Source organism: Mesorhizobium sp. Arg314 (genome assembly GCF_053714275.1).
Map to the genome: position 1 here is coordinate 1 of NZ_JBSKBP010000032.1, position 56295 is coordinate 56295.

General features: G+C 64.1%; 52 protein-coding genes (1 of these 52 only partly in view). 26 read left to right on the top strand and 26 right to left on the bottom strand.

All coding sequences use genetic code 11. From position 1 onward, the window contains the following. Positions 1-294: 294 nt before the first annotated feature. Complete coding sequence (locus tag ACWGS9_RS25840; RefSeq protein ID WP_454507919.1) at positions 295-1332, bottom strand: LacI family DNA-binding transcriptional regulator; 1038 nt, start codon at positions 1330-1332, stop codon at positions 295-297. Positions 1333-1616: 284 nt separating this feature from the next. On the opposite strand from ACWGS9_RS25840, the gene ACWGS9_RS25845 reads away from it, so the two are divergent. The 7 genes from ACWGS9_RS25845 to ACWGS9_RS25875 all read left to right on the top strand — a co-directional run bounded on the left by ACWGS9_RS25845 (position 1617) and on the right by ACWGS9_RS25875 (position 7734). Continuing rightward, entirely contained in the window at positions 1617-2636 is a 1020-nt protein-coding gene (locus ACWGS9_RS25845; protein ID WP_454507920.1) for a sterol desaturase family protein, read from the top strand. Positions 2637-2731: 95 nt separating this feature from the next. Then, on the top strand, positions 2732-3712 hold the full coding sequence (locus tag ACWGS9_RS25850; RefSeq protein ID WP_454507921.1) for a sugar ABC transporter substrate-binding protein: 981 nt from the start codon (positions 2732-2734) through the stop codon (positions 3710-3712). Between the two features lie 170 nt (positions 3713-3882). After that, positions 3883-4884, top strand: a complete 1002-nt coding sequence (locus ACWGS9_RS25855) for an ABC transporter permease (protein WP_454507972.1) — start codon at positions 3883-3885, stop codon at positions 4882-4884. Then, the gene (locus ACWGS9_RS25860; protein WP_454507922.1) at positions 4884-5717 is read left to right on the top strand and encodes an ATP-binding cassette domain-containing protein; all 834 of its coding nucleotides are present in this window, start codon (positions 4884-4886) and stop codon (positions 5715-5717) included. The genes ACWGS9_RS25855 and ACWGS9_RS25860 overlap by 1 nt, the downstream gene beginning before the upstream one ends. A gap of 98 nt (positions 5718-5815) precedes the next feature. Next, the gene (locus ACWGS9_RS25865) at positions 5816-6127 is read left to right on the top strand and encodes a MocE family 2Fe-2S type ferredoxin (RefSeq protein WP_454507973.1); all 312 of its coding nucleotides are present in this window, start codon (positions 5816-5818) and stop codon (positions 6125-6127) included. 1 nt (position 6128) lies between these two features. Then, complete coding sequence (locus ACWGS9_RS25870; RefSeq protein WP_454507923.1) at positions 6129-6911, top strand: TIM barrel protein; 783 nt, start codon at positions 6129-6131, stop codon at positions 6909-6911. Positions 6912-6921: 10 nt separating this feature from the next. Then, positions 6922-7734, top strand: coding sequence for a 3-methyl-2-oxobutanoate hydroxymethyltransferase (locus ACWGS9_RS25875; protein ID WP_454507924.1), 813 nt, complete (start codon positions 6922-6924; stop codon positions 7732-7734). A 201-nt stretch (positions 7735-7935) separates the two neighbouring features. Here the strand turns inward: ACWGS9_RS25875 and ACWGS9_RS25880 are convergent, their stop codons facing one another. Then, complete coding sequence (locus ACWGS9_RS25880) at positions 7936-8601, bottom strand: ArsR/SmtB family transcription factor (RefSeq protein WP_454507925.1); 666 nt, start codon at positions 8599-8601, stop codon at positions 7936-7938. 110 nt (positions 8602-8711) lie between these two features. Here ACWGS9_RS25880 and ACWGS9_RS25885 point away from each other — a divergent pair, with 110 nt between their 5' ends. The 3 genes from ACWGS9_RS25885 to ACWGS9_RS25895 all read left to right on the top strand — a co-directional run bounded on the left by ACWGS9_RS25885 (position 8712) and on the right by ACWGS9_RS25895 (position 11898). Continuing rightward, a complete protein-coding gene (locus tag ACWGS9_RS25885) occupies positions 8712-9443 on the top strand; it encodes an MBL fold metallo-hydrolase (protein ID WP_454507926.1) in 732 nt (243 codons plus the stop codon). Next, on the top strand, positions 9440-10702 hold the full coding sequence (locus ACWGS9_RS25890) for an MFS transporter (RefSeq protein WP_454507927.1): 1263 nt from the start codon (positions 9440-9442) through the stop codon (positions 10700-10702). The genes ACWGS9_RS25885 and ACWGS9_RS25890 overlap by 4 nt, the downstream gene beginning before the upstream one ends. Before the next feature lie 107 nt (positions 10703-10809). Continuing rightward, entirely contained in the window at positions 10810-11898 is a 1089-nt protein-coding gene (locus ACWGS9_RS25895; protein WP_454507928.1) for an acyltransferase family protein, read from the top strand. 26 nt (positions 11899-11924) lie between these two features. On the opposite strand, the gene ACWGS9_RS25900 is transcribed toward ACWGS9_RS25895, so the two are convergent. Together ACWGS9_RS25900 and ACWGS9_RS25905 are read right to left on the bottom strand one after the other, a co-directional pair. Beyond that, positions 11925-12572 carry a Vgb family protein gene (locus ACWGS9_RS25900; protein WP_454507929.1) on the bottom strand — a complete coding sequence of 216 codons (648 nt, stop codon included), beginning with the start codon at positions 12570-12572 and terminating at the stop codon, positions 11925-11927. Positions 12573-12610: 38 nt separating this feature from the next. Next, positions 12611-13831 carry a helix-turn-helix domain-containing protein gene (locus ACWGS9_RS25905; protein WP_454507930.1) on the bottom strand — a complete coding sequence of 407 codons (1221 nt, stop codon included), beginning with the start codon at positions 13829-13831 and terminating at the stop codon, positions 12611-12613. Between the two features lie 124 nt (positions 13832-13955). Here ACWGS9_RS25905 and ACWGS9_RS25910 point away from each other — a divergent pair, with 124 nt between their 5' ends. From ACWGS9_RS25910 to ACWGS9_RS25920, 3 genes are all read left to right on the top strand, one after another. Beyond that, on the top strand, positions 13956-14705 hold the full coding sequence (locus ACWGS9_RS25910) for a DUF899 domain-containing protein (RefSeq protein WP_454507931.1): 750 nt from the start codon (positions 13956-13958) through the stop codon (positions 14703-14705). A gap of 104 nt (positions 14706-14809) precedes the next feature. Next, on the top strand, positions 14810-15046 hold the full coding sequence (locus ACWGS9_RS25915) for a hypothetical protein (protein WP_454507932.1): 237 nt from the start codon (positions 14810-14812) through the stop codon (positions 15044-15046). Positions 15047-15242: 196 nt separating this feature from the next. After that, positions 15243-16265, top strand: a complete 1023-nt coding sequence (locus tag ACWGS9_RS25920) for an aminopeptidase (protein ID WP_454507974.1) — start codon at positions 15243-15245, stop codon at positions 16263-16265. Positions 16266-16402: 137 nt separating this feature from the next. On the opposite strand, the gene ACWGS9_RS25925 is transcribed toward ACWGS9_RS25920, so the two are convergent. Then, on the bottom strand, positions 16403-17620 hold the full coding sequence (locus tag ACWGS9_RS25925; protein WP_454507933.1) for a cyanate transporter: 1218 nt from the start codon (positions 17618-17620) through the stop codon (positions 16403-16405). Between the two features lie 17 nt (positions 17621-17637). After that, on the bottom strand, positions 17638-18303 hold the full coding sequence (locus tag ACWGS9_RS25930) for an ankyrin repeat domain-containing protein (protein WP_454507934.1): 666 nt from the start codon (positions 18301-18303) through the stop codon (positions 17638-17640). Positions 18304-18447: 144 nt separating this feature from the next. Here ACWGS9_RS25930 and ACWGS9_RS25935 point away from each other — a divergent pair, with 144 nt between their 5' ends. The 3 genes from ACWGS9_RS25935 to ACWGS9_RS25945 all read left to right on the top strand — a co-directional run bounded on the left by ACWGS9_RS25935 (position 18448) and on the right by ACWGS9_RS25945 (position 21699). Next, on the top strand, positions 18448-19332 hold the full coding sequence (locus ACWGS9_RS25935) for a LysR family transcriptional regulator (RefSeq protein WP_454507935.1): 885 nt from the start codon (positions 18448-18450) through the stop codon (positions 19330-19332). Between the two features lie 72 nt (positions 19333-19404). Continuing rightward, complete coding sequence (locus ACWGS9_RS25940) at positions 19405-20865, top strand: phospholipase D-like domain-containing protein (RefSeq protein WP_454507936.1); 1461 nt, start codon at positions 19405-19407, stop codon at positions 20863-20865. Between the two features lie 24 nt (positions 20866-20889). After that, positions 20890-21699: an endonuclease/exonuclease/phosphatase family protein gene (locus tag ACWGS9_RS25945; RefSeq protein WP_454507937.1), complete on the top strand. Its 810-nt coding sequence runs from the start codon at positions 20890-20892 to the stop codon at positions 21697-21699. A gap of 11 nt (positions 21700-21710) precedes the next feature. Here the strand turns inward: ACWGS9_RS25945 and ACWGS9_RS25950 are convergent, their stop codons facing one another. The 6 genes from ACWGS9_RS25950 to ACWGS9_RS25975 all read right to left on the bottom strand — a co-directional run bounded on the left by ACWGS9_RS25950 (position 21711) and on the right by ACWGS9_RS25975 (position 28451). Continuing rightward, positions 21711-21935: a hypothetical protein gene (locus ACWGS9_RS25950; RefSeq protein WP_454507975.1), complete on the bottom strand. Its 225-nt coding sequence runs from the start codon at positions 21933-21935 to the stop codon at positions 21711-21713. 123 nt (positions 21936-22058) lie between these two features. Beyond that, entirely contained in the window at positions 22059-22919 is an 861-nt protein-coding gene (locus ACWGS9_RS25955; protein ID WP_454507938.1) for a patatin-like phospholipase family protein, read from the bottom strand. Then, a complete protein-coding gene (locus ACWGS9_RS25960) occupies positions 22916-24349 on the bottom strand; it encodes a M16 family metallopeptidase (protein ID WP_454507939.1) in 1434 nt (477 codons plus the stop codon). The genes ACWGS9_RS25955 and ACWGS9_RS25960 overlap by 4 nt, the downstream gene beginning before the upstream one ends. Positions 24350-24436: 87 nt before the next feature. Beyond that, the gene (locus ACWGS9_RS25965; protein WP_454507940.1) at positions 24437-25795 is read right to left on the bottom strand and encodes a M16 family metallopeptidase; all 1359 of its coding nucleotides are present in this window, start codon (positions 25793-25795) and stop codon (positions 24437-24439) included. A 93-nt stretch (positions 25796-25888) separates the two neighbouring features. Next, the gene (gene rsmD / locus ACWGS9_RS25970; protein WP_454507941.1) at positions 25889-26443 is read right to left on the bottom strand and encodes a 16S rRNA (guanine(966)-N(2))-methyltransferase RsmD; all 555 of its coding nucleotides are present in this window, start codon (positions 26441-26443) and stop codon (positions 25889-25891) included. Beyond that, positions 26424-28451, bottom strand: a complete 2028-nt coding sequence (locus tag ACWGS9_RS25975; protein WP_454507942.1) for a pseudouridine synthase — start codon at positions 28449-28451, stop codon at positions 26424-26426. Before ACWGS9_RS25975 ends, rsmD begins: the two co-directional genes overlap by 20 nt. A 180-nt stretch (positions 28452-28631) precedes the next feature. On the opposite strand from ACWGS9_RS25975, the gene ACWGS9_RS25980 reads away from it, so the two are divergent. Next, entirely contained in the window at positions 28632-29084 is a 453-nt protein-coding gene (locus ACWGS9_RS25980) for a nucleoside deaminase (RefSeq protein WP_454507943.1), read from the top strand. Between the two features lie 20 nt (positions 29085-29104). On the opposite strand, the gene ACWGS9_RS25985 is transcribed toward ACWGS9_RS25980, so the two are convergent. The 4 genes from ACWGS9_RS25985 to ACWGS9_RS26000 all read right to left on the bottom strand — a co-directional run bounded on the left by ACWGS9_RS25985 (position 29105) and on the right by ACWGS9_RS26000 (position 35384). Continuing rightward, complete coding sequence (locus ACWGS9_RS25985) at positions 29105-29779, bottom strand: hypothetical protein (protein WP_454507944.1); 675 nt, start codon at positions 29777-29779, stop codon at positions 29105-29107. Between the two features lie 304 nt (positions 29780-30083). After that, positions 30084-33053: an isoleucine--tRNA ligase gene (gene ileS, locus ACWGS9_RS25990; RefSeq protein ID WP_454507945.1), complete on the bottom strand. Its 2970-nt coding sequence runs from the start codon at positions 33051-33053 to the stop codon at positions 30084-30086. Positions 33054-33359: 306 nt separating this feature from the next. Continuing rightward, the gene (locus tag ACWGS9_RS25995; protein ID WP_454507946.1) at positions 33360-34157 is read right to left on the bottom strand and encodes a MipA/OmpV family protein; all 798 of its coding nucleotides are present in this window, start codon (positions 34155-34157) and stop codon (positions 33360-33362) included. 111 nt (positions 34158-34268) lie between these two features. After that, positions 34269-35384 (bottom strand): glycosyltransferase family 4 protein, encoded by a 1116-nt coding sequence (locus ACWGS9_RS26000; RefSeq protein ID WP_454507947.1) that lies wholly within the window; start codon positions 35382-35384, stop codon positions 34269-34271. A gap of 161 nt (positions 35385-35545) precedes the next feature. Here ACWGS9_RS26000 and ACWGS9_RS26005 point away from each other — a divergent pair, with 161 nt between their 5' ends. The 4 genes from ACWGS9_RS26005 (at position 35546) to ACWGS9_RS26020 (ending at position 39806) form a co-directional block, all read left to right on the top strand. After that, positions 35546-36544, top strand: coding sequence for a hypothetical protein (locus tag ACWGS9_RS26005; protein WP_454507948.1), 999 nt, complete (start codon positions 35546-35548; stop codon positions 36542-36544). A 139-nt stretch (positions 36545-36683) separates the two neighbouring features. Further along, a complete protein-coding gene (locus ACWGS9_RS26010; RefSeq protein WP_454507949.1) occupies positions 36684-37634 on the top strand; it encodes a glycosyltransferase in 951 nt (316 codons plus the stop codon). Then, a complete protein-coding gene (locus ACWGS9_RS26015) occupies positions 37634-39055 on the top strand; it encodes a glycosyltransferase family 4 protein (protein WP_454507950.1) in 1422 nt (473 codons plus the stop codon). The genes ACWGS9_RS26010 and ACWGS9_RS26015 overlap by 1 nt, the downstream gene beginning before the upstream one ends. A gap of 196 nt (positions 39056-39251) precedes the next feature. Continuing rightward, complete coding sequence (locus ACWGS9_RS26020; protein WP_454507951.1) at positions 39252-39806, top strand: HdeD family acid-resistance protein; 555 nt, start codon at positions 39252-39254, stop codon at positions 39804-39806. 253 nt (positions 39807-40059) lie between these two features. Here ACWGS9_RS26020 and ACWGS9_RS26025 read toward each other — a convergent pair whose 3' ends face one another. Together ACWGS9_RS26025 and ACWGS9_RS26030 are read right to left on the bottom strand one after the other, a co-directional pair. After that, on the bottom strand, positions 40060-41043 hold the full coding sequence (locus ACWGS9_RS26025; protein WP_454507952.1) for a bifunctional riboflavin kinase/FAD synthetase: 984 nt from the start codon (positions 41041-41043) through the stop codon (positions 40060-40062). Between the two features lie 32 nt (positions 41044-41075). Next, positions 41076-41924, bottom strand: a complete 849-nt coding sequence (locus ACWGS9_RS26030) for a TIGR01459 family HAD-type hydrolase (protein WP_454507953.1) — start codon at positions 41922-41924, stop codon at positions 41076-41078. Positions 41925-42205: 281 nt separating this feature from the next. On the opposite strand from ACWGS9_RS26030, the gene ACWGS9_RS26035 reads away from it, so the two are divergent. The 3 genes from ACWGS9_RS26035 (at position 42206) to ACWGS9_RS26045 (ending at position 45727) form a co-directional block, all read left to right on the top strand. Beyond that, positions 42206-44107: a pilus assembly protein TadG-related protein gene (locus tag ACWGS9_RS26035; protein WP_454507954.1), complete on the top strand. Its 1902-nt coding sequence runs from the start codon at positions 42206-42208 to the stop codon at positions 44105-44107. 324 nt (positions 44108-44431) lie between these two features. Next, positions 44432-44860 carry a YybH family protein gene (locus ACWGS9_RS26040; protein WP_454507955.1) on the top strand — a complete coding sequence of 143 codons (429 nt, stop codon included), beginning with the start codon at positions 44432-44434 and terminating at the stop codon, positions 44858-44860. A 234-nt stretch (positions 44861-45094) separates the two neighbouring features. Next, positions 45095-45727 (top strand): LysE family translocator, encoded by a 633-nt coding sequence (locus ACWGS9_RS26045; protein ID WP_454507956.1) that lies wholly within the window; start codon positions 45095-45097, stop codon positions 45725-45727. Positions 45728-45799: 72 nt separating this feature from the next. Here ACWGS9_RS26045 and ACWGS9_RS26050 read toward each other — a convergent pair whose 3' ends face one another. Continuing rightward, on the bottom strand, positions 45800-46624 hold the full coding sequence (locus ACWGS9_RS26050) for a DUF2189 domain-containing protein (protein ID WP_454507957.1): 825 nt from the start codon (positions 46622-46624) through the stop codon (positions 45800-45802). Between the two features lie 223 nt (positions 46625-46847). On the opposite strand from ACWGS9_RS26050, the gene ACWGS9_RS26055 reads away from it, so the two are divergent. Then, entirely contained in the window at positions 46848-47348 is a 501-nt protein-coding gene (locus ACWGS9_RS26055) for a CAP domain-containing protein (RefSeq protein WP_454507958.1), read from the top strand. A gap of 34 nt (positions 47349-47382) precedes the next feature. Here the strand turns inward: ACWGS9_RS26055 and ACWGS9_RS26060 are convergent, their stop codons facing one another. From ACWGS9_RS26060 to ACWGS9_RS26070, 3 genes are all read right to left on the bottom strand, one after another. Then, the gene (locus ACWGS9_RS26060) at positions 47383-48915 is read right to left on the bottom strand and encodes a DHA2 family efflux MFS transporter permease subunit (RefSeq protein ID WP_454507959.1); all 1533 of its coding nucleotides are present in this window, start codon (positions 48913-48915) and stop codon (positions 47383-47385) included. Positions 48916-49325: 410 nt separating this feature from the next. Further along, complete coding sequence (locus ACWGS9_RS26065; protein ID WP_454507960.1) at positions 49326-50576, bottom strand: HlyD family secretion protein; 1251 nt, start codon at positions 50574-50576, stop codon at positions 49326-49328. Beyond that, positions 50573-51052, bottom strand: a complete 480-nt coding sequence (locus ACWGS9_RS26070; protein WP_454507961.1) for a MarR family winged helix-turn-helix transcriptional regulator — start codon at positions 51050-51052, stop codon at positions 50573-50575. Before ACWGS9_RS26070 ends, ACWGS9_RS26065 begins: the two co-directional genes overlap by 4 nt. 212 nt (positions 51053-51264) lie before the next feature. On the opposite strand from ACWGS9_RS26070, the gene ACWGS9_RS26075 reads away from it, so the two are divergent. After that, positions 51265-52098 (top strand): AraC family transcriptional regulator, encoded by an 834-nt coding sequence (locus tag ACWGS9_RS26075; RefSeq protein ID WP_454507962.1) that lies wholly within the window; start codon positions 51265-51267, stop codon positions 52096-52098. Between the two features lie 43 nt (positions 52099-52141). On the opposite strand, the gene ACWGS9_RS26080 is transcribed toward ACWGS9_RS26075, so the two are convergent. The 4 genes from ACWGS9_RS26080 to ACWGS9_RS26095 form a co-directional block, all read right to left on the bottom strand. Continuing rightward, positions 52142-53077, bottom strand: coding sequence for a bifunctional helix-turn-helix transcriptional regulator/GNAT family N-acetyltransferase (locus ACWGS9_RS26080; protein WP_454507963.1), 936 nt, complete (start codon positions 53075-53077; stop codon positions 52142-52144). Positions 53078-53407: 330 nt separating this feature from the next. After that, the gene (locus ACWGS9_RS26085) at positions 53408-54544 is read right to left on the bottom strand and encodes an alanine racemase (protein WP_454507964.1); all 1137 of its coding nucleotides are present in this window, start codon (positions 54542-54544) and stop codon (positions 53408-53410) included. Then, positions 54541-55842, bottom strand: coding sequence for a D-arabinono-1,4-lactone oxidase (locus ACWGS9_RS26090; RefSeq protein ID WP_454507965.1), 1302 nt, complete (start codon positions 55840-55842; stop codon positions 54541-54543). The genes ACWGS9_RS26085 and ACWGS9_RS26090 overlap by 4 nt, the downstream gene beginning before the upstream one ends. A gap of 14 nt (positions 55843-55856) precedes the next feature. Further along, on the bottom strand, positions 55857-56295 hold the final stretch of the coding sequence (locus tag ACWGS9_RS26095; RefSeq protein WP_454507966.1) for an MFS transporter. 746 nt of this gene lie beyond the right edge of the window; the window shows 439 of its 1185 coding nt (coding positions 747-1185); its start codon lies off the right edge, out of view; its stop codon occupies positions 55857-55859.

The following is a 56295-nucleotide window of genomic DNA, read 5'->3' on the forward strand; positions in this document are numbered from 1 at the left end:
AGCCGCATGCTCGACCAGCCACCAGCGCTCTATGCAGACGTCCGCGACAGACGCTGGCACACGCCGAAACACAAATCTCCATAGCTCACCGCCTGCTGACCGCGGGTTCCTGCATGAGAGGCTTTCGTACGCCTCACGGCACCCGAAACCCTTCAGCATCTCGGCCGTTTTCTGGCGTGTTGGACTTTGTCCAAGAGCGGACGTCCGTGGAAAGCTATGCGTCGATGCCAGAAATGTCGTGCCCCATCTCGCCCCGTGATATGAAGCGCCTAACGCTGTGCTGTAATCTCTGCTCTAAATATTCTCCCGCGTGTATACCTCGAACGGCAAGATGGCGGTCAAATTGCCACCATCGTTCGGGGCGGAAACGGCGTGGACCATACCGGTCAGCGCTTCGAGCGCGATTCGGGCGAGCGGGTGCGAGATGATGAAGGTCAGCGTGCCGTCGAGCAGCGCCGGGCGGGTCGACTCCATCAACTCATAGCCGACGACGACGATGCTGCCGGCGCGGCCGGTGGAGCGCAGGGCCGCGATAGTGCCGGTGATGCCACCACCGGCGACATAGAGGCCGGACAGATCCGGATTTTCGTTCAGCAGCTTCTCGGTCATCTCCTGCGCGATGGCGCTGGATTCGAAGGTCAGCAGCGGCTCCAGCAGCGTGAAATCAGGGGCGTGCTCGCGGAAATAGGAGCGGAAGCCGCTCTCGTTCATTTCCTGGCAGCGATAGCGGTGATTGCCGACAAGGATGCCGAGCTTGCCGGGCGCCTTGCAGACATGCTCGAACACCCAGGCCGCGGTGCGGCCGACCTTCCAGCCGTCCAGCCCGATGTAATGAACCTGACCCGTCGCCGATATCTGCGAGATCAGCGCAAACACCGGCACGTTGCGGGCCTGCAGCGCATCGACCGCCTGGGTGACAAGCGGATGGACGGCGGCGACGACGCCGACGGCGTCGCATTCGGCGCCGAGCGCCAGCAGGCGCGCTCCGACGGTCTGCGGCGACAGGTCGTCAAGAAACTCGATGCGCAGCTCAATCTCGCAGTCGGGCATGGTCGGCGCCACCGCGCGCAGCGCCTCGGCGATGTTGCGGTAGAAGGCGCGGCCGGGCTGGTGCAGCAGGAAGCCAAAGCGGTAGTGCGGCCTGGCGGCCGCTATGCGGCTGCGCAGCGCGCCCGTGCCGTAGAAGCCGATCTGCTCGGCCGCCAGCCTGACGCGCTCGCGCGTGCCTTGGCGAACGGCGCCAGCGCCGCTCAGTACCCGGTTGACGGTGGCCACCGAAACATTCGCCTCGGCGGCCACATCCCTGATCGTCGGCCGCTTGTGCTGATCCATTTCGTCTCATCCGCCTGTAGCAATTGATACGAAGATATCATTTATCGTGCCAGATTGATATGGATGACACAATCAGTTTGGAACAAACATTCTATTCTTGATTCATTTTGGATCAAGATGTTTATCTCGTCAAAAGCAAGCAAGGCGGACGCACCGCCAGCCTAGGGATAGCAGCAGCACAGCGCAGACGGGTTTCGCCCATCGCTCTCAGGCGGTGTGAGGCAGCGTGCGCGTGCGGCCCGTCCCAAGGCGTCGCAGGTGCGGCATTGCGGGTGGAGGATTGCATGGACGATCTCAAATACGGCGTGCGCGACAAGCGCGGCGACTGGAAGCCGAACGGACGCATCGAGGGAGCGCCGTTGTGGAACTGGCCGCCCAGGCTGCCGAAGATTCTGGCGTGGCTGCCCGGCTATATCTGGCCGTGGAATGCTTTCCACATGGCGACCGCGCTGCTCTACTGGTTCTATATCGTCCCGAGCGTCGAGACGATGAAGACGATCAGCTGGGGCTGGGCGCTGTGGCTCTACGCCGTCAATGCGGCGGCGATCCTCGTCTTCTACGGCATCTTCGAGCTGCGCTACTACATCAAGCGAACCCAGGCGACGCGGTTCAAGTACAACCACAAATTCCCTGCCGACGCGCCCTCCGACGTGTTCTGGTTCCAGAGCCAGAACCTCGACAACTTCCTGCGCTCGTTCTTCATCACCATTCCGCTATGGACGGTGGTCGAAGTCGTCTTCCTGTGGTGCTTTGCCAATGGCTACGTGCCGTGGGTCGACTGGCAAGATCACCCCGTCTACCTCGCCGCACTTGTGCTGGTCGCGCCGGCCATCCACGAGGTGCATTTCTTCTTCATCCACCGCCTGATCCACTGGGCCCCGCTCTATCGCTGGATCCATTCGGTCCACCACAACTCGATCAATCCGTCGCCGTGGTCATCGCTGTCGATGCATCCGGTGGAGGGGTTCCTCTATCACGCGGTCGCCTTCTGGCATCTGGTCATCCCGTCCAATCCCATTGTCGCGCTGTTCCAGCTGCATATCGCCGGCTTCGGCGCCGTCAATGGCCATCTCGGCTTCGACAAGCTCGAGGTGAGCGAGGACACGGCCGTCGATAGCCACGCCTACACACACTACCTGCACCACAAATTTTTCGAGGTGAACTATGGCGGTGACGGGCTGATCCCGCTCGATCGATGGTTCGGCACCTGGCACGACGGCACCAAGCAAGGCGACGCCATGATGGACGCCCGCTTCCAGAAAAAGAAGGAACGTATGAACGCCAAGGCCGCGGCGAACCATTGATCAAGCGACGCAACGCGCAACGGGAGAGGTGCGCGCCTGCGGATGAATCGATTTTTTCTAAACCCGTCTGACGACGGCAACCGGGAGGAAATGAAATGAAAAACATCACGAAACTGTTGACCGCGATCATGCTTGCGGGCGTGGCGGCGACATCGGCCACCTCGGCCATGGCTGACGGCGCGAAGATCTTCGTCATCGGCGGCAAGGCCGACGACCCGTTCTGGTCGAAGGTCAAGAAGGGCGCCGACGATGCCGGCAAGGTCGCCGAACTGACCGGCGGCTCGGTCACCTGGCTGGGTCCGCAGAACTACGACAATCTCGGCCCCGACGCGGCCAAGCTGATCCGCACCGCGCTGAGCCAGAAGCCAAGCGCCATTGTCGGTCCTGACTGGGTGCCGGAGGCCATGGACGACGCCTTCAAGGACGTCGTTGCCGCGGGTGTGCCGCTCATCATCTACAATTCCGGCGGCATGGACGCGGCCAAGCGGCTCGGCGCCATGAACTATGTCGGCAATGAAGAATACGCCGCTGGCCTGGGCGGCGGCACCTATTACGGCAGCCATGGTTCCAAGAACGTGCTGTGCGTCAACACTTTGCCGGGCGCCACCAACACCGAAGACCGCTGCAAGGGCATTGCCGACGCGATCGCCAAGCGCGGCGGCAAATCAAGCCAGCTGCCGCTGCCTTCCTCCAGCTTCGGCAACCCGACCGCTGTCGCAGAGGCGATCAAGGCCGCCGTGCTGAAGGACAACACCATCGACGGCGTCATCACCATCAGCGCCGGCGACGCCAACAGTGCGGCCAACGCCATCAGCCAGGCCAATGTCGGCGACAAGGTCAAGCTGGCGTCGTTCGACATGGATGAAACCGGCCTGCAGCGCATCAAGGCCGGCACGCAGATGTTCGCGGTCGACCAGCAGCCTTACCTGCAGGGCTATCTCGCGGTGTCGCTGCTGAACGGCCTGGTCAACTATGGGCTCGACCTGCCGACGAAACCGGTGTTGACCGGACCGGGGATCGTGGACGCCGCCAATGTCGATGCGACGATGGCAGGTGCCGCGGCCGGCGCCCGATAGCTCGCTCGGAGTGTCCGGCCCTCCGTGGGCCGGACATCATCAGCCCCGCGCCGCCGCCGAAAGGTCGCGCCAGGCTCCCTATTATTCAAGCCAGGGACACTTCGATGATATCCCAAGCCCATCACCAACCTTCCGTGGCGACGGCTGCGCCGTTCGTTCCGCGGTCTTCGATGCCCTCGATCGGCAGCCTCGTGCGCCGCCCCGAGGTCGGCTCGCTGATCGGCATGATCGCAGTCCTGATCTTCTTCTCAATCTTCGGCGGCGCCAATTTCATGTCGGCCGGCGGCGCCGCGAGTTGGCTCAACGTCGCCTCGGAACTCGGCATCATCGCGCTTCCCATCGGGTTGCTGATGATCGCCGGGCATCTCGATCTCTCCGTTGGCTCGATGGTCCCCGCCAGTTCGATGACCATTGCCATCCTGTCGGGCCACTACGACCTGCCGATCATCGTCGGCATCCTCGCCGCGCTTGGCCTTGGGCTCGCCGTCGGCTTCATCAACGGCGTGCTGGTCATCCGCACCAAAGTGCCGTCCTTCGTCGTTACGCTCGCCACGCTGTTCGCATTGGCTGGCCTGACACTCGGCCTCTCGGTCATCCTGTCCGGCAGCACCAGCGTCGCGCTGAAGAGTGGCTCCACCGCCAAGCTGCTGTTCGGCGACTATCTCGGCGGCAAGTTCGAGGTGACGCTGTTCTGGTGGATCGCCGCCGTTTTGATCGTCGGCTTCATCCTGAACTTCTCGCGCTTCGGCAACTGGATCCTGGCCATGGGCGGCGACGCCGTCAGCGCCCGCAATGCCGGCATCCCGACCGACCGGGTGACCATCGCGCTGTTTATGAGCAGCGGCCTGTGCGCCTCTTTTGTCGGCATGTCGCAGGCGATCCTCTACAACAGTGCCCAGGTGGCCGCCGGCCAGTCCTTCATCTTCAACTCGATCATCGCGGTGGTCATCGGCGGCGTGCTGCTCACCGGCGGCTACGGATCGGTGGTCGGCATCGTTTTGGGCACGCTGACCTTCGCCATCGTCAATCAGGGCATTTTCTACACCGGCTTCGACGCCAACTGGGCAAGCCTGATCATCGGCGTCCTGCTGCTGGCGGCCGTGCTGATGAACAACACTTTCCGTACCATGGCGTTGACCTACGCGCCGCGCACCAAATCGAGGGCTCGCTGATGACACCGCCCCTGCTCAGGCTGACCGGGATCAACAAGTCGTTCGGTCCGATCGACGTGCTCCACGATATCTCGCTCGAGGTCAACAGAGGTGAGGTGCTGTGCCTGCTCGGCGACAATGGCGCCGGCAAGTCGACGCTGATCAAGATCCTCTCCGGTGTCCACAGGCCGACGTCGGGCACGATGGAAATGGACGGCAGATCAGTCGCCTTCGACAGCCCCCGCGACGCCAGCGACCATGGCATCGCTACCGTCCACCAGTTCGGCGGGACATTCCCGCTGATGAGCATCGGCCGCTCCTTCTTCGTCGGCGCCGAGCCGACGCGGCGCTGGGGGCCGCTGACCATCTACGACCGCAAGCGGGCCAACGAGATCGCCGTCACCGAGATGCGCCAGCTCGGCATCACCCGCATCGACGACGGCGACCGCCTCGTCGGCGGACTGTCAGGTGGCGAACGCCAGGCGCTGGCGATCGCACGCGCCGTGCATTTCGGCGCCAGCGTGCTGATCCTCGACGAGCCGACCGCGGCGCTCGGCGTCAAGGAGGCGGCGCACGTACTGCGCATCGTGCTCCAGGCGCGCCGCAAGGGCATCGCGGTGATCTTTATCACCCACAATGTCGTCCATGCGCTGACCGTTGGTGACCACTTCGCCGTCCTCATCAGGGGCGCCAAGGCCGCCGATTTCCGCAAGGGCGAGAAAAGCCGCGAGGCGATCACCGACCTGATGGCGGGGGGCGAACAGATGGCCGAGCTTGAGGCCGAGATCGAGAGCTTCTCCATGGCTGATGACGGGCATGCGCCGCATGGCGCAAGCCATATGCGTGACCAGTGAAGACGCCCATCTCCTCCTCCCGGGCATCTTCCTGTGCGGCCGGCGGAATTCTGCCGGCCGCATTTTCGACCAACCAAAGAACAGACGGCAGAGTGACAATGGCAAAATGGATTGATGCGTGCGCGACCGATGACATCGATGAAGAGGACGTCATCCGCTTCGATCACGAGGGCCGGACATTCGCCATCTACCGCAGCCCCGACGATGCATTCTTCTGCACCGATGGGCTGTGCACGCATGAGAAGGTGCATCTGAGCGATGGGCTGGTTATGGAACACAGGATCGAATGCCCGAAGCACAACGGCGTGTTCGATTACCGGACCGGTGAAGCGCTGCGCGCACCGGTCTGCGTGAACCTGAAAACCTACACCACGAAGGTCGAGGACGGCCGCGTGTTCATCGCGGTCTGACATGTCCGATACTTTTACGCTTGCGGCTTGCGTCGAAATGCTGTGGCGCGACAAGCCGATGGAATGGCGCGTGCGGCGCCTTACCGAAATGGGCTTCCAAGTCGGTCTCTGGAACTGGCCCGAGCATGACCTTGCTATGCTCGAGAAATCCGGCGCGACTTTCTCGATCATGAACGGCTATCTGCGCGGCAGGCTTGCCGATGACGAGGGTGCGGCTGAACTTTTGAAGACGGCGAAGGAGACGGCGGCGGTCGGCAAGCGCCTCGGCGTTGCGCGGCACAATCTGCACGGCACCGGGCTGGGCGATGGCGGCCTGCCCGTCACCCCTTGTGAGACTGTCACCGGCGCGATGTGGCTCAAGGCGCGCGACACGCTGAACCGCATCGCCGACCTTGCCGAGGCGGAAGGCGTGACCTTCACGCTGGAGAATCTGAACCTGCCGGTCGACCATCCCGGCGTGCCGTTTGGCCGCGCGGAAGACACGCTTGCGCTGGTATCGAGCATCAACCGACCGGGCCTGCGCCTCAATCTCGATCTCTACCATGCACAGATCGGCGAAGGGAACCTGATCGAGCTCTGCCGCGCCTGCCTGCCGTGGATCGGCGAGGTCCAGGTGGCCGACGTCCCTGGACGCGTGGAGCCCGGCAGCGGCGAGATCAATTACCGGGGCATCGCCCGTGCCCTGAAAAACATGGGCTATCGCGGAGCGGTTGGCATGGAAGCGTTTGCCTCCGGCGACCCCGAAGCGGCGCTGCAAGCCTTTCGCGAAGCTTTCACTGAGTGAGGGAAAAAGAATGGTTACCAAGAACAGCCGACCGACCGTGGCCGACATCCGCGCCATGAAGGGCCGCGGCCAGAAGATTTCCATGCTCTACGTCACCTCGCTCGAAGAGGCGGCGGCGGCCGACGCGGCCGGCGTAGACATGCTTTCGATCGAGGGTCGCTTCTTCTCGCCCGAGATGCGCGAGGCGGCGGGCCGCTGCTTCGTACAGGTCGGGCTGCCTTACGGGCCCTCCGGCAATCTGGTCACGGCGGAGGACTATCTGAAAACCGCCTACCACTTCATGCGCATCGGCGGCGACTGCTTCTACTGTGCGGCCTCGCTCGATATCCAGAAGACGCTCTGCGACAACGCCGTGCCTGTCGTTGCCCATGTTGGCCTGATCCCCTCGCAATGCACTTGGACCGGCGGTTTCAAGGCTGTCGGCAGGACGGCCGAGAGCGCGCGTGCGGTGTGGGACCACGTCAAACGCCTTGAAGCCATTCGCTGCTTCGGCGCCGAGCTGGAAGTGGTGCCAGACCGCATTGCCGACCTGATTACCAGGAGCACGCCGATGATCATGCTTGGGATGGGCGCCGGACCGCATGCCGACGCGCAGTATCTGTTCAGCGAGGACGTGCTCGGCCACACCACCGGCCACAAGCCGCGCCATGCAAAGACCTACCGCAACTTCGCCGCCGAGTATGAGCGGCTGCAGCACGAGCGCATCGCCGCCTATCGCGAATTCATCGCCGACGTCCAGACCGGCGCCTATCCCGAGCCACAGCATGTGGTTCAGATCACTGATGACGAGTTCTCCACCTTCAGGACCGCTCTCAGGCTTTAGGAACAGGCCGCGAGATTCTCTTGAAGGTCAGCTATCTCCGCTACTCTGCTCGAGCCGAACGACGCTCAACGCGAGCGCGACGACCGGTTCGTGATCTCTACCTCAACCGCAGGCGCCCCTCCCGCGCAGCGGGTTCGTTCTGCGGCCCCTTAGCGGACTTTCGGCTCGCGAACATTCCGCGCCATCTAATTAGCCACACCGTCAGCCGGCCACTTCCACCGGCAGGCCGGCGGCTTTCCATTCCGGCATGCCGTCTTCCAGGCGACGCGCGGAATGCCCCAGAGAGCGCAGCGCGGCTACCGCCTCGAAGGACATGACGCACCAGGGGCCGCGACAGTAGGCGACGACTTCTCGGCTGGTGTCGGCACTATAGGACCAGGCCTTGATTTCGCCGAGCGGGACATTGATAGCGCCGGGCACATGGCCGAGTGCGAACTCGTCCGGCGGACGGACATCGATCAGCGTCACCAGCCCATCGCGCATCAGCGCCTGGAGTTCCTCGCGCCCGACGGGCCGCATGCCATCGCGCGCTTCGAAATAGCCGCGCACGATGCGGTCGACTTCGGCAAGGCGCCGCTCGGCAACCGCGCGCACTGAGGCGAAGGCGGAAAGCACGCTCTCATCCGCAAGCGAATAATGCACGAACTTGCCGTCGCGCTCGGCCGAGACGAGGCCGGCACGGCGAAGCGCCTGCAGGTGCTGGGAGATGTTGGCTATCGGTTGGCCGAGCTTGGCCGCCAACGCTTCGACACCGCGCGCGCCTTGCGCCAGATGCTCGATCATCTCCAGGCGCAGCGGGTGGCCGAGCGCCTTGGCGACGATGGCGAACTGTTCGTAGAGCGCCTGTTTCGGATTGCGGATTGACATCGGCCTTTCTGCGACGCATCGTCATTCAATAGAATAATTGAATGACGATTTCGAGTTGCTGTCAAGCCGGGCGGCTGCCCGGCGCGGTTTGTCCATTCGGAGGGAAGGCGATGATTCTGAGACAGTTCCTGCACACTGACCCGGTCGCCGCTTCCTATCTGTTCGGCTGCGGCGGCAAGGCGTCCGCGGCGGTCGTCGATCCGGTCGGCGACATCGCCCCCTATGTCGAGGCGGCACGCGCGACCGGCATGCGCATCCTTTATGTCGTCGACACCCATATCCATGCCGACCATATCTCGGCCGGCCGCTCGCTGGCCGAGGCGACGGGCGCCGACTACGTGCTCTTCGAGGGTGCCGAGGCGGACTTCCCGTTCCGGCGCGTGAAGGACGGCGAAGTGCTCGAGCTCGGCAATGTCACGGCGACGGTCATGCACACGCCAGGCCATACGCCGGAGCATCTGAGCCTGCTCGTCACGGACCGGACACGGTCGACCGAACCTTGGTTCGTGCTCACCGGGCACACGCTGATGGTCGGCGATCTCGGCCGGACCGAACTTGCTTCGAGCGCCGAGGACGGGGCGCGTGCACTGTTCTCCAGCGTGTGCCGGCTGAAGGAATTGCCTGACCATATCGAGGTGATGCCCGGCGCTTATTCCGGTTCGGTCTGCGGGCGCTCGCTGAGCGGCAAGCCGACATCGACAATCGGCTTCGAGCGGCGCTTCAACAAAGCCTTCCGCATCGAGGACGAGGACCGGTTCGTCGCCGCCATGACCGCCGACATCCCTCCCCCGCCGCCGGAGGCCGCCCGGACGCGGGCCATCAACGCCGGAGCGAAATCTTGAGCACAGCGGCGCCCGCCGTCGCGCTCGGCCTCAAGGCCAACTGGAAGCAGTTCGCGCTTTTGGTGCTGATCAACGCTTTCGTCGGCGGCATGGTCGGCATCGAAAGGACCGTCGTGCCGTTGATCGGCGCGGAGGAATTCGGCGTCGCTTCCACCACGCTCATCGTGTCCTTTATCGTCAGCTTTGGCGTGGTCAAGGCCTGCGCCAACCTCATCTCCGGCCAGCTTGCCGACATATGGGGCCGCAAGCGCGTGCTGATCCTCGGCTGGCTGTTCGGCCTGCCGGTGCCGTTCATCATCATCTGGGCGCCGAGCTGGGGCTGGATCGTCGCCGCCAATGCGCTGCTCGGCATCAACCAGGGGTTTGCCTGGTCGATGACGGTGATCATGAAGGTCGATCTGGTCGGGCCGAAGTCGCGCGGGCTTGCCGTCGGTCTCAACGAGTTCGCCGGCTACCTCGCCGTCGGCGTCACCGCTTTCCTGACCGGCTATCTCGCGAGCCGCTACGGGCTGCGTCCGGTGCCGATCTATCTCGGCGTCGGCTACGCGGTCCTCGGTGCCGCGCTATCGATCCTGCTTGTGCGCGACACGCGCGAGCATGTGCGGCTGGAGCTGGCGAACCATCCAAAACAGGCTTCGCCGCTCAGCTTCCGCGAGATCTTCATGCTGACCTCGGTCGGCGATCGCAACCTGTTCGCCGCATCGCAAGCCGGCCTGGTCAACAATCTGAATGACGGCATGAGCTGGGGCTTGTTTCCGCTCTTCTTCGTCGCCAATGGGCTCGGCGTCGAACGGATCGGCATCCTCAAGGCGGTTTATCCGGCGGTCTGGGGCGTCTTCCAGGTCGCGACCGGGCCGTTGAGCGACCGATGGGGCCGCAAGGGCCTGATCGTCGCCGGCATGTGGGTGCAGGCGGCGGGGCTTCTCACCACCGCCATGACGCGCGATTTCGGCTGGTGGCTACTGGCGAGCCTGCTGCTCGGCGTCGGCACGGCGATGGTCTATCCAAGCCTGATCGCGGCGGTGTCGGACGCCTCGCATCCGTCCTGGCGGGCGCGCTCGCTCAGCGTCTACCGCTTCTGGCGCGACCTCGGCTATGCCCTTGGCGCCCTCTGCGCGGGCCTGATCGCCGACTTCTTCGGCTTCTCCGCGGCGATCGCGGCCATTGCGGCGCTGACCTTCCTGTCGGGTGCGATCGTCGCGATAGCAATGCGCGAGACGCGTGCCGCCCCCGTGGTTCCGACATCAGCCGATAGTTGAGACCTCCTCCGAAACGAGGGCCGCGTTTACGTTAATGGAAGCTTGATGCTGCGCGGGATTTGGCTGTCCGCTACAATTCGGACAGGTACAATTCCTCGAGATCGCGCATGAGCAGCCCGAACCGCATGCCGTGGGTGGACACGGCAAAAGGCCTTTCCATCATCCTGGTGGTGATGATGTATTCGGCCTACAACACCGGCGAGTACACCGGCGGCATCGGCTTCCTGCATTATGCCATCGGCTTCGCGACGCCGTTCCGCATGCCGGAATTCTTCCTGATCTCGGGCCTGTTCCTGTCGCAGGTGATCGACCGGCCGTGGCGCCGCTATATCGATCGCCGCGTCGTCCATTATCTCTATTTCTACGTGCTGTGGGCGATCATCTCGATCGGGCTCAAGATCGGCATCTTCAGCGGCGATCCAGCCGGCATGCTGCACGACCTCGCCATGGCCGTCGTCCAGCCCTACGGCGTCCTGTGGTTCATCTACATGCTGGCGGTTTTCGGGCTCGCCGCACGCGCCCTGCGCGAGGTCAGCGTGCCGCACTGGCTCGTGATCGCGGCCGCCGCCGCGCTGCAGATGTGGGCACCGCAGTCCGAGAGCTACGCGCTGACCCAGTTCGCGGCTTATTTCGTCTTCTTCTATCTCGGCTTCGTCCTGGCGCCGCCGGTGTTCCGGCTGGTCGCGTGGACGCAAGCTCGTCCGGCGCTCGCCGTTGCTGGCCTGGTCGTCTGGGCGATCGTCAACGGTCTGCTCGTCTATTCGCCCGGCTACGCCGTGCAGCCGGTCGGCATGCAGATGGGCCTGGCGGCATGGCCGCCGCTGCATTTCCTGCTTGCCGTCGCCGGCGCGGTGGCGCTATGCGTTGCCGGCGGTTTCCTGTCGAAATTCGCCTCGATGGAATGGCTGCGCTGGCTCGGCGAGCATTCGCTGGTCGTCTATGTCGCCTTCACCATCCCGATGTCGATCTTCCGTGGCGCAGCGCTTGCAAGCGGCCTTCTGACCGACACCGGAATGCTGAGCCTCGCGGTGCTGGTCGTCTCGGTCATCAGCCCGGTGGTTGTCTATTTCATCGTCAAGCGCATCGGCTTCGGCACCTTCCTGTTCGAACGGCCGGCCTGGGCGCATATCGACGGGCCGACCGCTACGAAGGTTTCCGGCAAAGCCATATCGCGGCCGGCGCGCGAGGCGGCCTGATCAAGCCGCCCTATTCGGGGTGTCGATCACTTGCCGGCATCGTATCCAGGACGGCGCACGGCGCGGACCTTGCCGCTGCCGCCACCGCCGCAGAAGAAGCAGCCCGCGCCGTCGGATTCCAGCCCGGACACGCCCATTCCAGCCGGCATCTCCAGCGTCTGCAGCACCTCGCCCGTCTTCGGATCGACACGGCGGATGTCGCTCTCCTCGCCCTCCCAGGTGCCATGCCAGAGCTCGCCATCGACCCAGGTGACGCCGGTGACGACACGATTGGATTCTATGGTGCGGATGATCTTGCCGGTCTCGGGATCGATCTGATGGATGCTGCGGGCCCGATGCTGGCCGACCCAGAGCGAGCCCTCGGCCCAGGCAAGACCTGAGTCGCCGCCATTGCCCGGCGCCGGTATGGTGGCGACGATCTTGCCGGTGCCCGGATCGATCTTGTGAATGCGGTCCTCGGCGATCTGGTAGAGATGCTTGCCGTCGAAGGCTGTGCCGGCATGCGAAGCGACATCGATCGACTTCACGATCGCGCCGCTCTCAGGATCAAGGGCGTTCACCTTGTCGCCATCGGCGAACCAGACACTCTTGCCGTCATAGGTGACGCCATTGACGCGCTCGGCGCCCGGAAATGGTCCGTATTCACGCAGGATCTCGGCGGCGGCTCTTTTCATTTTTCCAATCTCCATCAACCTGAACGTTGTAAGGCAGACTAATCGCTCGGCAGCGGGCCCGGGAGTAACAAGACCGTCGGGAATCCGGTCACCGGCGGCATCATCCAACGACGGGCGCGGCCGCGGCCGACGGCCTGCACCTTGTCCTGCGCCGAAAGCTGCTCCAGCGCGCGCTGGACGGTGCGGGCGCTGGCGCCGAGCGCGATCGCCAGCGCCGAGCTCGACCAGGCCTCGCCGTCGGTCAAGAAGGCGAGGACCGCGCCGTGCTCGTCTTCGACCGGCGGCGCCAGCACGACGACCTCGGCGGCCTTCAGCGGCGTCAGCACAAAACCGGCAGCCGTCGCACTGATCTCGGCCAGCGCACCGAGCTCGGCGCGCAGCCGCCCCATCTCGACCCTGAGCCGCGCGCGGTGCGATTCATCGGCATGCCTTGCCCGGAAGGCGCGCCTCAGCAGCATTTCGCGCGATGCGTCGGCCGGCCATGCCTCGGCGAGCGTGCGCGCCAGCGCGAACAGCACGGGCCGGGTCGCCAGCGAAACCACCACGTCGACTTCACGCACGACATTGCGGCAGGCATCGATGACCAGCGCACCCGAACTCAGCAGAGCCTCGACCTCGTCGAGCAGCAGCTCTTTCTGCACGCCTCGCGCGATCAGCCGGCCGACCGGCGTGTTCAGAACCAGCGACGCCGCTTCGACTTCGGCCCGCAACGCCGGGATGTTGGCTTCGTAAGCGGCAAGCGATGCCCGCCCGAACGCCGAGCGCGCCGCTTTTGTCCTGAGACGCCTGACGGCGATGCCGGCGGCGGCGAGCTCATGCGCGACGCGGGCGACCGGCGGCAGCGGCGCCGGATCGAAATCCGAAAGCAGGCGCTCGGCCTCGTCGAGACGGCCGATCAGGATGAGCCGGCGCGCCTCGAGGCTGCCGGCATAGGCGGCGTTCAGCCGGTCGCCATGCGCCGCAAGCGTCGCGCGCGCGGATCGCAGCGCCCTCTCCGGCCAGCCGAGGTCGCGCGAGACCAGCGCGATCTCGGCCTCGGCGACGACGCAGCGTGCACGCGCCACAGCTTCCCGCGGACTGAAGGCGCGGGCGGCGTCCTTGAGCAACGCCTTGGCCTTGGCGAAATCGCCGAGCTGCGCCATCGCGATGCCGCGCAGCGCCAGCGCCGGCGCGTCGTCGCGCAGCGCGACGCGCCTCAAGGCTCCGAGCGGATCGCCCGCGGCAAGCGCGCGGCCGGCGGCATTGATCAGCGAGTCCATTCAATACCCGCCTCGGGACCCGCCCAAGCAAATCGCGTCACACTTGTAACTCTCACCATCGCAGCGTGCGGCCCTATGTCTGTCCTCGTCACCCCCAACCAAACCCAAGAACGGGACAAGAGCAATGACCCAACATATGAAGACACCGCCGGTCGTTTCGCAGGAAGCGTGGGAAGGCGCCTATGAAGAGATGCTGGTTAAGGAGAAGACCCTGACCCGCGCCCGCGACGCTTTGGCCGCCGAACGTCGCCGCATGCCGTGGATGGAAGTGAAGAAGGACTATGTCTTTGAAGGCCCTAACGGCAAGGTGAGCCTGCTCGACCTCTTCGAAGGCCGCCGCCAGCTCGTCGTCTACCGCGCCTTCTTCGAGCCGGGCGTCTTCGGCTGGCCGGAGCATGCCTGCCGCGGCTGCTCGCTCGGCGCCGACCAGGTCGGCAATCTCGCCCATCTCAACGCCCGCGACACCACGCTTGCCTATGCCTCGCGCGCCCCGCAGGCCGACATCCAGCGGCTGAAGCAGCGGATGGACTGGAAGATGCCCTGGTACACCATCACCGACAGCTGGGATAAGGATTTCGGCGTCGACGAATGGCACGGCCACAACGTCTTCATCCATGACGGCAAGCGCATCTTCCGCACCTACTTCGTCAACAACCGCGGCGACGAGGCGTTTGGCACCGTCTGGAGCTATCTCGACCTCACGCCGCTCGGCCGCCAGGAGGTGTGGGAGGATTCGCCCGAGGGCTATCCGCAAACCCAGACCTACAAGTGGTGGAACTGGCACGACAATTACGAAGCAGGCGCCGCCCCCGACCAGAGATGGGTCGAGGTGTCGGATGCCGGCGAAGCGGCGTTCCGCAACAAGGACGCCTGAGCCTGAAGCGTCTCCGGCGGCGCAAACCGCACGCCGCCGGAGCCGATCGCTTCGCCCTTGTTCCTATGGGCTTGAAAACCTGACCGCTTCAGAAGGTGGATATCATGAGCATCGACTCCCCTCGCCCAACCTGCCTGAGCGGCTTCGGCCTCGCCGACTGGCTTGGCCTCGCCGCCGCGCCGACCTTCGCCACGATGGCGCTGCTGACGGCTGCCTATGGCGGGCACGACATGATGTGCATGTCGGGCGGCTCAATGCTCGGCGGCATGGTGCCGATGTATCTCCTGATGGCGGCGTTCCACCTGGCGCCGTGGCTGCGGCTGGTGGCGAGGCGGGCGTGAGATCTTCGTTGAGCGCCGTATGGCTTGACGGCCGCCGAGAAATCGAAAGTCCGACCCGCTGCCCTTCCAGGCCTTGACGAAAACAGGCGCGCCTGTTTGAGACACGGGAGAAAATAGGGACATTTGCTCCGTGGGGAGATGAGCAAGCGGTGGGCAAGCTGTGAAGCGCGTTTTTCGGTTGCTTGCTGCCGTGATCATGGCGTCCGGCGTGAGCGGGTGCACAAGCATTTCCTACTACGCGCAGTCGTTGGAGGGCCATGTTGAGATCATGGCGGCGCGCAAGAATGTTGCGAAGCTGATCCGCGATCCCTCGACGCCAGAGGCACTGCGCGCCAAGCTGACGTCGGCGAGCGCCATACGTCACTTTGCCACGGAAAAACTGGCACTGCCCGATAACAATAGCTACCGCAGCTATGTCGACATCGGTCGAAACGATGTGACCTTGGCCGTCTTCGCCGCGCCGCAATTCTCTCTCGCGCCGATAACATGGTGCTTTCCGGTTTTCGGCTGCGTTCCCTACAAGGGTTATTTTTCGCGGCAAGACGCGCTCGAAAGTGCCGCCGAATTGCAGCGGCAGGGGCTGGACGTCTATGTGTCAGGCGTCACCGCATATTCCACGCTGGGCTGGTTCAGCGACCCGTTGCTCAGCACCATGCTGCGTCAGGACGACACCTATATCGCCAGCCTTGTCTTCCATGAGCTGGCGCATCAGAAAATCTATGTGAATGGCGACTCCGCGTTCAACGAGGCTTTCGCGGTTTCCGTCGAAACCACCGGCACGAGGAAATGGCTCCGCGCCACCGGCAATGGCGCCGGGTTGCGCAGCTACGAAGCCGATCGCAAGCGCAAGGCGGACTTTCTCGGACTGATATCGAAAACCCGGGACGAGTTGAGGCAGGTCTATGGAAGCCCCCGCAGCCCGGAGCAGATGGCAGCCGCCAAAGCCGCCACGATCGACCGGCTGCGGATACGCTACCGGCAAATGCGCGACAAGCGCTGGGCCGGATATCGGGGATACGACGCCTGGTTCAATAGCCCGATCAACAACGCAAAGCTTGCCGCGACTGCCGTCTATGGCGAACAGGTTCCGGCGTTTCTTCGCCTGTTCGACCTGTGCTCAGGCGACTATCCGAGGTTCTACGCCTCCGTTCGGCGGATCGGAAATTTGCCCGGACCTTCGCGCGCCGAAGCGCTCAAGGCCGCGGCTGCGTGCAATTGACTTGAACACGCGCATGGGACCTCGTCGCCATGTTCGACGTGCTCGAGCACATCCCGGATCTCAGTTTCCTCTCTCGCCTTCAGACCCGCCATCCGGCCGTCGCCGTCCCTTATTGCCGCTGGCTGGCGGGCGCAACATCAGACCGCGACCGGCTCAGCGGCAGACGGCTTCATGGCCCGCGAATAGCCTTGTGGCGCCAACCGAAAGGTCAGCACGGTCACGATCGCAATGCAGGCGAGATGCAGCAGCCAGCCGGCATGGAAGCCGCCGGTGAGATCGTGCAGTACCGCGACGATCCATGGCGGTATCGCGGCAAGCAGGAAACCGCCGCCTTGCATCATGGCCGAAAGCGCGCCGGCCTCCGCCGGGTCCGGCAGATGTTCGAGCGCGACGATCATGGTGAGCGAGAAGGAGCCGCCCAGCCCCGCTCCCAACAAGAGCGCCAGGACGAAAGGCGCGGTTTCGGGCCGCAGGATCAAACCTGCAAAACCAACTGCCTGCATGGCCAAAGTCAGCCAGAGCCATGGCCGGCGGTCCACGCTTTTGCTCGCAAGGGCCGGCAACAGCAGGGCCGAGAGCGCCTGCCCCACAGCCATGACCGCCAGCAAGCCGCCGCTGGAAGCGCTCGTCCAGCCTTGCTCCTGATAGTATGGCGCAAGCCATGCCACCGAGGTCGAGTAGCCACCATTGACGAGGCCGAAGCAGGCCATCAGCAGCCAGGTGCGGGGCCGCTTGAGCCAGCCAGCCGCCGCGTTCTTGCCTTGCGGGTGGGCAACGTCGCGCGGCAAGCAGGCCACGGCAAGCGCCGCCGCGATCAATGCCGGCAACGCCATCCAGGCGAGCCCGAAATGCCAGTCGCCCGAGGCCGTGGCAATCAGCGGCGCGAGTTGCGCGCCAACCGCGCCCCCGCCCATCAGCATCGATGAATAAAGCCCCATGACGAGGCTGACATGGCGAGGGAATTGCCGCTTGACGATGCCGGGAAACACGGCCTGCACGACGGCCGCCCCAAGGCCGAGCAAGGCGGCGGTGCCTATCATTTCAAGGCCCGTCGACGCGAAGAGACGAAGGAACGATGCGAGGCTGACGATGGCGAGCGCCGCAATGACCGCCCGGCTTGCGCCAATGCGCGCCTGCAAGGATGGCCCGGTAAAGGCGAAGGTCCCCATCAGCAACATCGGCACCAGCGTCAGCAGCGCGATGCCCTGTGTGCCGAGACCGGTCTCGGCGCGCACGCCCGCCGCCAGCGGACCGATGCCGGTGATGAACGGCCTGAGGTTGAGTCCCACCATGGCGACCACGGCAAGCATGAGAAAACGGCTGGAAGTGGCCTCTATGTCCTTCTGTCCGCTCATGGCGCCGGCCGCTTTCCTCAGCTTGCGCCGGCGGCCATGAGGAGTTTTTCGATCTCCTTGAAGCCGCGGTCCCGCGCATGCCGCAGCGGCGTCACGCCATCGCCGTCGGCGAGATCGACGTTGGCTCCGGCCTTGATGAGCAGCGAAACAATCTGCTGGTGGCGCTGGCCGCCGTCGCCGAGGATGATGGCTTCCAGCAGCGCGGTCCAACCGAGCTTGTTGACATGGTCGACGTCGACACCGGCCTCGATCAGCATGCGCACGGTCTCGACATGACCGCGCTCCGACGCCGGGATGAGCGCGGTGCCGCCGTAGCGATTGACGCTCTTGAGATCGGCGCCATGGGCGAGCGCTAGCTTGAGGATTTCCAGATGCCCGCGCGCGCCGGCGTAAAGGTAAGGGCTGTCCTCGATATTATCCTTGGCGTTGACGTTCGCTCCGGCCGCGATCAGCGCCCTGGCGGCGGCAACCCTGTTGTCGTGCGTCGCGACAAGCAGCGGTGTGGCGCCGGTGCCGTCGCGCGAGTCGATCTCAGCGCCTTGCGACAAAAGCCTGCCGATTGTCTCGACATCATCCATGGCGGCCGCGGCATGCAATGGGGTTGTGCGCATGGTTTCTCCTGACGCGATCGCCGAAACGGAAGCGAGCACCAGCAAGGCAAAGGCAAAATAGAGGCTACGCATTCCTGGCTCCTGCAGCACCGGCCAACGCATGGCCTTGTCCGCACTTTCGGATAGGGCTACTTCGCTTCATTTAGAAATTAAATGTATGCATCTATCTCATTATGATTTTAGATAGTACACGCCATGCGCGACGGAGGGTGAAAAATGCTCGATCCGCGTCTTCTGCGTGCCTTCATCGCGATTGCCGACGCCGGCAGCTTCACGCAGGCGGCGGAGCGGCTGAACATGACGCAATCGACAATCAGCCAGCAGCTTGCCCGGCTGGAGGACGCGGTGGGCAGAAGCCTGGTCGATCGCGACACAAGGCCGATCCGGCCGACGGCCGCGGGCGAGCGGCTGCTCGGCTATGCGCGGCGCATCCTCGCCTTGCAGCATGAAGCGCAAACGGCGCTTGGCGATCCGGCCGGCACCACGCCGGCGCGGATCGGCGTGCCTGAGGATATCGTCAACACTACGATGGCCGGGGTGTTCGGCGATTTCGCCAAGCGCCACCGCGCGGTCCGGCTGGACGTCACCGCGGGCTTGAGCCGTGACCTGACCCGGCGCTATCGCGCCGGCGAGTTCGACATCGTGGTGGTCAAGGAAGCCGCCGCCGAACCCGATTGCCGGGCAAGCTTTCCCGAACCGATGGCGTGGTTCGAAAGCGCGGACAGCCATTCCGATTGGGCCCATCGGGCCCAACCCGATTGGGCCCATCCGGCCCAATCCGATTGGCCCGATCCGGTGCCGCTGGTCGCCTTCCCGCCCGGCGGGCTCTACCGCGAAGCCATGTTCGAGCGGATCGAGCGCGAACAACGCCGCTGGTACATCGCCTTCACCGGCAGCAGCCTTCACAACGTGCTGGTCGGCGTGGAGGCCGGGCTCGGCCTGTCGTTGCTGCCAAGGAGCGCAGTGGGAGGCCAACGCGTCCGGCCCTGTGCGCGTCTCGGCGCCGAGCCCTCGATGGTGGTCTCGCTCTATGCCTGGGACAAGACGGGGCCGGTTGCGGACCTGGCCGAGCGGATGACCGCAGTTCTTGCTGCCCGGTAGCAAGCGTGAGAATAAGCGCGGGAATGACGCGCCGCATTGCCTTCCGCATCGGCTCGCACAATAGTCGGGCCGATGTTTGAGGCGATTGCGAGTCATTGGTCCACGCTTATCCTGATCCTCTCGCTGGCGATGGCGGCGGTCGGCATCGTCCACGCCATCATGACCAAGGAGGATGTGCGCGCCGCTACCGGCTGGGTGGGCGTGATGCTTTTGTCGCCCTTCCTCGGCGCGATCATCTACGCCATTGCCGGCATCAACCGCATCCGCCGCGCGACGATCAGCGCCATGCGTCCCGTCTCCAGCGAGGCGGCCGCCGCCAGGCACGACCGCGACGTCGCCCTGGAAGCCTTGATCAATGCCGAATACGGCCAGCGCTTCACCGGGCTGAAGACGCTTGGCGACAGGGTGGCGCGGTGTCCGCTCACCTCGGGAAACACCATCGCCGTGCTCAAGACCGGCGATGAAGCCTATACCGCGATGTGCCGGGCGATCGACGCGGCGCAAAGAAGCGTGCTTCTGGAAACCTATATTTTCGACAATGACGCGGTCGGGGCGCTCTTCGTCCAGTCGCTCGGCAACGCAGTCGAGCGCGGCGTCACTGTGCGAGTGCTGATCGATGCCGTCGGTGTGCGCTATTCGGTGCCGAGCATCCTGAAGCAGCTCAGGGAAGCCGACGTCACTGCCGACCTCTTCAACGGCAACATCGTCATGGGCCTGAGACTTCCCTATGCCAACCTCAGGACGCACAGGAAGATCCTGGTCGTCGACGGTGACGTGGCGTTCACGGGGGGGCTGAACATCCGCAAGGGCTTCTCCGCCGAGTTCGCCGGTTCCGAAAGCTCGCGGGACACGCATTTCGAGGTCACCGGGCCGGTGGTGGCCGACCTGTTCTCGGTTGCCGCCGAGGACTGGCGTTTTGCCGGCAACGAGGCCTTGAAGGACTGGCCATGGCAGGTCGAGCGCGCCGCGCCGCCGCCCGGGCAGCCGGTGCTGGTGCGCGCGGTCGCGACCGGACCGGACGCCTCCAACGAAACCAACCTCAAACTGCTGATGGGCGCATTCTCGGTGGCCCGCAAATCGATCCGCATCATGTCGCCCTATTTCCTGCCGGACCGGGAATTCATCAGCGCGCTGACCACGGCCGGCCGCCGCGGCGTCGAAATCGACATCGTCGTGCCGGCGGTGAACAACCTCTTCCTCGTCGACCATGCGATGACGGCGCAGTTCGACCAGGTGCTGAAGCACTATTGCCGCGTCTGGCGCCACGACGGCCCGTTCGACCATTCGAAGCTGATGGCGATCGACGGGGTGTGGGCCTATGTCGGCTCCTCCAATATGGACGCCCGTTCGCTGAGGCTGAATTTCGAGATCGACATGGAAGTGCTGGATCAAAACTTTGCCGCCGAAATCGACGCCCGCATTGGGGCCGCTATCGCCGCCGCCGAGCCGGTGACGCTGGAGACGCTGAAGGCAAGGCCATTCATAGTCCGCGTCTTCGACCGTTTGCTATGGCTGGGATCACCCTATCTTTAGAACAGAAAAACGAGCATCGGGACCATGGAGACAAACGACATAAAAGGACGCAGCCTCCCGGAGACCGTGCTCCTGTCGATCCGCGCCAGGAACGCGCGCAAGGCGAAGGCGACACCGCGCAAGCGTGTCAATGGCGCCGAAGTCGTCGTTGCCTCCTACAACGTCCACAAATGCATCGGCACGGACCGAAGGTTCGATCCCGAACGGACGGCGCGCGTCATCCGCGAAATCTGCCCCGACGTGATCGCGCTGCAGGAAGCCGACAACCGTTTCGGCGACAAGGCCGGGCTGCTCGACCTTGCCCGCCTGGAACTGGAGACGGGGTTGGTGCCGGTGCCGGTCAGCGGAAACGGCAAGGGGCATGGCTGGCGCGGCAATGTGCTTCTGTTCAAGCGCGGCACGGTGCGCGACGTCCACCAGATCAAGCTGCCGGGACTGGAGCCGCGCGGCGCGCTGGTTGCCGAGATCGATCTCGACGAGAAACGGACCCTGCGCGTCATTGCCGCCCATCTCGGCCTGTTGCGCCGCTCGCGCTCCGAACAGGCCCGCGTCGTGCTCGACATCATGAACAGCGCGGACGAAAGGCCGACGCTGCTGCTCGGCGACCTCAACGAATGGCGGCTCGGCAACCGCTCGGCGCTGAACACGCTGCACACCACATTCGGCCCGACGCCGCCGGCGGTGCCCACCTTTCCATCGGGCCTGCCGGTGCTGGCGCTCGACCGCATCATGGGCAACCGGCACGACCTGGTTTCAGCCGTGGAGGCGCATGACACGCCGCTGTCGCGCGTTGCCTCCGACCACCTGCCGCTGACGGCTTTCGTGCATTTGTAAGCCGGCAGACGTCACCCTTCCCTCAGCCAGACCAGCATCTCGCCAGGATCGCGGTTGTCCCAGGCGAAATAGGGAACGGCCTTGAGCTTCGTCTCTTCCGTCGCCGGCGGTTCAGGGCGATAGAGATCGCCGCCCCGGTTCTCAACCTCGGCCCGGCTGCCGATGGCCGAAAGGGTGACGATGCCGCCGAGAAGGTTCGGCTCCTCATGCGCCTCGAGCCTAGCTAGCGTCAGGATGCGTCTGGCTGTTCATCGCATCGAAGGCGTTGGCGATATCGCCGATCCCCGGTTGACCGGTCAGGCCGAAGTTGGAGGTCGGAGCGCCGGCATGCGCCTGAGGGGTGCAGTCGGAAGAGGCGCTCAGACCACCTTCTTCTTCCCCCGCCGGCCGCCGCCATGCGCTTCCACGGCCTTCTCGACGGCGCGCTTCAGCTCGTCCTTGATCTCGACCGTATCGGCCATCAACGTTTCGACCTTCAGGAAATCGAGCACGCGGTATTTCGAGACCGCGGGGCGAATCAGAATGTCCGGCCGGTGCTGCCTGAGCTTGTTGGCGATGATCGACTGCATCATCAGCTGCGTGGCGCCATACATCAGATCGACGGTGGTCGGATGCCTGCGCTCGGCCTCGCTCGGCGCGCCCACCACATCGATGGCGACGATGATGTCGGCGTCCTTCTCGATGAGGTCGAAGGGCACCGGGTTGTAGATGCCGCCGTCAATCAGCACGCGGCCATCGCGCGTGACCGGGCGGAACACCGCCGGAATGGCGGCCGAGGCTGCCAGCGCCGATTGCAGGTCGCCCTCTTCGAACACTGCCAGCTTGTGGCCGAAATAGTCGGTCGCCGTCACCTTGAGCGGGATCTTCAGCTCTTCGAAGGTCGCGGGGATGGCGTCGGGCAGGAAGGCTTTCAGGATGCGTTCGACATTGAACTGGCCGACGCGGATGCCGCCCTGCATGGCCTCCGCGATCGTGCCCGGCCGCGAGCGCCACATGCGCGCGGCCACCTCGGCGCGGCTGCCGAGGATCGAGCGAGCATAGCCGTGGATCTCGGCCCCTCGCATGCCCGAGGCCATGCCGGCGCCCATGATGGCGCCGATCGACGAGCCGGCGATCGCCACCGGCTCGATGCCAAGTTCGTCGAGAGCCTCGACGATATGGATATGAGCGAGACCACGTGCGCCGCCGCCGCCGAAGGCCACGCCGAAGGTCGGGCTCATCCCTTGCCGCCTCCCGCCAGCGGCGGGCCGATGACCATCACGGCGGGATCGGCCGATAGAAGCTTCTTCGCCGCCGCCTTGACGTCGGCGAGCGTCACCGCGTTGATGAGCGCGGCGCGGCGCTTCATATAGTCGATGCCGAGATTGTCGACCTGCAGCTCGACCAGCGTCGCGGCAATGGAGCTGGAGGAATCCAGATTGTTGATGGCGTAGGCGCCGATCATGTATTTCTTGATCGCCGCAAGCTCCTCCTCGGTGGGGCCGTTCTCAGCCATGTCCTTCACCACCTGGCGCACGATCGAAAGCGTTTCGGCTGCGCGGTCGGAACGCGTCGCCGTCGTTACGAGCAGCGAGTGGGAATGCTCGTTGTCGACGAGATCGGAACTGACGCCATAGGCGAGGCCGCGTTTCTCACGCACCTCCGAGAACAGCCGGGAGGTGAAGGTCGAGCCGCCAAGGATCTCGTTCATCAACACCGTGGCAAAGAAATCCGGATCGCTGCGTTTCACGCCCGGCCAGGCGAGCTGCAGCGAGGTCTGCGGCAAATCGTAGTTCACTTCGAGCTGTTGCCCGAGCTTGGGCGTGACATCGGCCACCGGGGCCAATGTCTGCTTTTCAGGCAAGCCTCCGAACACCTCGTCCAGCTTGTTGCTCAGCGTCGCGACGTCGATGTCGCCGACCACCGCCACACGCAGGCCGTTGCGGGCGAAATTGGCCTTGTGGAAGGCCTTGATGTCATCGGCGGTAATGGTGGTCAGGCTATCCTTCGTTCCCTGGTCGGAGCGCGAATAGGGATGCTCGCCATAGATGGCGCGCAGCCAGCGGCGCTGCGCCACCGTGTTCGGATCGCGCTCGTTGGCGAGGATGCCGGAGAGCACCTGGGCCCGGATACGGTCGATCGGCGCCTGGTCGAAGCGCGGCCGGTCGACGGCAAGTTTCAGCAGGTCGAAAGCCTCGTTTTTCTCCTGTGACAGCATGCGCATCGTGCCATAGGTACCGTCGCGCGCTGCCTGGAAACTCATCTCGGCGCCGGCATCGTCGAGCTTCTGCTGGAAGGCATCGCTGTCGAGATCGCCGGCGCCTTCGTCGAACAGGCCGGTCATCAGGTTGACAAGCCCCTCCTTGCCGGCCGGATCCTGCGCGCTGCCGCCATCGAAGACGAAGCGGATGGCAATCAGCGGGATAGAATGGTCCTCCACCAGCCAGGCGGTGACGCCCTCCTTCGACTTCACCTCTTGGATGTTCATCTCGGCGCGCGCGGCGAGCGCCGGCAGAAGCAGGAAGAACAGGGCAAAACACAAGGTGGCGAAGGCGCGGTAGAGGCGCCCTCCTTCTCCCCTTGTGGGAGAAGGAGGATCGGCGCGCAGCGCCGAGACGGATGAGGGGTACTGGCCCGATCGCCGTCCTTGCCAAGCTGGAACACCCCTCATCCGACCTCGCTTCGCGAGGCCACCTTCTCCCACAAGGGGAGAAGGCAAGAACGAGCGGCTTAGGCGCACAAGTACCAAGCTCATCGATCAGTTCCCCGCCTGTTGTTGCGGCAAGAGATAGCCGGTGGTCGAACGATCGAGCACCAGGTAGCGGGCAGCAGCCGCCTTGACCTCATCGGCGGTGACCTTGCGGATGCGGTCCGGCCATTCCTCGACATCCTTGACATTGCCGCCGGTGGCAAGCGTGGAGCCAAACATAATGGCCATGTCGTCCTGCTTGTCGCGGGCAAAGATCATGGAGCGCACATAGCGGGTCTTGGCCCGCTCCAGCTCATCGTCGCTCACGCCGTCCTTGATGATGCGGGCGATCTCGGCGTCGACCGCCGCCTCGACATCGGCGAGCTTGGCGTCGCCGCGCGGCGCGCCATAGACGGTGAAGTTGGTGTCGTCGAGCATGGTGCCCTGGAAGTAGGCTGCCGCGTCGGAGGCGATCCCCTGCTTCACGACGAGCTCCTGGTACAGACGGCTGCGGTTGCCGCCGCCGAGGATCTCGGCCAGCAGGTCGAGCGCCTCCGCCTCGCCGGGCTTGGCCGTGTGATAGGACGGCACGACCCATTGCGTCGAAAAACTCGGCACCGAAACGCGCGCATCGGTGAGCGTCACTGTCCGCTTGGTGTTCTGCTCCGGTTCGACCGGGCGGATGCGCGGCCGCAGGTCAGGGCCGCGCGCAACCTTGCCGTAGGTGCGCTCGGCCATCGCCTTGACGGTATCCGGGTCGACGTCGCCCGCGACCACCAGCACCGCGTTGTTCGGCCGGTAGTAATTGTCGTAGAAGGCTTTCGCATCCGGACGGTTCAGTTGCTCCATTTCCTGCATCCAGCCGATCACCGGAATGCGGTAGGGCTGGTTCTGCCAGAGCGTCGCATCGACCTCCTCATCCAGCACCGCCTGCGGATTGCTGTCGATGCGCGAGCGGCGCTCCTCCAGGATCACGTCGCGCTCGGTCTTGATGACATCGTCGGTCAAGATCAGGTTGCGCATGCGATCGGCCTCGAAACCCATCATCTGCTCGAGCGCCGAAGGCGGCACCGTCTCGTGGAAGGCGGTGTAGTCGTACGAGGTGAAGGCGTTGTTCGAGCCGCCGATCTCGGACACGGCTCGGTCGAACTCACCGGCGGCATGGTTCGCCGTGGCCTTGAACATCAGATGCTCGAAGAAATGCGCAATACCGGATTTGCCGGGCGGCTCGTCGGCGCTGCCGATCTTGTACCAGACCATGTGGGTGACGATCGGCGCGCGGTGGTCCGGGATGACGACCACCTCCATGCCGTTGTCGAGCAGGAAATCCTTGACCTCGCCATCGTCGGCCGCACGGACCGGAGCCGCCGCGAGCGCCAGCGTGCCGACAAGAAGCGCCGCGCGCAGCCCAATCCTCGTTGGTGTCATCAAATTCTCCGGTCCCGGGTGCACGACGATAGGAAAGCTTGCTGGCGAGGCAAAGTGAATTGTTCGTCATTTTCGAGGCGTGGCTAGAGCAATCTAGTCGGCCTCGATGAAACGGATGACCGTTTCGCCGTAATTGCGTTCATCCATTACGGAAAAGCCGGCGCCCGGTTCGAATGGCGCCGAGGCCGCCTCCTCGACGACGCAGAGCGCGCCAGGCACAAGCCAGCCGCCGGTTTTGGCCGAGCGCAGCGCGCGCTCGCCGAGCCCTTTGCCGTAGGGCGGATCGGCAAAGATCAGATCAAACGGGGAGATCGTGCCGGCTTCACCGAGTTGCGTGGCGTCGCGGCGGAAGATCTTGGTGCGGCCGGTGAGCCCGTAGGCTTCGACATTCTCGCGGATCAGGCCGCGCCCTTCCGTCGATTCCTCGATGAAGACGCAGTAGGAGGCGCCGCGCGACAGCGCCTCCAGCCCGAGCGCGCCTGTGCCGGCGAAGAGGTCGAGCACGCGGCCGCCCTCGAGCTTTTCGGCATAGCGATGCGTCAGGACGTTGAACACCGCCTCGCGGGTGCGGTCTGTGGTCGGGCGGATGGCATTGCTTTTCGGCGTCGCCAGCGGACGCCCGCGGAACTCACCGCCGACGATCCGCATCGCCGCCCCTCTTCGGACCACGCGGCCTGTTGCCGCCATCGCCTTCGGGGCGCTCGCCGCGGGGCTTGCCGAAAGGCTTTGCGCCCGGCTTGCCCTTGCCGCCCGGCTTGTAGGATGCCTTGCGCGCCTTCGCCTCGGCGGCCTTGGCGGCGTCGGCTTCCGCCCTGCCCTTGCCGATCGGCCGGGCGCCCGGCGCCATCCAGACATTGGCCTTGCGCTGGCCCGGCGGCTCAATCGGCCGCTGCTCGCGCTCGGATTTCTTGCCGCCGAACCGGGGCTTGTCGCCAAACCCACTGCGAGGTTTGTCGCCGAAACCGCCGCGATCGGATTTCGGGCCGCGCTCGCCAAACGCCCTGTCCGGCCCAAACGCCCTGTCCGGCTTTGTCGAAAGCTTGCTCAGCGCCTCGTCGCGGCTGTCCTCGCGGCGCTTGCGCGCCTTGATCAATCCGCCCTCCCCGATCGGCCGGCGGTCGCCGTCGCGCGTGAATTTCGGCCGGTCGGCCTCTTCGCGGCGCGGTCCGCTGCCGCGCACCGGCTTGTTGGAAAACGGCTTTTGAATCTCGGCATCGAAGTTGGCACCCGATTCCTCGATCAGCCGTTCGCCGAGCTGTTCGCGCAGCACGCGGCCCTTGATCTCCAGCACATGGCCCTCGGGAAGATCCTCAAGCTGGAACGGCCCATAAGAGATGCGGATCAGCCGGGTCACATCGAGGCCAAGCGCACCCAGGATGTTCTTGACCTCGCGGTTCTTGCCTTCGCGCAGCCCGATGGTCAGCCACGCATTGGTGCCCTGCTCGCGGTCCAGCGAGGCTTCGACCGAACCATAGAAGACGCCGTCGACGGCAATGCCGTCGCGCAAGCCGGCAAGCGCGCTCTCCTCGACCTTGCCGTGGACGCGCACGCGGTAGCGCCGCAGCCAGCCGGTGGCCGGCAGCTCGAGCACGCGCGACAGCCCGCCGTCATTGGTCAGCAGAAGCAGGCCCTCGGTGTTGATGTCGAGCCGGCCGATCGTCATCAATCGCGGCAGATCGGACGGCAGCACGTCGAAGACGGTCTTGCGGCCTTCCGGATCGCGGTTGGTGGTGACGACGCCCGCCGGCTTGTGGAACAGGAAGAGACGCGTGCGCTCGATCGGCGGGATCTCGGTGCCGTCGAGATGGATGACGTCGGAGGCGCTGACGTTGAAGGCCGGCGAGTCCAGCACCTTGCCGTTGACCTTGACGCGGCCGGCCGCGATCAGTTCCTCGGCGTCGCGGCGCGACGCGATGCCGGCGCGCGCCAGCCGTTTGGCTATGCGCTCGCCGCTCTCTGGTTCTGCTTCGCCGGGACGCGGACGGGGCTTGAAGCCGCCCTCCGGCTTTCTTGGAGCGCTGTCGCGCGGCGGTCGATCGCTGAAATCACGCTTCGGCCGGTCGGCGAAGTCGCGTGCCGGGCGGTCGCCGAACTCGCGCTTGGGGCGCTCGAAACGTCGTTCGCCCCGCTCGTCTCCGGCGGCTGCCGGCCGGTCGCCACGCGGTGTGTAGGGCTTGCGGCCCTCACGCTTTTCGAAAGGCTTGCCGTCGCGCGGCGGACCTTTGCGGAACGGCCTGTCACCACGCTCCCCGCCTTCACCCATTTCACGCGGCTTGTAGCCGCGCTTGAAGTCGCGGCCCTTGCCGTCGACATCGCGGGCCGGGCGCTCGCCTTCAGCGGCCATCGGCCGGTCTCCGCGCGGTGCGTAAGGCTTGCGGCCTTCACGCTTCTCGGAGGGCTTGCCGTCTGGGCGCGGACCTTTACGGAACGGCTTTTCGGCGCGCTCCGCACCCTCGCCCGCTTCGCGTGGCTTGTAGCCGCGCTTGAAGTCGCGGCGTCCGCCGTCGACATCGCGGCGCTCGCCTTCGGCCGCCATCGGCCGCTCACGCTTGGCGAACGGCTTCTTGGCGCCGTAGGCCGGCTTGCGGTCAGGCTGGCCCGCCGGTTTCGAGCCGCCCTTGCGCGGTCCGCGTGAAGATTTCTTGTCGTCGTCCATTACTTTGCTCGTCTTCACCTGCTACAGCGCCGCGCGCCCTTTCGGACGCCTAACGCAGGCAGTGTCATCTTGATTTTGCGCATCCAGCGGCGCGTCAAAAACCGATTCCGGTTTTCAGGGTCTCGCGCTAGATAACAGGATCACTCTCGGGTGGCGAGGAGTAATCGGAATGGAAACCGCTTGAAACGACCCGATTTCATGGCCTTGGCGCTGCAAGAGGCCGAGGCGGCCGCCAGCCGCGGCGAAGTGCCGGTCGGCGCGGTGATCGCCAATGGCAACACGGTGATCGCGAAAGCCGGCAATCGCACCCGCGAGCTTGCCGATCCGACGGCGCATGCCGAGATGCTGGCGATCCGCGAGGCCTGCCGGGAACTCGCCAGCGAGCGGCTGACCGGCCACGACCTCTATGTCACGTTGGAGCCCTGCGCGATGTGTGCCGGCGCGATCTCCTTCGCGAGGCTGCGCCGGCTCTATTTCGGTGCCGCCGACGAGAAAGGCGGCGCGGTGGTCAACGGCACGCGCTTCTTCGCTTCGCCCACCTGTCACCACGCGCCGGACATCTATCCGGGGATCGGCGAGAGCGACGCCGCCGTCATCCTCAAGGATTTCTTTCGCGAGAGACGGGAAACGTAGGCCTGCGCGGCCAGTCCGGCCTACAGGCCGAGCCAGTCGAACCAGCCGCCCTTCTTGCCTTCCGCCTGCGCCTTGAGGCGGCGCTCCTTCTTATACTCGTCCTCGCCGAGTTCGTTCTGCGGCGCGGCGGCGGAGGCCTGGCGATAGGCAAGCGGCGGCTCGCTCAGATATTTGCGGGTGCTCGGGTCGCCCTGCTTCTGTTCGGCAAGCCGGCGCTGAATCTCGGCTTTGCGGGTAGTGTTGGAATCTTCCGGCGTCCAGCGCGGCGGGTGGCTGGACCCCGAATCATCCATCGCCTTCTTCACGGACACCGGGTCGGTCTGCACGTCCTCGACCGCTTCCGGCTGGTAGTTAGGATCGTTCTGGTGCGCGGTGGCGTCGGCGCGGATGCGGGCGCGGCGCGCCTCGGGCGATTCGGGCCAATCGGTGCTCGCCGTCTGGATGCTCTGCTGTGGCGGCGGCAGGTTTTCCTTCTGGCCCGGCGCGGGCTTCACCAGATCGGGGCGAGGCTTGTAGTCGATCGGATCACGATGCTTCGGCGTGATGGCCGCGGCGCCGGACACGTCGTCGAAGAGCTGCGCGGCGGCGGTCTTGTCGGTTCCGTAGGTCGGCGAACTCATGCAGCCGGACAAAGCCATGGCCGATACCACAAGCGGCGCCAGCAGCGCGGCACGCGCAAACATTCTGTCGGTCATGCCAATAAGTCCCACTCTAACAGCCTTTCGGTCGCCACCGGCCAAGGGCACGGTCCCCTTCTTCCCCGCATTTGCGATGGAAATCCGGCGACAATTTGTCTGCCGGAGTGTCGCGTGTTTACCTCAACCACTTATTAAGGGCAACGCACGGGCGGATATGGGCTGCCCGGCGTGGTACTTTTGCACTTGTTTGATGGGCATGTCGTTAGCCCAAAACCGCTGCACACTTTTGGGCGACATGCACTTATTTGATGGGTGCATGTCTTTATCCCGAAACCGGTTCCCACTTTCGGGAGACATGCGCCTAGAAACGCCCAAGTGCCTTCAGCTCATGCAGCACGGCCGCGTCGCGGGCCGAGACATCCGGGAATTCCGGGTCCTGCCCGACATCGGCGGTGTAGCGCCAGGAGCGCGCGCATTTGACCAGCCCAAGATCCTCGGCTTTCTCTACCAGCACCGCCACGCCCTTGACGTCATCGAGGGTGAAGGCGCCTTCCGGCGCCTTGCCATGCTTGATGACGAGGTCGCTGGTGATAGCCATCTCGGCCATGTCGATATCGGCGATGGCCGCTTCCAGCGCCGCGTCGTCGAGCGTCACCGCCGGCACCGCCTCGAGTGACGAGCCGATCAGCTTCTCGGCGCGCGCGATCTCCAGCGCGCCGGTGATAACGCGGCGCACTTGCCTCACCTTGCGCCATTTCTCGGCCAGCGCCTCGTTGCGCCAGTTTTGCGGGATTGCCGGGAACTGATCAAGATGCACCGAGACCGCTTCCGGATGGCGGTCGAGCCAGGCTTCCTCGGCGGTGAAGGGCAGCATCGGCGCCAGCCATTTCACCAGGCATTCGAAAAGATGGCGCACCACCTGCACGGCCGCCCTGCGGCGCAGGCTCGACGGACCATCGCAGTAAAGCGCGTCCTTGCGGATGTCGAAATAGAAGGCCGAGAGCTCGACCACCATGAAATCCAGCAGCGCGCGGGTGATGCGCTTGAACTCGAACGCGTCGTAGCCATGGCGCACGACTTCGTCGAGCTCGGACAGCCGGTGCAGCATCAGCCGCTCCAGCTCCGGCATCGTCTCCACCGGCACATCCTTGCCGTCGTCATGCGCGAGCGTGCCCAGCATCCAGCGGATGGTGTTCCTGAGCTTGCGATAGGCGTCGATATTGGTCTGCAGCACGTTCTTGCCGAGCCGCTGATCTTCCCAATAATCGGTCGTCACCACCCAGAGCCGCAGGATATCGGCGCCGGACTGCTTGATGACGTCCTGCGGCACGACGGTGTTGCCGAGCGACTTCGACATCTTGCGGCCTTCTTCGTCCATGGTGAAGCCATGGGTGATGACCGCCTCGTAAGGCGCCCTGCCCCTGGTGCCGCAACTTTCGAGCAGCGAGGAATGGAACCAGCCCCGATGCTGATCCGAGCCCTCGAGATAGACGTCGGCCGGCCATTTGAGGTCCGGACGGTCTTCAAGCGTGAACACATGCGTCGAGCCGGAATCGAACCAGACGTCCAGGATATCCATCACCTGGTGCCATTTCGAAGCATCGTGATTGCCGAGGAAGCGCTCCTTGGCGCCGGGGGCGAACCAGGCATCGGCGCCCTCCTTATCGAAGGCGTCCATGATGCGCTGGTTGACCGCCTCGTCCTGCAGCACATTGCCGTCCTCGTCGGCAAAGACGGCAATCGGCACGCCCCAGGCGCGCTGGCGCGACAACACCCAGTCGGGGCGCTCCTCGATCATGGCGCGGATGCGGTTCTGGCCCGCAGCCGGCACGAAGCGGGTGTCGTCGATCGCCTTCAGCGCGCGGCTGCGCAAGGTCGTGCCGTCGCCGAGGTCCTTGTCCATATAGACGAACCACTGCGGCGTGTTGCGGAAGATGATCGGCTTCTTCGAGCGCCAGGAGTGCGGATAGCTGTGCTTCAGCCGGCCGCGCGCGAAGAGCGCGTTGCGCTTGATCAATTCCTCGATCACCACCTGGTTGGCATTGCCCTTCTTGCCGTTGTCGTCGATGACGCGCGCCGGCCCGCCCTCGCGGTCCGGACCAAAACCCGGCGCGTCCTTGGTGAAGAAGCCGGCATCGTCGACCGGGAAAGGGATTGCGGTGTCGACGCCACGCTTGAGCAGCTCGGCAACCGCGTCCATCCAGGCGTCGAAGTCCTCGCGGCCGTGGCTGGGCGCTGTGTGGACGAAGCCGGTGCCGGCATCGTCGGTGACATGCTCGCCGGCGACCATCGGCACCGGGAACTCATAACCGCCCGCGAGACCCTTGAAAGGATGCGAAAGCGTAAGGCTTGCAAGCTGTTCGGCCGAGACGCCGTGAAGCCTGTTCAACGTGACCTTGGCCTTGGCCGCGGACTCTTCCGCCAGCGCATCGGCAAAGATCAGCTTCTCGCCGGGCTGCGGGCCGAAAGCATTCTCGGCCGCCGTCACCTCATAGAGGCCATAGACGACGCGCGGCGAATAGCTGACGGCACGGTTGCCGGGGATGGTCCAGGGCGTGGTGGTCCAGATGACGACATGCGCCTCGACCAGGTCGAGCGCTGTCCCATCCAGCGCCGGCGCGGCGCCGGCGACCGGCTGCGCGAGGCTCGCGACCGGAAACTTCACCCAGATGGTATCGCTCTCATAGTCCTGGTATTCGACCTCCGCCTCGGCGAGCGCGGTGCGCTCGACAACGCTCCACATCACCGGCTTCGAGCCGCGATAGAGCTGGCCGGACATGGCGAATTTCAACAGCTCGCCGGCGATGCGCGACTCGGCGTGGTAAGCCATGGTCGTATAGGGATTGTCGAAATCGCCGATGACGCCAAGGCGCTGGAACTCTGAGCCCTGCACCTTGATCCAATGCGTGGCGAAGTCGCGGCATTCCCTGCGGAACTCGTTGACGGGCACCTCGTCCTTGTTCTTGCCCTTGGCGCGATACTGCTCCTCGATCTTCCATTCGATCGGCAGGCCGTGACAGTCCCAGCCAGGCACGTAATTGGCGTCGTAGCCGCGCATCTGGAAGGAACGGTTGATGACGTCCTTGAGGATCTTGTTCAGCGCATGGCCGATATGGATGTTGCCGTTTGCGTAGGGCGGGCCGTCATGCAGCACGAATTTCTCGCGGCCGGCGGCCTCCTCGCGCAGCTTCCTGTAGAGGTCCATGTCCTGCCAGCGCTTGACCAAGCCCGGCTCCTTCTCGGGCAGGCCGGCGCGCATCGGGAAATCCGTCTGGGGCAAATAAAGCGTTTTGGAATAGTCGATCGTCTCGGACGTAGGTGTATCGGTCATTGATCTGCCATCTCAGGGTGCCCGGCGGCGAAAAGCCCGGGCGTTGAAGTCTTTGCTCTCACGCATATCGTTTTCCCGAAACCGGTGCCACTTTGGGCAATATGCGTTGATGTTCTGGAACAGGCGCGAGTGGCGCGCGCGAAACTCCCGGCGGCTCCAGCGGCGCTCAGGCCACCCGGAACACCGGGCCCGTAATTCGTATCGCGATCGAAAAAAGGCGCGAAAAGCTCGTCATGGCGTGGCTTTTAGCGGATGGCGCGGCAGGAATAAAGCACGGATTTCAAGGCGTGGGGCCGCTTTTGCGGCCTACATCGTGAAATTGAAGCGGTATGTGGTCGACACACCGAAGGTCCACTGGTCACGGTTGCCCCGTTCCTTGACCAGGCTGGAATCGGCAGCCGGGCCCATCAGGCGCGAATATTCGGTGAAGACGCTCGCCGTCATCGGCTCGGTCACCTTCCAGGTGATCGCACCGCCGAGGCCCGTCGACTTCAGCCCGCCGCCCGGATGGTACTCGCTCAAGCCCGAAGCCGCCGCTTCCTTGGCGTTGACGCCGTAATAGGCGTCGAAATAGTCGGAAGAGGCGAAGGAGACGCGCGGACCGCCGGAAATGCGCACCGTCGGCGTGATGTCATAGAAGGCGTCCGCTGCGATGTCCGCGACGAAGCCGTTATGGGCACGAATGCCGTGCCGCAATTCCGCCCGCGCCCTCACCCAATCCAGCGGATAGAACTCGAAGAAGCCGCCCGCCTCACCGCCCCAGCGCACGGGATCGAGGCCCTTGAGCTCGTCCTTGCTCTCGCGCGAGAATATGAACTTGCCGGTGAGGCCGGCGCGCACGGAACCGTCATCGATCAGCGCCAGCGAAATGTTGTCGTTGCGCGAGGTGAAGCGCGCCTCGGGGCCGACCTTGCCGAGCGAGATGATCGGCTGGGCGCTGAACATATATTTCTTGCCGCCCTCGAAATTCGGCGCGACGAGGCCGGTGGCACCGAGCGTCAGGTACCAGTCGCCGGATATCCAGCTGCCTTCGCCCGCCTGGGCGACAGGCGCGGTGCACAGACCTACGGCGACGGCCAGCGGAATCTTCCCGACAATACGCATCGTCACCCCTTACGCGAAACACGCCGGCAACACCATCTGCCAGCACCCAAGCCATGCCGTGCGTTCGGTAAAATTTGACTTAAAGTCGTAACATCGGAACCGACAGGCGAACTAACCAACGCGCCGATTGCCGCGCGACGTCTCGATCAGATCGCAGGCAGTTTCCAGTCCACCGGTCAGCGGCGTTGACGCGCCATAGGCCAGGGCCGCCTGGTGCCATTCGGCACGGATCGCGGGGTTGCCGGCTTTCAGGACTGCCTGCCGCCAGATTTCGGGATCGTCGCGACTGGCCACAACCAGTCCCGCCCCGCTGGCTTCGACATATTTTGCATATCCGCAAGCGGCCGACGCAATGACCGGCAGGCCATTTGCGAGGGCCTCCAGGATCACTGTGCCCGTATTTTCCAGGCGCGCCGGATGCAGCATGAAATCGCTCGCAACCACAATCGCCGGGATGTCCTCCTGGATACCCACGAGGATGACCCGTTCCGACATGCCGGACTTGGCAATCAGACCGCGAAGCCGGGTTTCCTCCTCGCTGTCCTTTCGAAGACCGGCCACCAGCCAATGGATGTTCGAGAACGGCTGAAGGGCCTTTACCGCCCGGTCGAGACCCTTGACCTTCATTCTGTTGGCGATGGTCAAGGCAATGACGGCTTCGCGTGGAAGCCCGAAACGATCGCGGATTTCATTGCGATCGGCGGTCAGCAGCTCCGGTCTGCGGCGTTTCGGATCGAGCGTCGGGCCGACAACATGGATGCGCGATTCTTCCGTTCGCCAGAAATCGCGGTAAAGCGCCGCCTGGTGTTCGCTGAGCGCGATGATCTCCACGGCGTGGCCAGGAGCAAAGATCATCGATTCCAGCTTTTGCTGGCGAATGAAGCGGGGCGAAAACGGCCGCCACCATCCAAGCTTCGAGGCAAAATAAGGCGGGTCGCCGGCATAGTAGATATCCAGGCCCGCCATCTTGTTGAAACCTACCACGCAGTCGAAGTCTCGCCTGGCCGTCAGCAGGATCTTTCCCAGCGCATATTCGGTGCCCGGATTGGAGATAACGCGCGCCGGTTGGACTTTTATCGTCGCCGAGCTCTCGACATGACCGACCTGGCGTGTCGTCAGGATTGTGACGGAATGGCCGCGCCTGACCAGTCGGTCGCTGATATTGAGACAATCCCTTTGCAGACCTCCATTCATAAAGAGGGCAGAGATCGCGCAGCAGATTCTCATCGCATTTTCCGGAGCGCCCTCTTACTCAAGTCGGATCGACGAAGAGACACTCCGGGTGCGCTCCAGACCTCTCCGCTCAAACAAACAAAGCAGGGCGCTTAAATGTTGATCGTGTTGAAAACACGAATATGCGGTATATAGCCCGTTATCAAGAGACTTGAATGCTGTCGCGTTCGAGTTCTTTCCCCCAAAGCCAGCTGGAGCGCGCTGATGAAGATTCCTCGGGTCGATCGCGGCTGCAAAGCCAGGCTGGACTGAAAGCCGCCGTACCCGTGCCAAAGGCCCTGCGCGAATACGACTGGCGGCAATGGCTGAGGCTGCAGCCGCCGATACATGCCATCAAGACCGCCCGTTACCGGAAGATCGACCGGAGGTTCCTGGGCCAGCCGGTCAGGGATGGCGACATCCCGGACATCCGCGATGCCGCCCGGGGTCGCCATGTCCTGCTTACTATCGCGTTCGGCGATGCCCAGTGCCTGGATCTGCAGTTGCGGCTGACCGGAGGCCTTGTTCGCCACGATCTCCACATCGTGGCCGACAACAGCGTCAGCGAAGCTTGCGCACGCGAGAACAGGCAGGTATGCGCGGCCCGAGGCGCCGCCTATGTCAGGCTGCCGGCCAATCCCTGGACCGTGAAAAATCCGAGCCGGTCCCACGGCGCGGCGCTCAACTGGATGTGGCGCAATGTTCTAAAGCCCGCCGCGCCGGCCGCGTTCGGATTTCTGGACCAGGATCTCTTTCCGACGCAGCCATGCAATCCCTTCGAACCTCTTGAAGACGTGGCGTTTTACGGCGACCTCCGCCGGGCGGGTGCGCGATGGTATTTGTGGGCGGGCTATTGTTTCTTTCGATTCGACGCCGTCGGCCGCAAGCCTCTCGATTTCGGGCTCGACTGGTTCGCCGGCCTCGATACCGGGGGGGCCAACTGGGAGGTGCTGTATCGGGATGTGGACCCGAACGCAGTGCCGCAACGGCCGATAACCGCATTCGCGGCCTTGCCCGGAATTGAACTCAGGCAGGCCTATTGCGAATGGCGGGGAAGCTGGCTTCATGAGGTCGGCCTCGACGGCGACCTCTCGTTGAAGGCGAAAAAGCGCGAGGCGGTTCTACGCTTGCTCGAGCCCGCCCTTCAGGCCTCGCTCAGGTCGGCGCGACAATGAGATTGACAGTCGACACAATGATCGAACTCTGGGATGGAACTTTGGGTCCAGGCCGCAACCACCCCGTACCCAAATCGGATTCAACGGTCGTTCGGTCATGCCCGATAATCGCAAGGAAGTTCTATTGCCGACAGTAAGTGTGATCATTCCGGTGAGAGACGGCGCGCAGTATGTCGGCGAAGCCCTGCAAAGCATCCTGGACCAGGATCTGGCCGATATCGAAGTCATCGTCGTCGACGATGGCTCTTCGGACGATAGCGCCGCGATCGCGACGTCGCTCGGCGACCGCGATGGCCGCGTCAAAATTGTCGCCAATCGCGGCAAGGGGATCGTCGACGCGCTCAACATGGGGATTTCGCTCGCGCGGGCCCCTCTCGTGGCGCGCATGGATTGCGACGATGTCTCGCTGCCCGACAGATTGCGCCTGCAGGTGGCGTGTTTCGACGCGGATGCCGACTTGCAGTTGCTCGGTACGGCGGGATTGCAGATCGACCGGGGCGGAAAGCCGTTGAGGCCGATGGACGTTCCCATCGGCAACGAACAGTTGCGAGATGCGCTTGCCAGATACAATCCCATGCTTCATCCGACGGTGATGTTCCGGACCGAGGCCGTTCGGCGCGTGGGAGGCTATCGTCGCGCATTCACCTATGCCGAGGACTACGATCTGTGGCTGCGGCTTTCCGAGACAGGAAAATTGGCCAATATGGATGCGCGGCTGGTCAAATTGCGTTCGCACCCCGGGCAGGTATCGCGCATGAAGGAGGATCAGCAAAAGGCGGCCGCGGCACTGGCCAGACTGTCGGCGCTGTTGCGTCGCTCCCGCGCCGAGCCGTTCGACGCAAACGGCCAACCCGCGCAGGCCATCGGAGCCTTTCTGGCATGGCGCGCCGCCACGGGGGTCGCTGTCTCCGGCCTGGAAAGACGCGACATCGAATTGCTGTTGCGGACCGCGGGCATACCCCTGGCCATCACCTGCAAGCTGCTGTTCCTCGCGGCTGTCGGCGCGCCCTCTTTCAGGACGCTCGCGCTCGGACCTCGACTGGCCTGGCGCAGGATGATCGCGCGCCCCGCAAAAATGCGGCCGAACTGATGCGGCGGCTTGTCGTCGATCTCACGAGCATGGCGCGCTGGCTTGGCCCCCCGGTCGGTCTGGTCCGGGTGCAACGCCGCTACACGGCGGCGGCGGCGGCGTTCAAGACGTCCGAGGTAGCGTTCACGGTATTCGACCCGATCGACCGGGTCCTCCGGCAGGTCTCGCCGCAAATGGCGGCGGAAATCATCGCCGGAGACGTCTTATGCGACATGCATTTTTATCCGGACCCGGCCCGCATCAAGATGCGGTTTTACGATCGCTGGCCGAACTGGGCGCGGCAGTTGCTGATGGCGATCATAAGACCGCGCCGGATCCTGATAACGGAAATCGGCGCGTTCAGCCGGTGCAATCCCGGCAGCAGTCTTCTTCCTTTGCTTGAGCGGATCGAAAACCGGCTGATGAAGGCAAACGAGCGGCGGCTGGTTGCTCGCGACGACGGTTCACGCGTTCGGATCGTGCCGCTGCGGACTGTGGCCGGCAACAAATACGACCTGGCGCCCGGCGACCATCTGCTTTTGATGAACAATGACTGGGCGCACACCGATATCGAGGTAATTTCGCGCGAGTGCCGCTCGGCCGGCGCAAAACTGATCGTGCTGCTGAACGACATCATCCCGATCCAGTTTCCCGATTGGTACAAGCCGCATGACGTCAGGAGATTCACGGACTATGTGAATTTGGCGATCAGACTGGCGGACCGCTTCATCCTGACGTCGAAGCGTGTCACCGCTGATGTCGAGGAGCATGCCGCCAGGCTCGGCATCCACTTGCCGGCGTTGAAACATGTCCCGCTCGGCTGCGACAGTGCCCGCAAATCGAAGGCGGACGGCCGTCTGCCGGACGGACTTGAGACGGGTCGCTATATCCTGTTCGTTTCCACCATCGAACCGCGCAAGAACCATTCGCTGCTTATGGACGTCTGGCGGCGCCTCGTTCTGGACGGAACGGTCGCGCATGGCGGCATGAAGCTGGTTTTCGTCGGACGCGGCGGCTGGATGGTCGACGGCATCCTGGCGAAGCTCCACAGCCATCCCGACTATGGCAAGAGCCTCATCCATCTCGACAATGTCGACGATGGGACGTTGTCCCTCCTCTACCGGAACAGCGCGTTCTGCGTGTACCCGTCGCTCTATGAGGGATATGGGCTGCCGCCCGTCGAGGCGCTGGCTTACGGAAAGGCTCTGATCGCCTCGACGGGCGGAGCCATCGCCGAAGTCGTCGGTCCGCTGGGGCTCTGCCTTGATCCACTCGACGTCGAAGGATGGGAAGACGCCATGCGGCGGTGGATCGCCTCGCCCGAGGCCCGCGCGTCGTATGAGGCGAAGGCGGGCGAATTCGTGGCGCGAAGCTGGGAGCAGGCTGGCCGGGAGACGCTGGAGGCGGCGCTTGCGCCGTTCGCCGGCGAAGTCCGGCCCTGACGACACTCAAGGCTGCCGCATGCCCGCCGACGGCTTCAACCGTCCGCAGCCGACCAGGGCGATCGACCGGCAAATAGCCAGCTAACGGCGGCGGTCCCAGCGCTTCGCACCGACGCCCTGCTCGCTGGACGCACGCGGCCATCGGGACTACGCTTCTTTCGACCGCAAGTTGCGCGGCGATCCGAGGGAGAAACACATGACTTTGCAAGGTGGCGCCTTGAAAGACGCAATCGGCCAGACGCGGGACAAATGGGGATGGTTCGTGGCGCTCGGCGTGCTGCTGCTGATCTTCGGCGGCATCGCCTTCGGCAATCTGTTCATCGCCACGGTGGCCTCGGTCTATGTGGTCGGCTGGCTGATGCTGATGGCCGGCGTCATCGAGATCATCCATGCCTTCGGCGTCAAGACATGGGGACGGTTCTTCTACTGGCTGCTGAGCGGCCTGCTCTACGCGGTCGCAGGCTTCTTCGCGTTCGACAACCCGCTGCTTGCTTCGGCGGTGCTGACGCTGCTGCTCGCGATCGCGCTTGTCGCCTCGGGACTGCTGAGAGCCTGGGTCGCCTTCAATCACCGGCCGGAGCAAGGCTGGGGCTGGCTCCTCGTTGCAGGCATCATCACCATCCTGCTCGGGCTGATGATCGCCATGGGCTGGCCGGTCAACAGCCTGTGGGTGCTCGGCATGTTCCTGGCGATAGACCTGATCTTCCAGGGCTGGAGCTTTATTGCCATCGGGCTGGCACTGAAGCGGTAGAAGCAAAAGGACGATCTAACAGGCTGCTGAAAAACGTTTTTGGTCCGGCCGACTCTTGGCTTTGATTCTGTTTTGTTCGCTTTTCGATTCTCGTTTGGACTCCAATTCCGACTTGCTTGGCAGTCGGTGCACGACTTTTTCAGCAACCTGCTAAAGCGCGTCGCGCTGAAACGGCTTCAGGCGACGCGCTTTAAGTCCCGGTTTTTATGCATGTCGTTGTCCCAGAACCGCGTACATTTCTGGGCGACATGCATTAGAACGCGATTTCGGCGTCCAGCTGCGAGAGCGGGCGCACGCCCGCCAGCAGCGCCCTCGCCTCGGCCTCGTCCTTTTTCATCTGCGCCACCAGCGCGTCAAGGCCGTCGAATTTGAGCTCCGGGCGCAGGAAGCCGAAGAACGACACCTCGCAGGTCTCGCCATAGAGATCGCCGGAGAAATCGAAGACGTAAGTCTCGAGCAGCGGCGCGCCATTGTCGTCGACGGTCGGGCGGCGGCCGAAGCTCGCGACGCCATCATGAAGCGTGCCGTCGGCGCGACGGAAGCGGACGGCGTAGATCCCTTCCTTCAAGGCTGCTTCCGGCGAAAGCCGCATATTGGCGGTGGGAAAACCCAGCGTGCGGCCAAGCTGCTGGCCGCCGATCACGTCGGCCTCGACGGTGAAGCGGTAGCCGAGCAGGCCGGCGGCCTCCTCCACCTTGCCCTCGGCCAGCAGCCCCCGGATGCGGCTCGACGAGACCACCTCGGCGCCTTCATCGCGGAAGGCGTCGACCAGCGTCACGCCGAAGCCGTGCCGTTCACCCGCCGCCATCAGAAAAGCCGGACCGCCCTGGCGGTCCTTGCCGAAATGAAAGTCGAAACCGGTGACCGCGTGGTGGATGCCGAGATTCTTCTCCAGCACATCGGTCACGAAAGCCTCGGCGGAGAGCGAGGCAAAATCGCGCGTGAACGGCTGTTCGACCAGGGCGGCAAAGCCAAGCCCGGCGAGCAGCCGCGCCTTCATCGGCGGCGGCGTCAGCACGAAGAGCGGCACCTCCGGGCGGAACACCTTGCGCGGGTGCGGTTCGAAAGTAAGCACCAAAGCGGGCACGCCGTCGCGTCGGGCTTCAGCCAGCGCGCGCTCCAGCACGGACTGGTGGCCGCGATGGACGCCGTCGAAATTGCCGATCGCCACGACGCCGCCGCGCAGATGCGCGGGCAGCGGCGCGACCGCGGAAAGACGTTCGAAGGCTTGCGTCATGTCGAGGCGCCCGTCATGGTCAGACTACCAACCTATTGCAGACGCGGGATGACGGCGACCGGCCGGTAGCCGTGCTTTTCGAGAAAGCCCGCCAGCCGCGCGGGATCGTCGCCATGCTCACGCGCGTGGATGCCGCCCGAGACATAGAGCACGTCAAAGCCGTTGTCGGCCGCGCCCTTGACATCGGTCATCATGCCGTCGCCGATGGCGAGAACCTCGCTTCGCTCGACGGCGCGGCCGAGCAATCCGGCGACCTCCTCCATGGCGACATCATAGATCGGCGCGAAAGGCTTGCCGGCAATCAGCGTGCGGCCGCCCAGTTGTGCGTAATCTCGCGCGAGCGCGCCGGCGCACCAGATGGTGCGCTCGCCGCGCTCGACCAGTATATCCGGATTGGCGCAGATGAACGGCAGATTGCGGGCACGCAGCCGCCGCAGCAGCCCGGCATAGTCGGCGGGCTTTTCCACCTCGTCGTCATAGAGCCCCGTGCAGACGATGCCGGCGGCCTCGAATTCCTCGACGAGATCGACGTCGAGCCCATCATAGAGTGTGAAATCGCGGTCGGGGCCGATATGGAAAATCTTCCTCGGGCCATCGGCGATCAGGTCGCGCGTCACGTCGCCGGAGGTAACGACCCGGTCACAGGCATCGGCGGGAACACCGATGACCTTCATCTGGGCAACGACGTCGGCGCTGCGACGCGGCGAATTGGTGATCAGCACGACAGGCACATCGGACGCGCGCGCCCGGGCGAGAGCGGCGGCGGCGGCCGGAAAATGCCATTCGCCATTGTGCACGACGCCCCATACGTCGCACAGGATGGCGGCGTAGCGCCCCGCAAGATCGTCGAGCGAAGCGATGATGTCAGGCGAATCCGCCATGCCGTGTCCCTGATTTTGATCTCTGGCAAGGCCGCGGCAGCGGGTCCGCCACGGCCGGTCCCGCATAACCGAAGCCTTTCATCCTGTCACGAGCTTTCCCGATCCCCGCACCGAGCCGTGATATCGCCCACCCGGAAGCACAGGGTTAATGCGCCGTCAAAAACGCGGTGCGTTCTTGATTGTTTCGCGCAAGCTGAAATTTAACGATTTACGACCATCGTAGCAGGGTGACTACGACCATCGTCGTATATCAACATGGGTCCTTGGCGGGGGTAAGTGCAATGATCCGCGATTTTTTTCACGATAGGCGGGGAAACTACGCCTTGATGACGGTCATCACGATGATACCGTTGATGGGCGCCGTGGCGCTGGCGGTCGACTATACCGAGCTGGTGCGGGAGCGGCAGCAGACGCTGAACGCACTGGATGCAGCCGGCATCGCGACGGCGCAGCAAATCGTCGCCGGCGCCAGCGACGCCGATGCCAAAGCCTATGCCAAGACATTCTTCGAGGCCAATCTCAGGCACGTTCTCCCTGCGAACACGACGCTGACCGTCACCTTGCCGAGCAACAATGCGGGCGGCGGCGCGCTGGTTCTCGAGGCCGCTGTGACGTACCGGCCCTATTTCCTGCCGGCCGCGGTCGCGCTGCTTGGCGGAACCCCGGGCCAGACGAACATCAGCTTCTCGGCCAGATCTGAAATCCGCCTCAAGAACACCTTGGAAGTGGCGCTGGTGCTCGACAATTCGGGCTCGATGACCGATATCAGCGTCTCGAACCAGGTGCGGTTCGACCTGTTAAAGGGCGCGGCCAAGCAGCTTGTCGATCAGCTTGCCGGCCAGGCGCAACTGATGAAGCAGGTCTCCAAGCCGGTTCAGTTCAGCCTGGTTCCCTTCGCTGCCTCTGTCAATGTCGGTGCAAGTAACGAAGCAGCAAGCTGGATGGATACGAAGGGCATCTCCCCTATCCATCATGAAAATTTCGACTGGACAACAATGAGCCAGATGGGGTCGCCATGGGGGTCGACCAAATACGCGGAGAAGGTTGGCGACGCCTGGTACGCACGCGGAACCGGCTGGGATGCGAGCCAGAAGGATCGGGAACTGACGCGCACTTCGCTCTACAAGCAGATGCAGCGTGTAGCGACCACCACCTCCACGACATCATGTACGGGCACAGGCAGGAACAAAGTCTGCACAACAACGACGACGCCCGCAAGTTATGCCAGCGTCGCCGGTTGGGGTGGCTGCGTTGAATCACGGCCGTATCCCTACAACATTCAGGATACTCCAGCCTCGACGTCGAATCCCGCGACGTTGTTCGTCCCGATGTTCGCTCCGGACGAAACCGACAACAACGACAGATCTTCGCGGCCCGCCTACAGCAATTGGCATGCCGATGTATCGCCGGGCACGGACGCGGAGCGGCAGCGCTACATGCCGAAGTATTTCATTACGGGTACCGCCGTCACCCCGGCCTACGGGATGAATGAGGGACCGAATACAAGCTGCAGCACCACCGCGATCATGCCGCTCACCGACGTATCGACCACCGCGGGCGCAACGTCGGTCAAGACGGCGATCAATGCCATGGCCGCCAGCGGCGCCACCAATGTGCCGGAAGGCATGGCCTGGGGCTGGAGAACCCTTTCCAGCGCATCGCCATTTACTGAGGGCCGCCCTGAAACTGAAAAAGGCAATGACAAGGTTTTGATCGTCCTGACGGACGGCGCCAATACCTACTACACACCAAACTCGCTCAGATACAATGACCTGGCGGGTGCCAAATCTACTTATTCCGCACTGGGTTATTTGAAGCCTTACAACACTACCTACAGCTATGGCCGCCCGTTCCTCGGCACCAGCAGCAATGTCAGCAAGACCGACTATTCGAACGCCAACTACACCAAGGCCATGAACGAGCACTTCGCCACGCTGTGCAACAATGCCAAGGCCGCCAACATCATCGTCATGACCATCGCGCTCGACCTCGATTCCAGGAACACTGCCGAGGCAGCGCAGATGGCAGCCTTGAAGACCTGCTCGTCCGACTCGCGTTTCCGCAAGGATGCGACCGACCCCAGCAAGCCTAAGAAACTGTTCTGGAATTCGACCGGCGCGACGCTGTCGGACGACTTCAGGGAAATCGGCAACGAACTGTCGAACCTGCGCATCGTCAGTTGATCCGAAGAAGAGCCGCTTGCCTGAGATGCGCAGATTCTGGCATCAATTCTGCCGTGACCGCCGCGCCGACTATGCCCTCGTGACGGCATCAGATAGCGATGCGCACAAGCCAATCCAGATCGAGTTGTGCTCGCAGGTGCGGCTGAAGAACACGCTGGACGTGGCGCTTTCGGGCAATTTCAAGGAATCGCCAACGAGCTGTCGAACCTGCGGGTGGTGGGGTAGGCACATAGACGGATGCCGGCGCAACAAGAAGTGAAAAGGCAGGACTAGGGGCTGATTTTCAGATAGTTTCCTCTTGTCTGTCGTCTGAGGGATGCTGAGATGTTGGCCGACCTCGCGAAACTGATCGAGCAGGATCATTTAGCCGTTGATGCCTTCGTCAAGGGCGACCCCGAGCCTTTGAAAAGTCTCTATTCACAACGCGATGACGTCGTCATCGCCAATCCATTCGGCCCACCGGCCAAAGGATGGAGGAAAGCTGCCGAAACGATGGATCGTGCCGCTACCAACTACCGGGACGGCGAGGTTATCGGCTTTGAGCGCATTTCCGAGTACGCAACGAAGGATTTGGGTTACATCATTGAGATCGAGCGGGTCCGATCCAAGGTCGGCGGCAGCGACAAACTGGTGCCGATAGCACTTCGAACCACGACTATATTTCGGCGCGAGGAAGGCGCCTGGAAGATCGTCCTTCGCCATGCCGATCCTATAGTCTCGCCTCGTCCGGCGGCCTCGGTCGTCGGTGAGTAGAAGGCTGCCAACGCCTGGAGACGACATCCTCCGTTTGCAGCCGCGCAGCGCAGCGACGTCCATATGGACGTGGCCAAGGAAGCAGGCCGAGACTGCCCACCACCTGAGGACATCTGCCCGCTCTGGCGCAAAGGCCGGCGCCGGCAAGCCCTTGTGCGCGTTCGCGGCACAAGGCACAAGTCGGATGCTCGCCGGCATCGGACCGTCCGTGCCGCAGGGGCTGGAGATCAAGCCGTGCCCGACGCCGCCAACCATCTGACCTTCGCGCTGATCTGCCTTGGCATGGTGCTTACACCCGGGCCGAACATGATCTACCTGATCTCGCGCTCGCTGTCGCAAGGACCGAGGGCCGGGCTGATCTCGCTTGGCGGCGTGGCGCTGGGCTTCCTGTTCTATGTGATGTCGGCAGCCTTCGGCATCACCGCGCTCATCTTCGCCGTGCCTTATGCTTACGATGCACTGCGCTTCGCCGGCGCGATCTATCTTTTGTGGCTGGCCTGGCAGGCGCTCAAGCCCGGCGGACGCTCGCCGTTCCAGGTGCGCGCGTTGCCACGGGACAGGCCGCGCAAGCTTTTCGTGATGGGCCTGATGACCAACCTGCTCAATCCGAAGGTAGCCGTGCTCTATCTCTCGCTGCTGCCGCAGTTCATCAATCCGGCCAAGGGCCATGTTCTGTCGCAGCTTCTGGTGCTCGGCGTGACGCAGATCTCGATCAGCCTCACCGTCAACGCCATCATCGCGGTGACGGCCGGTTCGATCGCCACCTTCCTCGCCGGACGGCCGTTCTGGCTGGTTGTCCAGCGTTGGATGATGGGCACTGTGCTGACGGCGCTGGCGCTGAAGATGGCGACCGAGGCGCAGCGCTAGGGTGCATTGATATTCAGGTGAGGCCGGCCTGACCTGAAACTCAAAGCACCCTAGAAGCGAGCCCTCACAATCCTACATCGGACGGCGTACGGGCCGGACCTGCTCCGGTTCGACCACCTTGCGATAAAGATGCCAGGTCGCGTGGCCGAGGATCGGCATGACGACGGCAAGCCCGGCAAACAGCGGGATCGAGCCGACCACCAGCAATACCGCGACGGTCAGGCCCCAGAGCGCCATCGTCACTGGGTTGGCCATTACCGCGCGGGCCGAGGTTTCGATCGCCGAGACGGCGCCGACATCGCGGTCGAGCAGGAGCGGGAAGGCGACGACCGTGGTGGCCAAAACGACAACGGCGAAAACGAAGCCGACGGCGTTGCCGACGAGGATCAGCGTCCAGCCTTTGCCGGTCGTCAGCACGTCGCGCACAAAGGCGCCGACCGAAGCGGGCGGCTCGGCGCCGAACAGGCTGGTGTAGAGCGACTGCGCGGTGAACAGCCAGAGCAGGAACAGCGCGAAGAGCAGGATGCCTATGACCGCGATCGACGGCAGCGCCGGCGAATGGCGAACATCGAGCGCATGCCGCCAGTCGGTGTTCATGCCGAGCTCGCGCCGGCGGCTGATCTCATAGAGGCCGATGGCAGCGAACGGACCGATGAGCGCGAAACCGGACATCAGCGGATAGACGAGCTGTATGGCGTTCGAACCCGAGGTCCACCGCGTCAGGATCAGGCCGACGATCGGGTAGATCAGGCACAGGAACACATAATGCGAGGGCTTGGCCCAGAAATCCTCGGCGCCAAGCTTCAGCGCATCCCAAAGATCCGAGGTGGAGATACGGCGCACCGTGGGCTGCGCATGCATCCCGTGCGCGTCCGTCATGACATGAAAACCGGCCATAACCGTCCTCCGTTTGTCAGTGCATGAGCCCGAAAACCGAACGGTTCTCGCAAAGCAATCATGCGCCAGATCAAGCTGGTCGGTCACCGCCTGTGGGTGGCCGCCCGTGGCTGCCACTTCAAGAACGAGCGCATCATAACCGATCTTCCGGGAAAAGTCGCCGCATCACGCGATTTTCATCGGCTGCCCGGCAAAAGCCACGATCGCGGGTATCAGAGGCCGGATGAGCATCTCGACCACCGCCGATTTGAACCGCCGCGCGCTGCTCAAGGCCGCCGGCCTCGCAGCGCTTGCCGGCATCGCCGCCTGCAGCACCGTCACCGTGCCGACCGGAGAAGGCGCCGGCGCTTCTTCATCCGCGACGGCGACGCTTGGCGGCATTCGCACCTCGGCCGGGTTGCAGGCGCTGGCTCCCGACACGCAGCTCGAACAGGCGGCGCTGCAACAGGCCGGCTACATGGCGTCGCGCGAGCGCATGAGCCACACGACAAGCTGGGGCAAGGATTTCGCCTCGCGCATGAAAGACAATGGCGTGCGCGGCGCTGCCGCCGAAAACATCGCCGAGGGTCGCTTCGAACTCGAGAAACTGTTCGACATCTGGATGCATTCGGCCGGCCACCGCCGCAACATGCTCGATCCCGACTTCAGCCGCTTCGGGCTGGCCTATGTACGCGACGGCCGCGATCCGGCCTTGCGCTACTGGGCGCTGGTGCTCGGCAGGTAATCACGATTTTCATGATGGCCGACCGGCCGCTTCATCAATCCATATGGGCCGCCGGCGCGCCGCCCGCCGGCGCGGCCTTGGGCTTGCGCAGCAGGATCACGAACGGGATCGCGACCAGCGTCATCACCATCAGGATTTTGAAGTCGTTGATATAGGAGATCATCATCGACTGGACGTTCACTGCGCGGTCGACCTGCGACAGTGCCGCGGGGTCTCCGCCAGCGGCCGCCCGAGACGCGGCCCACAGGTTCGGGTTGTAGGGGTTGATGAAGGCCGACAGCTCGGTGTGGTTGATCTGCGTGTTGCGCACCATCAGCGCCGCAACCACCGACACGCCGATCGATGAGCCGAGATTGCGCACCAGGCTGAACAGCGAGGTGGCGTCGGTGCGGTAGCGCGCGTCGAGCGTGGCGAAGGCGACCGTCGACAGCGGCACGAACACCATGCCCATGCCGAGGCCCTGGACGACACCCGAGGTGAGGATCAGCCAATTGTCCATCTGCGGCGTGAAGCTTGCCATGGTGTAGAGCGACTGCGCGGTGAGCAGGAAGCCGATGGCGACGAGGATCCGCGCATCGATCCTGTGCATGATGCGACCGACCACCAGCATCGAGATCATCGTGCCGATGCCGCGCGGCCCCAGCACGACGCCGATGGTGACGGTCGGATAGCCGAAGATGTTGGCCAGCATCGGCGGCAAGAGCGACATCGAGGCCAGGATCAGCACGCCCATGACGAAGATGAATCCCAAGCCTGTCACAAAATTGCGGTCGAGGAATATCTTTGGATCGATGAAGGGATGCTCGGCCGTCACCGTGTGGATGATGAACACCCAAAAGCCGGTGATCGACAAAGCGAGCTCGATCCAGATCTCGGCCGAGTTGAACCAGTCCACCTCGCCGCCGCGGTCGAGCAGAAGCTGCAGCGCGCCGACGCCGAGCGAGAGCATGGCGAAGCCGAAGAAGTCGAAGCCGCGCACGCGCTTGGCGATGACCGGCAGATAGGCGGCCATGCCGAGGAAGGCGAGGATGCCGACCGGCAGGTTGATGAAGAACACCCAGCGCCAGTTGAAGTTTTCCGTCAGCCAGCCGCCGAGCGTCGGCCCCAGAATCGGCCCGAGCATGATGCCGGCGCCCCAGATCGCCATCGCCTGGCCATGGCGCTCCCTCGGGTTGATGTCGAGCAGGAAGGTCTGCGACAGCGGCACGATGGCCGCGCCAAACACCCCCTGCAGCAGGCGGAACAGCACCATCGTCTCGAGGCTCCAGGCGAGGCCGCAGAGCATCGAGAAGATGGTGAAACCGACGACCGAGGCGAGGAACAGTTCCTTGCGGCCGAGCCGGTCGGCGAGCCAGCCGGTGACCGGCGTCATGATCGCCGCGGCCACGATATAGGAGGTCAGCACCCAGTTGATGTTGTCGGGCGAAGCGCCGAGGTCGCCGGTCATGGTCGGCAGCGCGACATTGGCGATCGTGGTGTCGAGCGCCTGCATGATCGTCGCCAGCATCAGCGCGACCGTGATCAGTCCGCGATGCGGTACTTCCTTGAAGGGTTCGGGCGCGCTCATGTTGCTGAACTTCCAGCAGGTAACAAAACGTGTAGACTAGAGCATGATGCCGAAAAGCGTGACGCGGGTTTCGGACGACATCATGCTCCATCTCTTTGATTTAGAGGCGGATTCAGATTTCAGGCCGACCGGACCTGAAATCATCCGGCCCTAGGTTTCCGGGCGGCGAGCCCTTACGTTGAGAGACCTTCATCGCGGTGGGACGCGACTATCGATGTGGGGGTTACATCGACCGAAAGTCTCTGTTGGAGCGGATCCTGCCGCCCGGAAATCTGAGGACCGAAGGGGCCGCGCCAAGGTTTCAGCTTTCGAACGAGCCGCCATGCGACCTGCCTTGCTGATCCCCGCCACTCCTCCCATCGGACCAATCCCCTGCCTTGCCCGCCTTATCCCGGCGGGCGTCGCTGTCGTTACTGCGCCGGCTCCCCTGCCGTGGCGTGGCCGAAGATCGACGGCAGGCCGCGCGCCACGCCGGTGTCGACCGTGACGGTGGCGCTCATGCCGGTGCGCAGCGCCATCTTGGCGTCGGGATCGGTCAGTTCCAGGCGCACGGGAATGCGCTGCGTGACCTTGACCCAGTTGCCGGTGGCATTTTGCGCGGGCAGCAGCGAGAACTCCGCGCCCGTGCCGGCGCCGATCGCCTTGACGGTCGCCTCGAAGGTGCGGCCCGGATAGGTGTCGACGACGATCTCGGCCTTCTGGCCCGGCTTCATGTTGGTGAGCTGGGTCTCCTTGAAATTTGCGTCGATCCAGGTGTCGCCGCTCTCGACCAGCGCGAACAGCGGCGTGCCGACGGCGACGTACTGGCCGACCTTGAAGGAGGCGGCCCGGTAGATGACGCCGTCAGCCGGCGCCCTCACCGTTGTCTGCGCCAGATCGTAGGCAGCCTTGTCGCGCGCGGCGAGCGCCGACATCACGGTCGGATGCCTATCGGTCTCGATGTCCGGGTTGCCGCCGAGCGCTGCCTTGGCGCCGACGATGCCCTGCTCCGCGACGGCCAGCTGCTGCCTGGCCTTGTCGAGGTCGTTGCGGGCTTGATCGAGCGAGGACTTGGCGTTGATGCCTTTCTGCTCGAGATCGGCGGCGCGGCCATATTGCGACTGCGCATACTCGACTTCGCTGCCGGCGGACTTTTCCTGCGCCGTCGCCTTGCTGTAGGCGGCGCGCAGCTGCTCGACATTGAGACGCGCCGCGGCGACCGCCGCATCGGCCTGGGCGAGCGCGATCTTGTAAGGCTCGGGATCGATGACGAAGAGAAGGTCGCCCTGCTTGACCAACTGGTTGTCGGCGATGCCGACCTGGACGATACGGCCGGCAGTATCCGAGGCGACCGAAATCCTGGCCTGCTGCAGGTTGGCGTTCTCGGTTTCCTGATAGCGGCCACCGGTCACCCAGACATACGAGCCGCCGGCAAGCAGGGCCAGCGGCAAGGCGACCATCAACAGGAAGCGGCCGAGGCGGCGCTTCTTCTTCGGCCCGGCCGGAGCGGGCCGCGGCTCGCGAGCCACCGCAACCGGAGCGGCCGCCGGCTGGGCCGGCGCTTCAGCGACCGGCTGCACCGACGCATTAGCGACCGGCTGCACCGGCGCATTAGCGACCGGCTGCACCGGCGCATTCAGCTTGGTGACGTTGTCGTCCTCTATCTTGGCTGACGCGTTCATGCTGCCTGCCCTTCTGTATTCTTGATCTTTTCCATCGACGACGTCTCGCCGTCCGTCAGATTCTGCACGATGGTGTCGAGCACCCGGATCAGGACGCGGCGTTCTTCCGCCGACACGCCGGTCAGCGATTCCTCATAGACCTCGCCGGCCAGGCTCTTGACGTCGGCATAGGCCGCGTTTGCCTTCTCGGTCGGGAAGATCATGCGCACCCGCCGGTCGGTCGCGTCCTGACGGCGTTCGATCCAGCCGCCCTCCTCCATGCGGTCGACCAGGCGCGAAACGCTGATCGGCTCGATTTCGAGGAGTTCGGCAAGCCGCGCCTGCGCGACGCCGGCCTCCTTGGCGACGCGGACGAGCAGCCGCCATTGCGCCGAGGAAAGACCCAATCCACTGGCGCGCGCCTCGAAGCGCTTGCGCATCAGGCGCTGCACGTCGTGGATCAAAAATCCCAATCTGTCGACGCCATCTGAAACCATGAGCGATACTTATAATAAGCGTGCTTATTATTCAAGTGGATGCTTTGCGCCAAGAAGCCGGCAAATCGACATATCAGCCATCTGATGCATTCATGGTTAGCGGCCGGTGAAGATGCGGCCGTGTCGAACGGAGATTTGTACCCGGTGCGCAATTTCGATCAAACTGGCTGTCGGTGCGGCGGCTAGTGTCGCCCGGCCAAATGCGAGGAGCCATGAACCCGACCGAGAAAGCGCTGTGGTTTGTCGAAAGCCATCTGCCGGACGCCATCAGTCTCGACGATGTCGCGGCAAGCAGCGGGGTCTCACGCTTCCATGTGACGCGTGCCTTCGGTGCGGCCACGGGACGGTCGGTCATGGGCTATATGCGGGCGCGCCGCTTGAGCGAGGCGGCGCGCAAGCTGGCCGGCGGAGCGCGTGACATTCTCTCGGTCGCGCTCGATGCCGGCTATGGCTCGCATGAGGCTTTCACGCGGGCTTTTCGCGATGAGTTCGGCACCACGCCGGAGCTGGTGCGCGCGCAGGGCTCGACCCAGACCCTCGATCTCGTGGAGCCCATCTTGATGGACAGTTCACTTCTCACCGCGCTAGAGCCGCCGCGCTTCGAGACCAGCCGGGCCTTCCTCATCGCCGGTTTCGGCGAGCGCTATAGCTGCCAGTCCAGCGCCGGCATCCCGATGCAGTGGCAGCGTTTCGCCCCCTATATCGGCAACATTCCCGGCGAGGTGCCCGGCTTGTTTTACGGCGCCTGCCTCAATGGCGACGATGCCGGCAATTTCGACTATGTCGTCGGCGTCGAGGTGACGGATTTCTCCGACCTGCCCAGGGATTTCTACCGGGTGCGGGTGCCGGCGCGGAAATATGCGGTGTTCTCGCACCGCGAACATGTCTCGACCATCCGCCGTACCGTCAACACGATCTGGAACAGCTGGCTGCCTACTTCCGGCCACGAAATCGCCGACGCGCCGGAATTCGAGCGTTACGGACCCGAATTCGATGCCCGCACCGGCGCTGGCGGGCTGGAGATCTGGCTGCCGGTCAAGGGGTGAGACGGCTCTCCCTTCTCCTCTTCTTGTGGGAGAAGGAAAAGAGCTACAATTCCAAATTCCAGGTCTGGCCGACCAGATCCTTGCCGAAGGAATGATGGCGTTCCTCGTCGACCAGCCTGAAGCCCGCTGCCTGGTAGATGCGGCGGGCCGAGCCCAGTATGTCGTTGGTCCAAAGCGTCAGCGTTCGGTAACCCTTGGCACGCGCGAAGGTGATGCATTCGTCGACCAGCCGCCGGCCGATGCCCAGGCCACGCGCCGAGGGCTCGACATAGAGGAGCCTCAGCTTCGCCACCTTGGGGGACTTGCGTACGACGAAGACCGAGCCGACCACCTCGCCCTCGCGTTCGGCGATCCAACGGCGCTCCCATTGCGGGACAAAATTCTTGACGAACTCGCCGAGGATCTCGGCGACCAGCGCCTCGTAGGTTTCGTCCCAACCATAGTCCTGGGCGTAGAGCATGCCCTGGCGGCGCGTGACCCAACCGATGTCGCCAACCTGCAGCGGCCGCAGGATGTAGGGCACCTTGGGCTCGTGCCTGTCGCCGAGCAGGTCCTGCACGGCGCGCATGGCCTTTACCAGCCGCTCCTGGTCGGCCGGCGCCAGGCGATCGAGCAGCGCGCGCACCTGGTCGTGCGAATCCTGGTCGAGCGGTGCGAAGGCTTCCCTGCCCGCCGACGTGAATGCGATCGAGGCGCGGCGCGCGTCCGCCTCGGTGGCTTCGCGCTCGACCAGGCCGAGTTCCTCGAATTTCTTCAGCAGACGGCTGACATAGCCGGGGTCGAGACCGAGGTCGCGCACCAGATCGCTGGCGACGAGCCCGTCGCGATGGGCAAGCTCATAAAGCACCCGCGCCTCGGTCAGCGAGAACGGGCTTTTCAGAAGGCCTTCGTCGAGCAGGCCGATCTGGCGGGTGTAGAAGCGATTGAAGGCGCGCACCGTGTCGATGCGTTCCTTGCCGGGATGATCGTGGATGGTCATGCGAAGTCCTCCTGTCATAGACAGGATCAATCATTTAGTTGACTGAGTCAATAAATACGCGAGCGGAACGCTACACAACGTCGTCATTCCAGGGCGGAGCAAGGAGCGAAGCGACGCGCGCAGACCCTGGAATCCATTCCATGACGGCGGTCGGAGAGTGCTACGCTGGAGAACAGGCTTGATGGGTCGAGGGTGCCAAGGATCCAATTCGTTGAATAGCGGAAAGGTAAGGGAATGGATTCCAGGGTCTGCGCTCCGCTTCGCGTCGCTCCGCCCTGGAATGACGAGGTCGCGGAGGCCGGCCCTAGTCGCGAGCGTTGAAGCGCCCTCTCAGCCCATCGGCAGCACCGGCCAGAACTCCACGATGCGCCCATCGGAAAAAGCCGCAATCGAGCCGAAATGCTGCAACACGGCCTCACTCTGGGTCGGCCGCAGGAAAGCGTAGTCTCCCGGCGTCACTTCCGCACCCGCCGGCAAGCCCATGAACTGCTGGTTGGACGACAGTCCGATCAAACCGTTCGGCTTCATGCCTTCGGGAAAAACCGGCTCGGCCATCCACTTGCCGCCATAGAGATAGCAGCCCTTGCGCGGGAAGAGGCCGAGCGCCTGCAGCGTGCGGGAAACCGCCGATGGACCCGGCAGCGCGGGATGGAGCGCCTTGAGGATCGGCGTCGCAATGAAGGCCGCCGGCTGGAAGCCGTTTAGGCCGGGTGTGTCGAAATCCTTGGGCAGCATGAAGGCCGAGCCGATCGACACTTCGTCGGCCACCCCGCCACCATGCAGCAGCGCCGTCTTCGAGCCGCCGATGTTGAGGATGCGGCGCTGGTCCGGGTCGAGGACAGCGACGAATTCCGCAGCTTTGGCCGAGGCCTGCTTCAGTGCTTTTTCCGCACCACCGAACAGTCGCGGTATCGCCGGCGCATGCGCCTCATAGGCCATGATGCCTTCGCAGTGCAGGCGCTCCGGCATCGTCAGCGCCTTGATCTCCCCAGGACTGGAAAAACCGCCGCGATGCAAGCCGACATCGACCTCGAAGGCGAAACGCAATTCGGTGTCGAGCGCGGCAGCGAGCGCGCCATATTCGGCCAGCCGCTCCGGCGTATCGATCAGCCAGCAGATGCGCGACCACCAGCCGGCGCTGCCTTGGGTCAGCGCTGCCTTGGCGGCCCCCACCGGCATAGGCTTGCCGTAGAGCAGGTCGCCCTCGGGAAAGGCATCGAGCACGGCCTGCGTTACCGGCGGGTGGAAGGTCATGAAGCGGCTGGTTCCGATCGCGCGTGCGATGTGCGAAAGCAGCGGCATGCAAGGCAGCGACTTGTCGACCAGCCGCACGGCGAGACCCGGCGCCAGCCTCTTTTTTACCTGCGCGATGTTGCCGTCCAGGCGGTCGCGGTCGAGCACAAGGCAGGGCCGGAAAATGTCGGCGGCTTTCAGCGCCTGCGACAGCGCGGCGAAATAGGCGCTCATTGTCGGGTGCCAAAAGGACTGGGCTCGATGCCGAACAGGCCGGCCATGTAGGGCGATACGAAACGGTTTTGCGGATCGATGTCGCGGCGCACCGCCATCGCCTCATCCCAGCGCGGATAGAGATTTTTGAAATCCGCCGCCTTCAGGCTGTGCATCTTGCCCCAGTGCGGCCTGCCGCCGTATTTCCGGAAAATCGGCTCGGCCGCGCGCATGAAGGGCAGCGGATCGTTCGCCGCATCGTGGTGGATGGCGATCGAGCAGGTCAGCCTTTTGTGGAAGGGCGAAAGCCAGAATTCGTCAGGCGCCACCGAACGCACCTCCATCGGGAAATAGACTTCCGGAAAGTGCTTTTCCGTCAGCGCGATGATCTCGGCCAACGCGTTGGAACCTTCCTCGTAAGGCAGGTGGTACTCCATCTCGTTGAATTTGGTGCGACGATCGCTGGCGTAGACATTGAGCCAGTCCTGAACATAATCCTCGGACGGCACTTTCTTCACCGCGCCCCTGATCAGCGCGCGGCGCAGCGACGGCAGCCAGCGCAAGACGGTGCGCAGCTCGCGCAGCGTCGCCAGCCCTTCCTCATCGTCTTCAGTAGGCCGCGGCGTGGGTGCCGCGTCGCTGAAGTCGCTGGCGATGAACTGGGCGTAGCCGGAAAACGGGATGTAATAGAACTCGGCCGAGCGATGCGCGGCCATCATCGTCTCGAAGTTTTGGAGCATGTCGGCGATCGGCAGCACCCATTTGCGGCGGCGCAGCCGGTAGGTCGCGATGTTGTTCATCGCCACTTCGGTCAATACGCCGAAGCTGCCCAGCGCGACACCGGTAGCGTGGATCATGTCCAGGTCGCCCGCCCGGCTGAACTCGCGCAGCTTTCCCCTCCCGTCGACGATCTGCAGCGCCTCGAGCTGGGTGTGATAGGCGCCGAGCGTCGGGCCGGAGCCATGCGTGGCGGTGCCGAGCGCGCCGCCGATCGCCTGACGATCGATGTCGCCCATATTGGGCAGGCCCTGGCCGATGTCCTGCAGGATGTGCATCAGGGCGCCCAGCCGCGTGCCTGCCCTCACCCGCGCCCGGTTAGCCGCTGCGTCATGCGAGACCAGCCCCTCGATCTTTTCCAGCGAGACGATGGTGCCGTCGGACTGCACCAGCGGCGTGAAGGAATAGCCGGCACCTGCGACGCGAAGCGGACCGGGCGCCGAACGCACCAGCTCGGCCAGTTCGCCTGCGTCGGCGGGTGTGGCGATCAATTTTGGGGAAGCGGTGACGAAGCCCGACCAGTTGCTCCACGCGTTTGCCATCCTAATCCTCCCGCTCAGGCCTTGCCGCGCCGCCGCGCGACGAGCACGAAGACGCCGAGCAGCAGCACGCTGGCCAAAGCGGTCGCGGCGGCGAATTCGGGCACGGGCCGGAAGTTCGCGCCGTCGATCAGCAGCGAGGCGGCGATCGGGCCGATGGCGAGGCCGAAAAGCTGGGCGGCCGGCACCAGCAATACGGCGTTGCGCGTCTCGTCGGCGGTGATGGCGAGGCGGATCTGATAGGGCACGATGAAAAGCAGGATGAAGCCCATCATCAGCGCGGCTGCCCAGAACACCGAAAGACCCGGGCCGGAGGCAAGCAGCACCGAGCTGATCGCCGCGATAATGCCGATGATTGTGATGGCAAAACGATAGTCGATGCGCGCCTCGAAGACGGTTGCGGTCATGGCGCCGATCACCTGCGCGGCCAGGCTTGCCGAAACCATCAGGCCGACC

Excerpts from the sequence above, each read along its gene's own strand:
- ACWGS9_RS25840 (WP_454507919.1), bottom strand. The coding sequence starts at position 1,332 with ATGGATCAGCACAAGCGGCCGACGATCAGGGATGTGGCCGCCGAGGCG.
- ACWGS9_RS25845 (WP_454507920.1), top strand. The coding sequence starts at position 1,617 with ATGGACGATCTCAAATACGGCGTGCGCGACAAGCGCGGCGACTGGAAG.
- ACWGS9_RS25850 (WP_454507921.1), top strand. The coding sequence starts at position 2,732 with ATGAAAAACATCACGAAACTGTTGACCGCGATCATGCTTGCGGGCGTG.
- ACWGS9_RS25855 (WP_454507972.1), top strand. The coding sequence starts at position 3,883 with ATGCCCTCGATCGGCAGCCTCGTGCGCCGCCCCGAGGTCGGCTCGCTG.
- ACWGS9_RS25860 (WP_454507922.1), top strand. The coding sequence starts at position 4,884 with ATGACACCGCCCCTGCTCAGGCTGACCGGGATCAACAAGTCGTTCGGT.
- ACWGS9_RS25865 (WP_454507973.1), top strand. The coding sequence starts at position 5,816 with ATGGCAAAATGGATTGATGCGTGCGCGACCGATGACATCGATGAAGAG.
- ACWGS9_RS25870 (WP_454507923.1), top strand. The coding sequence starts at position 6,129 with ATGTCCGATACTTTTACGCTTGCGGCTTGCGTCGAAATGCTGTGGCGC.
- ACWGS9_RS25875 (WP_454507924.1), top strand. The coding sequence starts at position 6,922 with ATGGTTACCAAGAACAGCCGACCGACCGTGGCCGACATCCGCGCCATG.
- ACWGS9_RS25880 (WP_454507925.1), bottom strand. The coding sequence starts at position 8,601 with ATGTCAATCCGCAATCCGAAACAGGCGCTCTACGAACAGTTCGCCATC.
- ACWGS9_RS25885 (WP_454507926.1), top strand. The coding sequence starts at position 8,712 with ATGATTCTGAGACAGTTCCTGCACACTGACCCGGTCGCCGCTTCCTAT.
- ACWGS9_RS25895 (WP_454507928.1), top strand. The coding sequence starts at position 10,810 with ATGAGCAGCCCGAACCGCATGCCGTGGGTGGACACGGCAAAAGGCCTT.
- ACWGS9_RS25900 (WP_454507929.1), bottom strand. The coding sequence starts at position 12,572 with ATGAAAAGAGCCGCCGCCGAGATCCTGCGTGAATACGGACCATTTCCG.
- ACWGS9_RS25905 (WP_454507930.1), bottom strand. The coding sequence starts at position 13,831 with ATGGACTCGCTGATCAATGCCGCCGGCCGCGCGCTTGCCGCGGGCGAT.
- ACWGS9_RS25910 (WP_454507931.1), top strand. The coding sequence starts at position 13,956 with ATGACCCAACATATGAAGACACCGCCGGTCGTTTCGCAGGAAGCGTGG.
- ACWGS9_RS25915 (WP_454507932.1), top strand. The coding sequence starts at position 14,810 with ATGAGCATCGACTCCCCTCGCCCAACCTGCCTGAGCGGCTTCGGCCTC.
- ACWGS9_RS25920 (WP_454507974.1), top strand. The coding sequence starts at position 15,243 with ATGGCGTCCGGCGTGAGCGGGTGCACAAGCATTTCCTACTACGCGCAG.
- ACWGS9_RS25925 (WP_454507933.1), bottom strand. The coding sequence starts at position 17,620 with ATGAGCGGACAGAAGGACATAGAGGCCACTTCCAGCCGTTTTCTCATG.
- ACWGS9_RS25930 (WP_454507934.1), bottom strand. The coding sequence starts at position 18,303 with ATGCGTAGCCTCTATTTTGCCTTTGCCTTGCTGGTGCTCGCTTCCGTT.
- ACWGS9_RS25935 (WP_454507935.1), top strand. The coding sequence starts at position 18,448 with ATGCTCGATCCGCGTCTTCTGCGTGCCTTCATCGCGATTGCCGACGCC.
- ACWGS9_RS25940 (WP_454507936.1), top strand. The coding sequence starts at position 19,405 with ATGTTTGAGGCGATTGCGAGTCATTGGTCCACGCTTATCCTGATCCTC.
- ACWGS9_RS25945 (WP_454507937.1), top strand. The coding sequence starts at position 20,890 with ATGGAGACAAACGACATAAAAGGACGCAGCCTCCCGGAGACCGTGCTC.
- ACWGS9_RS25955 (WP_454507938.1), bottom strand. The coding sequence starts at position 22,919 with ATGAGCCCGACCTTCGGCGTGGCCTTCGGCGGCGGCGGCGCACGTGGT.
- ACWGS9_RS25960 (WP_454507939.1), bottom strand. The coding sequence starts at position 24,349 with ATGAGGGGTGTTCCAGCTTGGCAAGGACGGCGATCGGGCCAGTACCCC.
- ACWGS9_RS25965 (WP_454507940.1), bottom strand. The coding sequence starts at position 25,795 with ATGACACCAACGAGGATTGGGCTGCGCGCGGCGCTTCTTGTCGGCACG.
- rsmD (WP_454507941.1), bottom strand. The coding sequence starts at position 26,443 with ATGCGGATCGTCGGCGGTGAGTTCCGCGGGCGTCCGCTGGCGACGCCG.
- ACWGS9_RS25975 (WP_454507942.1), bottom strand. The coding sequence starts at position 28,451 with ATGGACGACGACAAGAAATCTTCACGCGGACCGCGCAAGGGCGGCTCG.
- ACWGS9_RS25985 (WP_454507944.1), bottom strand. The coding sequence starts at position 29,779 with ATGACCGACAGAATGTTTGCGCGTGCCGCGCTGCTGGCGCCGCTTGTG.
- ileS (WP_454507945.1), bottom strand. The coding sequence starts at position 33,053 with ATGACCGATACACCTACGTCCGAGACGATCGACTATTCCAAAACGCTT.
- ACWGS9_RS25995 (WP_454507946.1), bottom strand. The coding sequence starts at position 34,157 with ATGCGTATTGTCGGGAAGATTCCGCTGGCCGTCGCCGTAGGTCTGTGC.
- ACWGS9_RS26000 (WP_454507947.1), bottom strand. The coding sequence starts at position 35,384 with ATGAGAATCTGCTGCGCGATCTCTGCCCTCTTTATGAATGGAGGTCTG.
- ACWGS9_RS26005 (WP_454507948.1), top strand. The coding sequence starts at position 35,546 with ATGCTGTCGCGTTCGAGTTCTTTCCCCCAAAGCCAGCTGGAGCGCGCT.
- ACWGS9_RS26015 (WP_454507950.1), top strand. The coding sequence starts at position 37,634 with ATGCGGCGGCTTGTCGTCGATCTCACGAGCATGGCGCGCTGGCTTGGC.
- ACWGS9_RS26020 (WP_454507951.1), top strand. The coding sequence starts at position 39,252 with ATGACTTTGCAAGGTGGCGCCTTGAAAGACGCAATCGGCCAGACGCGG.
- ACWGS9_RS26025 (WP_454507952.1), bottom strand. The coding sequence starts at position 41,043 with ATGACGCAAGCCTTCGAACGTCTTTCCGCGGTCGCGCCGCTGCCCGCG.
- ACWGS9_RS26030 (WP_454507953.1), bottom strand. The coding sequence starts at position 41,924 with ATGGCGGATTCGCCTGACATCATCGCTTCGCTCGACGATCTTGCGGGG.
- ACWGS9_RS26035 (WP_454507954.1), top strand. The coding sequence starts at position 42,206 with ATGATCCGCGATTTTTTTCACGATAGGCGGGGAAACTACGCCTTGATG.
- ACWGS9_RS26040 (WP_454507955.1), top strand. The coding sequence starts at position 44,432 with ATGTTGGCCGACCTCGCGAAACTGATCGAGCAGGATCATTTAGCCGTT.
- ACWGS9_RS26050 (WP_454507957.1), bottom strand. The coding sequence starts at position 46,624 with ATGGCCGGTTTTCATGTCATGACGGACGCGCACGGGATGCATGCGCAG.
- ACWGS9_RS26055 (WP_454507958.1), top strand. The coding sequence starts at position 46,848 with ATGAGCATCTCGACCACCGCCGATTTGAACCGCCGCGCGCTGCTCAAG.
- ACWGS9_RS26060 (WP_454507959.1), bottom strand. The coding sequence starts at position 48,915 with ATGAGCGCGCCCGAACCCTTCAAGGAAGTACCGCATCGCGGACTGATC.
- ACWGS9_RS26065 (WP_454507960.1), bottom strand. The coding sequence starts at position 50,576 with ATGAACGCGTCAGCCAAGATAGAGGACGACAACGTCACCAAGCTGAAT.
- ACWGS9_RS26070 (WP_454507961.1), bottom strand. The coding sequence starts at position 51,052 with ATGGTTTCAGATGGCGTCGACAGATTGGGATTTTTGATCCACGACGTG.
- ACWGS9_RS26075 (WP_454507962.1), top strand. The coding sequence starts at position 51,265 with ATGAACCCGACCGAGAAAGCGCTGTGGTTTGTCGAAAGCCATCTGCCG.
- ACWGS9_RS26080 (WP_454507963.1), bottom strand. The coding sequence starts at position 53,077 with ATGACCATCCACGATCATCCCGGCAAGGAACGCATCGACACGGTGCGC.
- ACWGS9_RS26085 (WP_454507964.1), bottom strand. The coding sequence starts at position 54,544 with ATGAGCGCCTATTTCGCCGCGCTGTCGCAGGCGCTGAAAGCCGCCGAC.
- ACWGS9_RS26090 (WP_454507965.1), bottom strand. The coding sequence starts at position 55,842 with ATGGCAAACGCGTGGAGCAACTGGTCGGGCTTCGTCACCGCTTCCCCA.